At 37.6% G+C, this 57,671-nt stretch carries 60 protein-coding genes and 1 tRNA gene; 28 read left to right on the top strand and 33 right to left on the bottom strand.

Annotated elements, in window-relative coordinates; all coding sequences use genetic code 11:
• Window positions 1-138: 138 nt before the first annotated feature.
• Entirely contained in the window at window positions 139-837 is a 699-nt protein-coding gene (locus J655_RS21380; RefSeq protein ID WP_032053085.1) for a DUF1826 domain-containing protein, read from the top strand.
• Window positions 838-1,052: 215 nt separating this feature from the next.
• The gene (locus J655_RS21375; protein WP_017481447.1) at window positions 1,053-2,081 is read left to right on the top strand and encodes a MerR family transcriptional regulator; all 1,029 of its coding nucleotides are present in this window, start codon (window positions 1,053-1,055) and stop codon (window positions 2,079-2,081) included.
• Window positions 2,082-2,205: 124 nt separating this feature from the next.
• Here the strand turns inward: J655_RS21375 and J655_RS21370 are convergent, their stop codons facing one another.
• Window positions 2,206-2,676, bottom strand: a complete 471-nt coding sequence (locus tag J655_RS21370; protein WP_017481446.1) for a spore coat U domain-containing protein — start codon at window positions 2,674-2,676, stop codon at window positions 2,206-2,208.
• 538 nt (window positions 2,677-3,214) lie between these two features.
• On the bottom strand, window positions 3,215-3,790 hold the full coding sequence (locus J655_RS21365; RefSeq protein ID WP_228132278.1) for a hypothetical protein: 576 nt from the start codon (window positions 3,788-3,790) through the stop codon (window positions 3,215-3,217).
• Between the two features lie 698 nt (window positions 3,791-4,488).
• Between J655_RS21365 and J655_RS21360 the strand changes: the two genes are divergently transcribed.
• A complete protein-coding gene (locus J655_RS21360; protein ID WP_032053081.1) occupies window positions 4,489-4,926 on the top strand; it encodes a DUF2147 domain-containing protein in 438 nt (145 codons plus the stop codon).
• 87 nt (window positions 4,927-5,013) lie between these two features.
• Here the strand turns inward: J655_RS21360 and J655_RS21355 are convergent, their stop codons facing one another.
• The 4 genes from J655_RS21355 to J655_RS21340 all read right to left on the bottom strand — a co-directional run bounded on the left by J655_RS21355 (window position 5,014) and on the right by J655_RS21340 (window position 9,221).
• Window positions 5,014-6,318: an MFS transporter gene (locus J655_RS21355; protein ID WP_032053080.1), complete on the bottom strand. Its 1,305-nt coding sequence runs from the start codon at window positions 6,316-6,318 to the stop codon at window positions 5,014-5,016.
• Between the two features lie 349 nt (window positions 6,319-6,667).
• Window positions 6,668-7,264 (bottom strand): cytochrome b, encoded by a 597-nt coding sequence (locus J655_RS21350; protein WP_032053078.1) that lies wholly within the window; start codon window positions 7,262-7,264, stop codon window positions 6,668-6,670.
• A gap of 12 nt (window positions 7,265-7,276) precedes the next feature.
• A complete protein-coding gene (locus tag J655_RS21345) occupies window positions 7,277-8,341 on the bottom strand; it encodes a catalase family peroxidase (RefSeq protein WP_017386646.1) in 1,065 nt (354 codons plus the stop codon).
• Window positions 8,342-8,657: 316 nt separating this feature from the next.
• Window positions 8,658-9,221, bottom strand: coding sequence for a TetR/AcrR family transcriptional regulator (locus J655_RS21340; protein WP_032053076.1), 564 nt, complete (start codon window positions 9,219-9,221; stop codon window positions 8,658-8,660).
• Window positions 9,222-10,131: 910 nt separating this feature from the next.
• Here J655_RS21340 and folE2 point away from each other — a divergent pair.
• From folE2 to J655_RS21325, 3 genes are all read left to right on the top strand, one after another.
• Window positions 10,132-11,034 carry a GTP cyclohydrolase FolE2 gene (folE2, locus tag J655_RS21335; RefSeq protein WP_032007517.1) on the top strand — a complete coding sequence of 301 codons (903 nt, stop codon included), beginning with the start codon at window positions 10,132-10,134 and terminating at the stop codon, window positions 11,032-11,034.
• Window positions 11,035-11,164: 130 nt separating this feature from the next.
• Complete coding sequence (locus J655_RS21330; RefSeq protein ID WP_032007519.1) at window positions 11,165-11,725, top strand: carbonate dehydratase; 561 nt, start codon at window positions 11,165-11,167, stop codon at window positions 11,723-11,725.
• On the top strand, window positions 11,715-13,070 hold the full coding sequence (locus J655_RS21325) for a dihydroorotase (protein WP_032053074.1): 1,356 nt from the start codon (window positions 11,715-11,717) through the stop codon (window positions 13,068-13,070). The genes J655_RS21330 and J655_RS21325 overlap by 11 nt, the downstream gene beginning before the upstream one ends.
• A 99-nt stretch (window positions 13,071-13,169) precedes the next feature.
• Here the strand turns inward: J655_RS21325 and J655_RS21320 are convergent, their stop codons facing one another.
• From J655_RS21320 to J655_RS21310, 3 genes are all read right to left on the bottom strand, one after another.
• The gene (locus J655_RS21320; protein ID WP_081311961.1) at window positions 13,170-13,358 is read right to left on the bottom strand and encodes a hypothetical protein; all 189 of its coding nucleotides are present in this window, start codon (window positions 13,356-13,358) and stop codon (window positions 13,170-13,172) included.
• A 171-nt stretch (window positions 13,359-13,529) separates the two neighbouring features.
• Window positions 13,530-13,739: a cold-shock protein gene (locus J655_RS21315; protein ID WP_032053070.1), complete on the bottom strand. Its 210-nt coding sequence runs from the start codon at window positions 13,737-13,739 to the stop codon at window positions 13,530-13,532.
• Between the two features lie 230 nt (window positions 13,740-13,969).
• Window positions 13,970-14,290, bottom strand: a complete 321-nt coding sequence (locus tag J655_RS21310) for a hypothetical protein (RefSeq protein ID WP_032038393.1) — start codon at window positions 14,288-14,290, stop codon at window positions 13,970-13,972.
• A 383-nt stretch (window positions 14,291-14,673) separates the two neighbouring features.
• Between J655_RS21310 and J655_RS24845 the strand changes: the two genes are divergently transcribed.
• The 3 genes from J655_RS24845 to J655_RS25430 all read left to right on the top strand — a co-directional run bounded on the left by J655_RS24845 (window position 14,674) and on the right by J655_RS25430 (window position 15,694).
• Window positions 14,674-14,826 carry a hypothetical protein gene (locus J655_RS24845; protein WP_001279164.1) on the top strand — a complete coding sequence of 51 codons (153 nt, stop codon included), beginning with the start codon at window positions 14,674-14,676 and terminating at the stop codon, window positions 14,824-14,826.
• A gap of 176 nt (window positions 14,827-15,002) precedes the next feature.
• Window positions 15,003-15,119 (top strand): hypothetical protein, encoded by a 117-nt coding sequence (locus J655_RS25200; RefSeq protein ID WP_130625960.1) that lies wholly within the window; start codon window positions 15,003-15,005, stop codon window positions 15,117-15,119.
• A 341-nt stretch (window positions 15,120-15,460) separates the two neighbouring features.
• Entirely contained in the window at window positions 15,461-15,694 is a 234-nt protein-coding gene (locus J655_RS25430) for a hypothetical protein (protein ID WP_024436173.1), read from the top strand.
• 158 nt (window positions 15,695-15,852) lie between these two features.
• Here J655_RS25430 and J655_RS21305 read toward each other — a convergent pair whose 3' ends face one another.
• Together J655_RS21305 and J655_RS21300 are read right to left on the bottom strand one after the other, a co-directional pair.
• Window positions 15,853-16,479, bottom strand: a complete 627-nt coding sequence (locus J655_RS21305) for a hypothetical protein (protein WP_032053067.1) — start codon at window positions 16,477-16,479, stop codon at window positions 15,853-15,855.
• A 200-nt stretch (window positions 16,480-16,679) separates the two neighbouring features.
• Window positions 16,680-17,540, bottom strand: a complete 861-nt coding sequence (locus J655_RS21300; RefSeq protein ID WP_032053066.1) for an EamA family transporter — start codon at window positions 17,538-17,540, stop codon at window positions 16,680-16,682.
• A 118-nt stretch (window positions 17,541-17,658) separates the two neighbouring features.
• On the opposite strand from J655_RS21300, the gene J655_RS21295 reads away from it, so the two are divergent.
• On the top strand, window positions 17,659-18,126 hold the full coding sequence (locus tag J655_RS21295) for an Lrp/AsnC family transcriptional regulator (protein WP_002115807.1): 468 nt from the start codon (window positions 17,659-17,661) through the stop codon (window positions 18,124-18,126).
• A gap of 89 nt (window positions 18,127-18,215) precedes the next feature.
• Here J655_RS21295 and eat read toward each other — a convergent pair whose 3' ends face one another.
• The gene (eat, locus tag J655_RS21290) at window positions 18,216-19,631 is read right to left on the bottom strand and encodes an ethanolamine permease (protein WP_032053064.1); all 1,416 of its coding nucleotides are present in this window, start codon (window positions 19,629-19,631) and stop codon (window positions 18,216-18,218) included.
• Window positions 19,632-19,812: 181 nt separating this feature from the next.
• Between eat and J655_RS21285 the strand changes: the two genes are divergently transcribed.
• The 3 genes from J655_RS21285 to J655_RS21275 all read left to right on the top strand — a co-directional run bounded on the left by J655_RS21285 (window position 19,813) and on the right by J655_RS21275 (window position 23,546).
• Entirely contained in the window at window positions 19,813-20,814 is a 1,002-nt protein-coding gene (locus J655_RS21285) for a phosphotransferase enzyme family protein (RefSeq protein ID WP_032053062.1), read from the top strand.
• 74 nt (window positions 20,815-20,888) lie between these two features.
• Complete coding sequence (locus tag J655_RS21280; RefSeq protein WP_032007527.1) at window positions 20,889-22,214, top strand: phosphoserine phosphatase; 1,326 nt, start codon at window positions 20,889-20,891, stop codon at window positions 22,212-22,214.
• A 297-nt stretch (window positions 22,215-22,511) separates the two neighbouring features.
• Window positions 22,512-23,546 carry an AraC family transcriptional regulator gene (locus J655_RS21275; RefSeq protein ID WP_032053060.1) on the top strand — a complete coding sequence of 345 codons (1,035 nt, stop codon included), beginning with the start codon at window positions 22,512-22,514 and terminating at the stop codon, window positions 23,544-23,546.
• Window positions 23,547-23,698: 152 nt separating this feature from the next.
• On the opposite strand, the gene J655_RS21270 is transcribed toward J655_RS21275, so the two are convergent.
• A complete protein-coding gene (locus J655_RS21270) occupies window positions 23,699-25,039 on the bottom strand; it encodes an aspartate aminotransferase family protein (protein ID WP_032053058.1) in 1,341 nt (446 codons plus the stop codon).
• Window positions 25,040-25,442: 403 nt separating this feature from the next.
• Between J655_RS21270 and mutS the strand changes: the two genes are divergently transcribed.
• The 5 genes from mutS (at window position 25,443) to J655_RS21250 (ending at window position 31,003) form a co-directional block, all read left to right on the top strand.
• Window positions 25,443-28,082 (top strand): DNA mismatch repair protein MutS, encoded by a 2,640-nt coding sequence (mutS, locus tag J655_RS21265; protein WP_032053056.1) that lies wholly within the window; start codon window positions 25,443-25,445, stop codon window positions 28,080-28,082.
• A 61-nt stretch (window positions 28,083-28,143) separates the two neighbouring features.
• A complete protein-coding gene (locus tag J655_RS21260; RefSeq protein ID WP_032007530.1) occupies window positions 28,144-28,674 on the top strand; it encodes a GNAT family N-acetyltransferase in 531 nt (176 codons plus the stop codon).
• A gap of 344 nt (window positions 28,675-29,018) precedes the next feature.
• Entirely contained in the window at window positions 29,019-29,342 is a 324-nt protein-coding gene (fdxA, locus tag J655_RS0104790) for a ferredoxin FdxA (protein WP_002051033.1), read from the top strand.
• 131 nt (window positions 29,343-29,473) lie between these two features.
• Window positions 29,474-30,196, top strand: coding sequence for a D-Ala-D-Ala carboxypeptidase family metallohydrolase (locus tag J655_RS21255; RefSeq protein WP_181949733.1), 723 nt, complete (start codon window positions 29,474-29,476; stop codon window positions 30,194-30,196).
• A 138-nt stretch (window positions 30,197-30,334) separates the two neighbouring features.
• Window positions 30,335-31,003, top strand: a complete 669-nt coding sequence (locus J655_RS21250) for an O-methyltransferase (protein ID WP_002115787.1) — start codon at window positions 30,335-30,337, stop codon at window positions 31,001-31,003.
• Window positions 31,004-31,119: 116 nt separating this feature from the next.
• Here J655_RS21250 and J655_RS21245 read toward each other — a convergent pair whose 3' ends face one another.
• The 11 genes from J655_RS21245 to J655_RS21195 form a co-directional block, all read right to left on the bottom strand.
• The gene (locus J655_RS21245) at window positions 31,120-31,962 is read right to left on the bottom strand and encodes a universal stress protein (RefSeq protein WP_002115820.1); all 843 of its coding nucleotides are present in this window, start codon (window positions 31,960-31,962) and stop codon (window positions 31,120-31,122) included.
• Window positions 31,963-32,117: 155 nt separating this feature from the next.
• Complete coding sequence (locus J655_RS21240) at window positions 32,118-32,729, bottom strand: chloramphenicol acetyltransferase CAT (protein WP_032007531.1); 612 nt, start codon at window positions 32,727-32,729, stop codon at window positions 32,118-32,120.
• Window positions 32,722-33,321, bottom strand: a complete 600-nt coding sequence (locus tag J655_RS21235) for an IMPACT family protein (RefSeq protein ID WP_017481422.1) — start codon at window positions 33,319-33,321, stop codon at window positions 32,722-32,724. The genes J655_RS21240 and J655_RS21235 overlap by 8 nt, the downstream gene beginning before the upstream one ends.
• Before the next feature lie 91 nt (window positions 33,322-33,412).
• Window positions 33,413-34,609, bottom strand: coding sequence for an HlyD family efflux transporter periplasmic adaptor subunit (locus J655_RS21230; protein ID WP_005076849.1), 1,197 nt, complete (start codon window positions 34,607-34,609; stop codon window positions 33,413-33,415).
• Window positions 34,606-36,747, bottom strand: coding sequence for a type I secretion system permease/ATPase (locus tag J655_RS21225; protein ID WP_032053054.1), 2,142 nt, complete (start codon window positions 36,745-36,747; stop codon window positions 34,606-34,608). Before J655_RS21225 ends, J655_RS21230 begins: the two co-directional genes overlap by 4 nt.
• Entirely contained in the window at window positions 36,744-38,210 is a 1,467-nt protein-coding gene (locus tag J655_RS25805) for a TolC family protein (protein ID WP_017481420.1), read from the bottom strand. The genes J655_RS21225 and J655_RS25805 overlap by 4 nt, the downstream gene beginning before the upstream one ends.
• 273 nt (window positions 38,211-38,483) lie before the next feature.
• Window positions 38,484-39,227 (bottom strand): LPS export ABC transporter ATP-binding protein, encoded by a 744-nt coding sequence (gene lptB, locus J655_RS21215; RefSeq protein WP_002122331.1) that lies wholly within the window; start codon window positions 39,225-39,227, stop codon window positions 38,484-38,486.
• Complete coding sequence (gene lptA / locus J655_RS21210) at window positions 39,227-39,775, bottom strand: lipopolysaccharide transport periplasmic protein LptA (protein ID WP_016144762.1); 549 nt, start codon at window positions 39,773-39,775, stop codon at window positions 39,227-39,229. Before lptA ends, lptB begins: the two co-directional genes overlap by 1 nt.
• Window positions 39,759-40,307 carry an LPS export ABC transporter periplasmic protein LptC gene (lptC, locus tag J655_RS21205; RefSeq protein ID WP_032007582.1) on the bottom strand — a complete coding sequence of 183 codons (549 nt, stop codon included), beginning with the start codon at window positions 40,305-40,307 and terminating at the stop codon, window positions 39,759-39,761. The genes lptA and lptC overlap by 17 nt, the downstream gene beginning before the upstream one ends.
• Before the next feature lie 37 nt (window positions 40,308-40,344).
• Window positions 40,345-40,884 (bottom strand): KdsC family phosphatase, encoded by a 540-nt coding sequence (locus J655_RS21200; RefSeq protein WP_002122322.1) that lies wholly within the window; start codon window positions 40,882-40,884, stop codon window positions 40,345-40,347.
• Window positions 40,885-40,887: 3 nt separating this feature from the next.
• Window positions 40,888-41,865 carry a KpsF/GutQ family sugar-phosphate isomerase gene (locus J655_RS21195; protein WP_002122342.1) on the bottom strand — a complete coding sequence of 326 codons (978 nt, stop codon included), beginning with the start codon at window positions 41,863-41,865 and terminating at the stop codon, window positions 40,888-40,890.
• A 213-nt stretch (window positions 41,866-42,078) separates the two neighbouring features.
• On the opposite strand from J655_RS21195, the gene cysS reads away from it, so the two are divergent.
• A complete protein-coding gene (cysS, locus tag J655_RS21190) occupies window positions 42,079-43,500 on the top strand; it encodes a cysteine--tRNA ligase (protein ID WP_032053050.1) in 1,422 nt (473 codons plus the stop codon).
• Between the two features lie 63 nt (window positions 43,501-43,563).
• Window positions 43,564-43,639, top strand: a tRNA-Gly gene (locus J655_RS21185).
• Between the two features lie 174 nt (window positions 43,640-43,813).
• Here the strand turns inward: J655_RS21185 and J655_RS21180 are convergent.
• Window positions 43,814-44,167 carry a lysozyme inhibitor LprI family protein gene (locus J655_RS21180; protein ID WP_050675397.1) on the bottom strand — a complete coding sequence of 118 codons (354 nt, stop codon included), beginning with the start codon at window positions 44,165-44,167 and terminating at the stop codon, window positions 43,814-43,816.
• Window positions 44,168-44,654: 487 nt separating this feature from the next.
• On the opposite strand from J655_RS21180, the gene J655_RS25605 reads away from it, so the two are divergent.
• On the top strand, window positions 44,655-45,275 hold the full coding sequence (locus tag J655_RS25605) for a hypothetical protein (RefSeq protein ID WP_228132277.1): 621 nt from the start codon (window positions 44,655-44,657) through the stop codon (window positions 45,273-45,275).
• A 515-nt stretch (window positions 45,276-45,790) separates the two neighbouring features.
• Here the strand turns inward: J655_RS25605 and J655_RS21175 are convergent.
• Together J655_RS21175 and J655_RS21170 are read right to left on the bottom strand one after the other, a co-directional pair.
• A complete protein-coding gene (locus J655_RS21175; RefSeq protein WP_032053046.1) occupies window positions 45,791-46,120 on the bottom strand; it encodes a hypothetical protein in 330 nt (109 codons plus the stop codon).
• An 85-nt stretch (window positions 46,121-46,205) separates the two neighbouring features.
• Window positions 46,206-46,652 carry a winged helix-turn-helix transcriptional regulator gene (locus J655_RS21170; RefSeq protein WP_032053044.1) on the bottom strand — a complete coding sequence of 149 codons (447 nt, stop codon included), beginning with the start codon at window positions 46,650-46,652 and terminating at the stop codon, window positions 46,206-46,208.
• A 111-nt stretch (window positions 46,653-46,763) separates the two neighbouring features.
• On the opposite strand from J655_RS21170, the gene J655_RS21165 reads away from it, so the two are divergent.
• Together J655_RS21165 and J655_RS21160 are read left to right on the top strand one after the other, a co-directional pair.
• Window positions 46,764-48,029 (top strand): MFS transporter, encoded by a 1,266-nt coding sequence (locus J655_RS21165; protein WP_032053043.1) that lies wholly within the window; start codon window positions 46,764-46,766, stop codon window positions 48,027-48,029.
• Window positions 48,030-48,162: 133 nt separating this feature from the next.
• The gene (locus J655_RS21160) at window positions 48,163-48,567 is read left to right on the top strand and encodes a hypothetical protein (protein WP_014206249.1); all 405 of its coding nucleotides are present in this window, start codon (window positions 48,163-48,165) and stop codon (window positions 48,565-48,567) included.
• Window positions 48,568-48,638: 71 nt separating this feature from the next.
• On the opposite strand, the gene J655_RS21155 is transcribed toward J655_RS21160, so the two are convergent.
• A complete protein-coding gene (locus J655_RS21155) occupies window positions 48,639-49,886 on the bottom strand; it encodes a mechanosensitive ion channel family protein (protein ID WP_005070199.1) in 1,248 nt (415 codons plus the stop codon).
• Window positions 49,887-50,128: 242 nt separating this feature from the next.
• Between J655_RS21155 and J655_RS0104780 the strand changes: the two genes are divergently transcribed.
• Window positions 50,129-50,491 carry a DUF3592 domain-containing protein gene (locus J655_RS0104780; protein ID WP_032053040.1) on the top strand — a complete coding sequence of 121 codons (363 nt, stop codon included), beginning with the start codon at window positions 50,129-50,131 and terminating at the stop codon, window positions 50,489-50,491.
• 4 nt (window positions 50,492-50,495) lie between these two features.
• On the opposite strand, the gene J655_RS21150 is transcribed toward J655_RS0104780, so the two are convergent.
• From J655_RS21150 to J655_RS21135, 4 genes are read right to left on the bottom strand one after another with little or no spacing between them, the layout of a single operon-like run.
• Window positions 50,496-51,140, bottom strand: coding sequence for a glycosyltransferase (locus J655_RS21150; RefSeq protein WP_032053038.1), 645 nt, complete (start codon window positions 51,138-51,140; stop codon window positions 50,496-50,498).
• Window positions 51,137-51,736: a class I SAM-dependent methyltransferase gene (locus J655_RS21145; RefSeq protein WP_032053037.1), complete on the bottom strand. Its 600-nt coding sequence runs from the start codon at window positions 51,734-51,736 to the stop codon at window positions 51,137-51,139. The genes J655_RS21150 and J655_RS21145 overlap by 4 nt, the downstream gene beginning before the upstream one ends.
• A complete protein-coding gene (locus J655_RS21140) occupies window positions 51,711-52,505 on the bottom strand; it encodes a PIG-L deacetylase family protein (RefSeq protein ID WP_032053035.1) in 795 nt (264 codons plus the stop codon). Before J655_RS21140 ends, J655_RS21145 begins: the two co-directional genes overlap by 26 nt.
• Window positions 52,493-53,506 (bottom strand): acyl-CoA/acyl-ACP dehydrogenase, encoded by a 1,014-nt coding sequence (locus J655_RS21135; protein ID WP_032053033.1) that lies wholly within the window; start codon window positions 53,504-53,506, stop codon window positions 52,493-52,495. Before J655_RS21135 ends, J655_RS21140 begins: the two co-directional genes overlap by 13 nt.
• Window positions 53,507-53,755: 249 nt before the next feature.
• On the opposite strand from J655_RS21135, the gene J655_RS21130 reads away from it, so the two are divergent.
• Window positions 53,756-53,989, top strand: a complete 234-nt coding sequence (locus J655_RS21130) for a DUF2171 domain-containing protein (protein WP_032053031.1) — start codon at window positions 53,756-53,758, stop codon at window positions 53,987-53,989.
• Between the two features lie 304 nt (window positions 53,990-54,293).
• Window positions 54,294-55,229: a metal-dependent hydrolase gene (locus J655_RS21125; protein ID WP_032053029.1), complete on the top strand. Its 936-nt coding sequence runs from the start codon at window positions 54,294-54,296 to the stop codon at window positions 55,227-55,229.
• 67 nt (window positions 55,230-55,296) lie between these two features.
• Here J655_RS21125 and J655_RS21120 read toward each other — a convergent pair whose 3' ends face one another.
• Window positions 55,297-55,857: a TetR/AcrR family transcriptional regulator gene (locus J655_RS21120; protein WP_032053027.1), complete on the bottom strand. Its 561-nt coding sequence runs from the start codon at window positions 55,855-55,857 to the stop codon at window positions 55,297-55,299.
• Window positions 55,858-56,285: 428 nt separating this feature from the next.
• Here J655_RS21120 and J655_RS25800 point away from each other — a divergent pair, with 428 nt between their 5' ends.
• Both J655_RS25800 and J655_RS25795 read left to right on the top strand, forming a co-directional pair.
• Window positions 56,286-56,795 (top strand): helix-turn-helix domain-containing protein, encoded by a 510-nt coding sequence (locus tag J655_RS25800; protein WP_002120495.1) that lies wholly within the window; start codon window positions 56,286-56,288, stop codon window positions 56,793-56,795.
• Between the two features lie 5 nt (window positions 56,796-56,800).
• Window positions 56,801-57,670: an IS3 family transposase gene (locus J655_RS25795; RefSeq protein WP_106405999.1), complete on the top strand. Its 870-nt coding sequence runs from the start codon at window positions 56,801-56,803 to the stop codon at window positions 57,668-57,670.
• Window position 57,671: the final 1 nt, after the last annotated feature.

Here is a 57,671-nt window from a genome sequence, read left to right as displayed (position 1 = left end):
AAAAACTATTAGTTATTTAATTCTAGAATGTTCTTCTGAAGTAAGTCTAAGCTGGTTTAATAAATTGGAATGGAATATTTTTTGGCTAAGCTCAGGCTATAATATTAGACATGCTCTATTATTTTATCTAATTCTTATATGAAGAATACATTTTCTGACAGCAAACAAATTAGGCAAGTGTCTAGTTTCTCTGAACTTGTAAATACAAAGTTTCAAGGAGATACAAATGCGATTTGTTGGTACAGAAATTTGGTGGGTGACTTTACAGAAGTTGTAGATAAACTTGAGTTAAAAGAAAATATTACAGAAGTTTCCGTTGAAGACTTATTAGCGCTACAGCTTTCAGAAAAAGGTAATTTGGCTAGAGAAATTATTTTAGAAGATATGCAGCAGTTAACTGAATTTGGTGCCTCACCTGTACTTAATTTACTTAAATATTATGAACGAGATGAAGAGCTAGATTTCATTTCAACAGATGTATATTCATTTCATGTTGATCGCTCTCCAATTGAAACTGATACATTCTTATGTACCTATCACGGCGCTGCTAGTGATATTGTTCCCAATGATCAGGTTGAACAAAAAGTTCTAATTCCCGAAATTAGAGAAAAGCTCAAAGAATTGCATGACGGCCCTGATACTGAGTTTGAAGTTTTTTTGGCAGAGTATTTTTTTGATTTGCATTATCAGCCTAAACCCGATGCTCAACCTGTAAATTTAGGTACGGGACATATTTGGCGTTTAGCAGTAGATCATCCAACTCAAAGGGTTTTACCTTGTGTTCATCGAGCACCTGTTGAAAAAGATGGCGAGTATCGATTGCTGTTGATTTGTTAAATATATTGCCACTCCATGACTGGAGTAGCTTGAAATCATTTTTATCAAATAAAAACTGGCTTAACTAATCTCTTAAGATATTCCGAAAACGAATCAAATAAATTCGAATATTTACCAAAGCGAAAATAATGAAAAAATATGATTTAAAGTAGTTGACCCTCACGTAACGTAAGCCCCTAGCATAAAACACGCCTAAGGAAGAAGGAGCTAAAAAGATGCTGTTAAAAGTTGGTGAATTGGCTAAGCAAACAGGACTTACTGTCCGTGCTCTTCATCACTATGACGATATCGGTTTACTTCAGCCTTCGGTCCGTTCCGATGCAGGTTATCGACTATACACCCGTAAAGACATTACTCGTTTGCATCAGATTCAAGCATTACGAGGACTGGGAATGTCGTTAGCCGAAATCCATACGGTTCTTGAAGACCCCAATCTTGCGCTTTTACCGATTATTGATCAGCAGATTCAAGCAATTGATCAAAGGCTGACAGAGCAAAAGAAATTGCGAAATCAGCTCAGCAAACTTAAATCTCAAATCATAAATGGTGAAGAGCTTGGTTTGGAGGATTGGCTAAAAACACTGGAGCTTATCGCGATGTTTGACAAATACTTTACAAAAGAAGAGCTTGAAAAACTGACTTTCTTACAAGCAGGCACTAAAAGCCACCAAGAATGGCAAGAGTTAACTCAAGCAGCAAATACACTGTTTAATGCTGGCGAACCATCTAATAGTGAAGCAGCTCAAGACTTGGCTCGAAAGTGGATGAAAACCCTTGAGCACAATACGCGAGCTAACCCAGAATGGTTAGTTAAACTAAATGCCATAAACTCAGCCGAACCTGAATTTCAGGAAAAATTAGGCGTAACGCCAGAAGTTGTTGAGTTTTTACTTAAAGCTTTTTCTGAGAGTAAGCTGAGTATTTTTGCGCGTTATTTATCTGACGATGAGTTTACTTTTTTAAAAGAGAATTATATTCGTGAGATGAAAAAATGGCCTCAATTATTGGTTGATATTGAAAAATTGATTGATGCCGAGGTCACACCAGATAGTGATGGAGCAAAGCATTTGGCACAACAATGGCTCTCTATGCTACAAGGCTATGCTGGCAAAAATCCAACTACTCAAGAAAAAATCCGTACAGCAATGCAAAATGAACCAAGCCTTGCCGACGGTACTTGGCTCAAACCAGTGACGCTACAATTTCTAGAAAAAGCAGTAGCGGCATTAATGCGTGGTGCTTAGTTCTATCAAAACAACTGGCTACACCATAGTTTGGTGTAGCTTTTTAAAATACTCTATGCACCCCTAAAAACAGGTTTTTTTATAAATTAGTTTTTGATATTTATGATTATTTTGGTTTCTACAATTAATATATAACATTCACACGAACCCAATCTTCATACTTGGTCGCCTGAACATTCGTAGTTGATATGATCGCTCCATGAATAGGAATATTTTCTTTCATTCCAGTCGCAATTCGTGAACGTATTTTATCCGCCATCCCTCCCCAAATTTGAGTGTGGCCCGCATCTTGATACAGTACATATGCAACAGATGCTGGGCTGGCAGTAGATTTAAGTTCAAAGTTATTGTCAGAGGTTACAGCCAATTGATAGGGTGTATTTTTGCTGCATTGCACAGTTACATCCGTTCTTGCAGTAGGAACTGGCTGAGCACGTTCAACCGAACCAAAATCCAAGTTTCCTTGTGTGGAAACTTCACAAGTTTCTAGAATGGTTAAACTGACCCTTAACGATGTAGATGCATTGCCAGCATCCGCACTATTTATTGTCAACATTCCCATCAGAGAAAATAAGGCATGTCTAATGACTTTCATGTCTTCTCCTTAACTTTTTGTTCTAATGTCTAATCATCTTTATATTGTGTTTTTTCTGTTCCTATTAAAGAAACAGCTTTCAGGATTGTTTAGTTATAAGACTTAATATTGCACAGTGTCAATCTATACTAATCACATGATTTGCGTATTATTTTTATAATTTGTGATGAGTTACACGCAATCTAACTAATTTAAAAAGTAGTGGGTGTTTTTTATTCCTATTAATTATTTATACCAATCTATCTGATGATGAGTTGAAATTTTTTGGTATCTTAACTCAATAGCTAATTAACAAATAAAATCATTTGTACAGCTCTAATAGTCTTCATTGAATGCAACGTATCGTACTGCTCAGGACTTTAATTACTTAAATAATATTTATTAGTTTTATGTCAAAAATATCATACACAACATTTATTTACGTTATTTAAACATTTCACTTTAACGTTAAGAGAATTTAAAAATTATTCTTAAAATCCAAAAAATAAATATTCAAAAATATTTCTTCCTCCCTTAATTTAAAAAATTTCATTAATAACTATTCTAAAAATTCATCATTATTTTCTTTCATCATTGTGAGAATAAAAACATACGCAAACAATAGTATAGACAAAGCAAAAATACCAATCCATGACAATTTGTTTAACTTTAAAATATCAGGTGCTGAATTCAAACTACTCGTAAACTCTAAAATAGCAGCAAACAATCCTAACATACTAGAAAACATTAAAAACACAAAATCAATTAAAGAATGTGTAAGCCGATTTAATATATATTGTAGATTTAATTTTGAACTTGTTATTACATAATTTAGAGATGAAATAATTCCAATAACAATAAATATCCCAAGAAAAGTATTTATTATACTATCTATACCAAAATAATCCGTTAATAAAATTATATTTTTCTCTAACTCTTTCTTGTTTGTAAACTTATTTGTAGCTAAGTAAAAAGAAAAATACGATGCGAATGATATTAATATATATACAATACTCTCCGTAAAGAAAAAATGTTTTTTACTTTTCTTACTTTTAAGTATATATAATTTTTTATTAACAACGATATAATCATCTAAAGGTTTTTTTTCATTTTTTTCATTTTCTAACGACATCATTTTTCCACTTAAACTTACCAAAAAATTTGGTTTAACAACAAAGACTATTACAAAAAAATTACAATTACATTGTATAAATTATTTTTTAATAATACTAGTTTATTATAATATTTTTAATTAGCACTTACACATCTAAAAATTAAGATGAATATTATTCTCCTTGAAAGATTAAGCACACCAAATTATGAAGATTTTCTTTAAAATATTTTAATAATACAATAATAAAATTTAAGATACAAATTACTAATTCATTTTAACAACCTATTATAAAAATTATATTTTTCAAACAATTAAACAAAAAACACTATAGAATTAAAATAATCTAAATAATAATTCTAGTCTATTTTAGCAATAAAGTAACTATTTACTGTATCATAAATTAAACTGTCTTTAAAAATATCTTCATAATTTTTTATTCATATACAGAGATTTAATTTTTCTGTTATGAAGTTGTTTAACTCACAGTACTACACATAAATACCACTCCCTCTCCAACAGCATCTCTAAAAACCGAATAATTCTGTCCATTCTTGCAATTGCATAAAAAAACTGATCAAAATAATATTGCGAAAAATAGAATATAACTTTACATATTGTTTAGCTTATCGATTCAATACTAAGAAAATTGTGAAGTTAAATTTAAAATGAATAATTCTGGCCTTTAAAACCATTTATTTTTAATTCGAGAAACCATTGATATGAAAAAATATTTATTATTAATTTTATTCAGCCTTTATTCGGTTCATTCATTTGCATCGGACAAACTGCATGGCAGTGTTTGGAAAACCATTGATGATGCAACCAATCAACCTCGAGCGCTGGTAAGATTTAACCAAGATAAAAATGGCAACCTCTCTGCAAACATCGAAAAAATACTTGTTCCAAGTGAAGCCAACAAATGTACGATGTGTGAAGGTACTTATAAAAATAAATCTTTGATTGGTTTAACCATCGTCAAAAATTTAAAAAGTGTCGGCCAAAATAAATATGACAAAGGATCTATTCTCGACCCACAGTCAGATAAGACCTATCGCTTTAGCCTAACAGTATCCCCAGATGGTGAAAAACTTACCGCTCGTGGATACATTGGTATGTCTGCGATTGGCCGAAATCAAACGTGGTATCGAGTTAAATAGCTCATAAACTAGCATGTGACCAACTCTTTGTGGCTACCCACCGATCATAATTACAATCAATATGTGCATGATGCATGTAATAGTTTTTTATGATCGGTACTTAGCTTGAATCATCAGCATAATAATGACGAGTAGCGAAGGTATTGCAGCAATCACAAATAAATGAGTAATGACCAGAAATTGGGAAAGGTAGCCACCAAATAGCGGCCCAATGACCGAACCCAAACGGGCAATTCCAATACTCCAGCCCACTCCTGTAGTACGAAGCGAAACTGGGTAATAACTGGCAGACAGTGCATTAATGGCAGGTTGCCCGCCAACAATGGCAAAGCCAGCAATAAAAATGATAATAAATAATAAAACAATATGGCTAACAACATAGCCAATTAAAGCAACACTAATCACTGCAACCAAAAAAACAGGAATTAATACTTTATAAAATCCTGTCTTATCGATTTTAAGGCCCATCACAACACTACCAACCGTACCGCCTAATTGTAGAGTGGAACCGATCATCAATGCCTGATTTAGTGAGAGCCCTGATTCTTTAGCCAAAGTCGGGAGCCAGTTCGCCAGAAAATATAGACTGATCATATTTAAAATACTGATGATCCAGATGGAATAGGTAAAAAACGCACGCTGATTTTTAAATAACTCAAGCGGTGACTTTTTAACCTCAACTTCAGTGTTATTGATGATTTTTATTTCTGAATTGAATGTTAATGCGGGATAAAACTTCTTTAACCAAAATAAAATCTTAGGATTATTTTTATGATCTTCACTCAAAAAATATAAAGATTCTGGCAGCTTAAAGTATGTGATAAAGAAAATAATTAAAGGAACAATACCGCCAAAATAGAAAATTGCCTGCCAGCCTCCCCAAGGAACTAATAAGGCGGATATACCGCCCCCTAACATTGCCCCTACCGTATAGCCACAAGAAATGACCATCATGGTGAAAATACGAGATTTGAATGGAACAATTTCGGAGCTATAAGCCATAACATTTGGCATGATCCCTCCTAAAAAAATTCCTGTAACAAAGCGGATTGCTGTCAATTGCTCAATATTGCCCACATGTGGTGTCACCAGCATCAATACCGAGAACATAAAAGTCGAGATCAGTAAGATGGGACGGCGGCCAAAACGATCAGAGAGTGAACTTAATAAAAATGATCCGACAAACAAACCAAATAAGCTGGCGCTAAACACAATTCCTAGCATGGATTTTTGAACACCCCATTCTTCTATAATCATTGGGGCCGCGTAAGCCATAGACTGAATGTCATAGCCATCCATAATCATCAGTAATAAACAGGTGGTCAGAATAAATTTTTGATAGCGTCCAACTTTCTGCTGATTGATCAGATCACTTAATGCAACTTCTTTCATGGTATTCCCTTCTCCATGACATGCTTTAAATTAATTCATTTTAATTATGCAATACGTAATCAATTTACGATTAACGTAAAATAAAATAGCAATAATATGCCAACAAAGTCAAAATATTATTTTTTTATAATATAAACAAAAAGTTAGATCTGGTGATTTGATTATGTCGAAGTAATGATCTCAACTTATTGCACAGGGGCTATGGTCTGCTCATCTAACAAAAAAACAAGCAAACCATACATCCTATTATTTAAATTATTTTTAGATTCAAACAGATGATTAAAAAAACAATCGAAAATCTTTTCCCTCTCGTCCGCCTAATCTGAGCTTAAGAGCTAAATCACTCCCCTCAATCAGCATTCTTCTTTTCAGCAGAAGATCCATTACTTGATGGTTTAGAAGAACCCAAAGCCATACTTGAGAATACGCCATCGCGATAAATCCATGCATGTAATAACGCAGCGGACAGATGACCAATAACCACAGCAAATAGTAGCCAAGCCAAAATTCCGTGTAGAGTACGGAACCATGCATAGAGCGTCGAGTTGGTTGGAGCGATTGGTGGAAGGTCCCAACCCGGAAATAAAGTTACAGGCCAGTTACCTGCCGATAGCGTTGCCCATCCGAGCAATGGCAAACTAAACATCAAAAGATAAAGCAGCCAATGTGATGCATGGGCAATAAACGCCTGCCAGCGTGGTAATGTCGGCGGCAAAGGTGGAATTGGAAAATAGAGTCGGTTTATTAACCTTATGATGACCAATAATAAGATTGCGATTCCTAAAGGACGATGGATATCGATTAACCACGGACGCCAAGTGATTGAGGTTGTCATTCCCACACCAATAAATAGCATGGCCAAAATCGCTACCGCTATAAGCCAATGTAGAATTCGAGCAGTCAAATTAAAATGACGTGGAGCATTATCGTTAGATTTGTTTTGCATGGCTGATCTCTCCTATTTGCCCACGGCATCCGTTGCTTTGCCAAATCCAATTTCACGTAAGCGAGCATTGTAAGATTGTGAATAGATGCTTGCTCGCGCCGCGAGTACCGGATCATCTGATAACTCAATTCCGGGTGGAACTAGTGTTGGATCAAAGTTAATGTCACGGCAAACGCCATTTACCTGTTCAGTTACATTTTTGACTTCCAATGTTCCTGCTATCACTTCTTTACGTTCTTTTGGCCACGGTTGAGATGGGTCATTCACTGGGTCTCCCGGCTCGGCAAGTTGCAAAACTAAATCCCAATATAGCGGCCCTTCAGCTAAACGTTTTTTGATGTCTTTAAATAAGAAATCATGGCCAGCTTGATCACGTTGTTCTTTCGTAAGGCTAATAAATTTTGAATGAGGACGCATAGACCAACGAACTGGCTGTTCTTGTCCATTGGCGGCTCGCAATATAAAAGCATTTACGACATAAAATTCTGCACCGCTGAAACTACCGGTTAATGGCATCTTTGCCTTTTGCTCAATAGACTTACGTGCTTCTGGATATTCTTTTAAGAAAGCCTCAACTAGGGCTGGATCGGGTTTGCCAGTAGCTGGAACTGGTTTAAATGCTTTTTGCTGCGCCAAAAAACCTTCAGCATTTCGTGTAGGGAAATAAGGAAAGTTATTTAATTTCATGCGCCATTGTGAATGATCAGCTGCGGAAAGTAATAAAGCCATACTTACTGTTGCTGTCGAATTATCTGCCGCATGCGGGTTACCACTTCCAATAGAAAAACGGCCAATCGCGGGTATATCAGACTTGGCAAATACAGTGGCTTTAGAGAGTGCCGCCGCCGCACCATTACTGTGGTAAGTGCCATCAAAACAAATACCCTTACCGTGTGCACGTCGATATCCGGGATCAAAGTTATTTAATGAGTCTCCCAAAAAAGTTTTGCTTGTGGTGCGATGTCCAAATAGACCAGCGACCCAAGCAAATGCCAATACTAAGGAGCCCGCGATTACAGCAATACCCACGAATCGCAGCCAGTACTTCTTTAGAGTTTTAAAATTCAAATTATTCATTCTTCATCCTGTGTAAATTGTATGGCTGCATCCCTAAAAAAGAGTTTCATCATGTCAAAAGAGATTTACTTACATTGATGGAATCACGTTCAAAATTAGCTCAGTAAATAAAATCCCGAAAGTTCTGGATCCAATAGAGATAAGCCTTAATATAATATTTATTTCCCGATCATATAAGGTACGCACCTCGGGGTTAGTATTAATCTTATTAACATTTGAATGGAGATAAATACAGCATAAGAACGAAGAATCTAGAAGCGCCGACTTTGACCGAAAGAGTCCGAAGAGGTGATCTTTTTAAAAGCGAGCTCGTTAACTAGTGATAATTAATAGTAGAGATGAGAAAACAATCTAACACCCTTTCTCTCTCATCTTTCTGTTCTGAACTTAAAAGCTGAATAATTATGCCTTCAATCATATATAGAAATAGCTTGGCGTCCTGAAAAGTCGCATCCCTTTTGAGTGCTCTAAGCTGACTATAGATTTCATTAATGAGCCACGTTCTATATCTCAACGCGGTTTGATAGGCTTTTGGATGGGTCAGTTTTGTTTCAAACATGGCTTTAAACAATAAATAGTACAGTCCCTCTAAATCAGTATGTAAGAAATAAAGTTTCTTAAGTTTTTCCTTCACGCTTAAGCCTTGGTCGTACTCAACAATTGAAACCACTTTTTCTTTTAGACGTTCTTTTTGCACAATTAGGCAGATTTCAATAAACCGCTCTTTTGAATGAAAAAAGTTATAAAAGGTCGCTTTAGTAATTTTTGACTCTTTCACAATTCTGTCGACCCCAACCGTATGAAAGCCGTGATGCTGAAATAAATCAATCGACGTATTAATAACTTGAATAGCGCGTGTTGAGAGAACTAACTTTGGCATAGTTTTACCGTTATAAAAATTCTTGTTGTATATAAATGAGATAAAAAACCTTTGCCTTTTCTGGGAGAAAAAAGGCACAGCAAAGCCTATAAAGACTGTGCTTGGCACATCTCAAGTTTTATTGTTGAGTAAGTTTTTTGGTCGTGACGATTTAAAGCTTGAAAACCTTAGGGCAATCAAGCTGCTTTAGTTTTTTAAGCTGTGTCGTTATAGCTTTTGGCATTGAGAGCCAAGAAATAATGGATGTGAAAGCCAACTCCTTTTTATTTAGAGTTCTGCCAGACATTAAATTTATGGTGGCAGAACGAGAAAGGGTTAGCAGACTGGTGAAAGATATAACCAGCACACCCGAAGGTGTCCCTCTCCCGTCCTACCGCTACGGGAGGGAACGAGGAGTTTACACATAAGAGTATCCCTCAGACGGAATAACTCTGATGCGATCTTTCATCTCGGTCTGCTAAAACCGACTGGCAATGTGGCCAGCAGGCAAAGGATAAGCTTCACATTTATTGCAGTCAAGCACACAAAATGACATTTGTTTTAAAATAGATCATTAAAAAACTAAGGCTAAATAATTAAAATTTATTGTTAAATTGGGATTGAAAATTAAAGTAAATATTTGAGCTTAGGCTTTAATAAATGACCGTTAGCTTCTCTTTTTATTAGAAGTTCTGCCAAAACATCAAAGTTATGGTGGCAAAACGGAAAAGGGTTGACAGACTAGTCACTCAACTAGCACACCATAGGTGTCCCTCTCCCGTCCTACCATTACGGAAAGAGACAAGGAGCTTATATATCTATGTTTACTTATTCAATGTTATTTAACTCCATTAAGGCCTATAGCAAACTTGCCACCCATTAATGTTATGTTATAACATAACATTAACATCACAATATAAGCCGCTAATAAATGAACCTTGTTCTCCCAGATATATCTGCCGAGCCAACTTTACCAAATGCCTATAGCCACCGCCTTGATTGGGTTGGCATGGAAAACATTGCATTACCCGTTCGAATTGAAAATACCTTATGCCCAAGCCACGTAAATGCTTATGTCAGTCTGGATGACCCTTTAGCAAAAGGCATTCATATGTCGCGTCTTTACACACGACTTTTAGAGTTAACATCACTCGAAAATATAAATATGCCTGATTTAAAATTAGTTTTAGAGGACTTTTTAGATAGCCATCAAGATTTATCGCAGCATGCCAAAATTGAAATTCACAGTAAACTTTATATCGAGCGATCAGCCTTAGTCAGCAAGCTTTCAGGGTGGAAAAGCTATCCTTTTGTTTTGTCAGGCCAACTTTCTAATGATCAATTTGAGGCAGAATTAAAAGTCGAGATCCCCTATTCTTCAACCTGCCCATGCTCTGCGGCACTTTCAAGAAATATTATTCAACAACGGTTTGAGTCGGCCTTACAAAATCAAGAAATTCGACTTAACCAACAAGACATTATGAACTGGTTAAATACCACAGATGCAATTGCAGCAACGCCCCATAGCCAAAGAAGTTTTGCCCTCCTTCAATTTAAATTAGATCAAAATCTTCAAAACATTCCACTCATCGAATTTATAAACCAAGCTGAACTGGCATTAATGACTCCTGTGCAAACTGCCGTGAAGCGTATTGATGAACAGGCATTTGCGGTTGCCAACGGTCAAAATCTAATGTTCTGCGAAGATGCATTAAGACGCCTTTATGGTTCGTTTATACATCACAAAAATATTCATGGTTTCAAATTTAAAGTGACTCATGCAGAAAGCCTACATGCGCATGATGCTGTGGCAAAAGGGTCATGGCAATGGTAGGACATTTTATATATATCTGAAACTGATCAAGATTTTTACAAAAATGACTGTTGTTTGTCACAAATTAAATAGTTTCAACTTACTACCCTCAATATCCCAACTTAAATAAACAGATTTAAACGGTAATCCAATGCTACGTAAAAATCCATCTGGCCATCTCCCTGTTATTGATCAATCAGCCTATGTCGATCAGACCGCTATTATTTGCGGCAAAGTCATTGTTCATGCCAATGTGTTTATTGGCCCTTATGCGGTGATTCGTGCAGATGAAACCGACGAAAATGGAGAGATGGAACCTATCATTATTGGTGCAAATTCCAACATTCAAGATGGTGTTGTGATTCACTCCAAAGCTGGTGCATCAGTTGTAATTGGTGAAAATACATCAATTGCTCATCGTTCAATTATTCATGGGCCTTGTGAAATTGGTCATCATGTTTTTGTCGGTTTCAACAGCGTCATATTTAACTCTAAGGTCGGTCATCACAGTGCTATTCGTCATAACGCAGTCGTCGATGGTCGTGATTTACCGAACCATTTTTATGTCCCTGCAATGAGCTACATCAACTCTAAAACCGACTTAAACCAATACCCTCCGGTTGATATCTCTATTAGTGAGTTTTCCGAGAGTGTTGTCTCAACAAATATTGAATTGGTCAAAGGCTATAAGGCATTACACAATGAGTTTTAAACCCTATTCTAAAATCATTATCCGAGATGCCAATTTAGTGAATGAGGGAAAACAGGAATTTGTAGATGTACTTATTCAAGATGGTCGAATCGAAAAAATTGCTCCATCAATTTCTCATGTTGTTAATGCTAAAACCATTCATGCGAACGGGAACTGGCTGATTCCAGGAATGATCGATGATCAAGTCCATTTTAGAGATCCAGGTTCACCACATAAAGGCAGTATTGCTTCGGAATCTATGGCAGCAGTCATTGGCGGAATTACCAGTTATATGGATATGCCAAACACCAATCCCCCAACAATATCTTTAGATGCCTTTATGCAAAAAAGACAAATTGCCGCCCAATATAGCATGGCAAATTATGCCTTTCATTTTGGAGTAAGCTCCCAAAATCTAGATATTATTGAGCAGCTTAACCCCAAGCTCGTCAGCGGTGTAAAAGTTTTTATGGGAGCCTCTACTGGCAATATGTTAGTTGATGACCCGCAAATTCTTGAACGATTGTTTGCCAATGTCCCTACCATTCTTTTAACGCATTGCGAATATACACCTCGCATTAAAGAAAGAGAAAATTTATATTTCGGGAAATATGGTGAATATATTCCAGCACATATGCACCCTAAAATTCGAGATAAACAAGCATGCTTTGAGAGTTCACGTTTAGCGGTGTCTTTAGCGGAAAAATATGGGACCCAACTGCATGTTTTACATATAAGTACAGCCAAAGAATTGTGTTTGTTTAAAGATTTACCTTTAAATCTAAAGCATATTTCTGCTGAAGTATGTATTCACCATCTTAGTTTTGATGAATCAGACTATGCTGCGCTTAGCCATTTAATAAAATGTAATCCAGCAATTAAAACTCAACAAGACAAAGATGCACTCATCACTGCGATTGCTCAGTCCAATCGCTTAGATATTATTGGTACAGATCACGCACCGCATACATGGGACGAAAAACAACAATCTTATTTAAAAGCACCCGCTGGCCTGCCTTTAGTTCAACATGCTGTTCCAGCACTCATGGAACTTGTGGCAGATAAAAAAATAAGTATAGAAACAATGGTTAAGAAAACATCACACCAAGTCGCTGATTTATTTAAACTCAAAAATCGTGGATATATCCGTGAAGGTTATTGGGCAGATTTGGTTCTACTTAAAGAAAATAAAGAGGCTATTGCAGTTAAAGATCAAAAAAACTATATGCGATGTAACTGGACGCCATTTCAAAATAAAACCTTCCGCTATGACGTCGATACAACTATTGTGTCAGGGCAATTGGCTTGGCATCAAAATCAGTTATTTTTAAGCTGTCGAGGCAAAGCATTAGACATAGACAGATAACACCGCCAAATTTTAGAGTAGAAAATATAATTAAAATTTATTGTTAAATTGCGATTTATAATGAGGCTTTTATCTGCTTAAAGTAGGAGGCAAAATCCATTAACGACTATATAGCGGATCTTCCTCAACAAAAAATACCTCACCCGATGAAGGTAAAATCCATTGATAAGTTCCTTCTATTTTCTGCATTTTTTCTTTAAACGTATTATATATTGCTACAAGGTTATGTTTTTCATCATATTCCCCTACATAGCCATGTTCCTTTTCTTCATGAAAATCTCTAAACATTTTATGCATTTTTACGGCTCTAAGTTCCATCTCTTTTGACCTTCTTATTATTAATATAATTATTATGATCTCTTTTTTTACTTTAAATATCAGAAAAATGTACCAAATTATATCCTATTGATATATCAAACAAAAAAAAGCACCTAAGATGCTTTTTTTATTTTTAAAATATTATTGGGCAATAATATTAGTAGCTGTAAGACCTTTTTGTCCTTGAGCTATATTAAAACTAACACGTTGACCTTCATATAAGGTTTTAAACCCAGAGCTACTGATTTCTTTAAAATGTGCAAAAAAGTCTGGGCCTGTATCTTGTTGAATAAAACCAAAACCTTTAGTTTCATTAAACCATTTCACTGTACCGATTGCTGTATTAGACATAATATATCCTTTGATTTTTAATAATATAAAGCCATATTTCATGACTCATTAAACTTTGAAAAAATAATAACAAATTGAGTTTAAGATCTTAAAAAAACGAAGGATTATGAATAAAACTACGATACTAAAAGAGGATTTACTAATAAGTCTTTTTTTCTAGTTAAATCCAGTATACGCCAAATAAATATTTATACAACACATTTAAAAAATATTTATTTTCGTACCGTTATTTAAAAATAATAACTCCTAGATACAGAAATACTTTTTACAAAACCCGCCAACCAAAGAATAAATTCATGTTCATTATCAAAATTAGGGAGAAGGCTTAAATCAATTTTAACTATACGCTCTTTCATTGGCCTATTTAAACAACTTTCAAAATCAATAACAGGATATTTTAATTGTAAATTGTTTATAGCTGCTTCTTTTTTAATTTCAATTAACAGTCTATTCAGACAGTCAATTAAATCCTTAGAGGACTGATTTTTAAAGTGAATATTATTGTAAACACTTTCAGCCACATCAAAATATTTTTTCATTTCATCATCCATATTTCCCTCATTTTTTAATTAATTTGATTGAGTATGCATGTAAAACTGTATCTTTATGTTGTATAAATATATTTATAGACCTGCCCCCTTAATTTAATAAAATATTATTTTCAATTAAGCGTGTTAAATAATATGTTTAAGTAAGACTTAATTATTAAAAAACTTTTAAAAACAATAGATATTCCGTTATATGTTAACTCTTGTATTTATTTAAAATACCCTTCTATTTATATATCAACAGCCTATTTGGTTCACAGAAACATTATGTCGAGAATTAAACACTTTTAGGCACATATCTCTACATAGAGTTCCTACAATTACTGCAATGTAAGCGAATCAAAGGCCTACGATAAAGCTTCCTTACTATTATTAAGAAGTTTAAAATGTCTGATTTCAAAGAATTTTCAAAAAAAACCACACAAAACCAAAATGATTCTAATGCGCAACCTGATGAGGATAAAACTGAAAAACCTGTACAATCGCCTGAAGAAGAAAATAATCCTACAGAAAATAATAATGAAGAAAAAAAGGAATAAAATAATTGATAGCTCAAAAGCTCTATATTAAATAGAGCTTTTGTTTAACATTATATTAATTAAAACGTTTTATTCAAAATTTTCCACATGGAATCTAAAAAAAATACTAATACATATATTTATTTTAATTTAAACAAGTTCTAATCTTTTATTTAATATTAATTCAACTCTTCTTTGTGCATCACAAAAATCAATCTCTTCACTTATCCAAAATGTATGAAGCTGTCCATGTAGATGAAAATGCTCTTTATTATATTCGGATCCATGATCAGAATAATGACTATCTACTCTGAAATGATTTTGATCGTCTTTTCTTTTTTTCCCATCAAGTATACCGCCAATACAGATATCCATTTTAATGCCAATAATTAATCGAAATTGACTATAACACATAGTGCACTGTGGCTTTAAAAAGAGTTGTTACTATTATCTTTATTACACCATCAAAAAACTTATGTTTGCAGCATATCTCCTTAAATTTAAAGAGAATAAATATATATTTTGCATATCTAAAATACTTGGCTATGTAATATAAATATTGATTTAACTAAAATTTATAACATTTTCAAAATAATTCTTCTTACAGTAGATAAATCACTATATGCTGCATGTACCTCTTACAGAAATTTTTCTAATGTCACAGCAGACTCTGCTACAAGAACTGAACTCCAGAATCGACTATTACTCCACCAGAACAGACTACCCACTACGAAGAATTTTGATAGGTTACCGAGCATATGCAAAATTGATGTTATGTTCAGCTTTTTCAGATGAAGTTATAAATTCTGCAATTGACCCCAACAAACGGAAATATAAGAAGTTAAAAATTAAAGTCACCAAAGATGACGACCAACTCGACCTTGAATGAATCAATCTAAATAACAAATGAATATTTCCTTGTGCTTATTTAGCGCGTCAATGACCGCAAAATGACAATGACCAATGCCAGCAATATTGTTGTGAACATCTAGATAATGATGCCCTACTGCTGCCGCTTTGAACCAAGAAAATAATTTGCTCTTAAACTTATTTTTTCACAGGAAGTAGTAAAACAGGGTCTTCAATATCGTAACCAGTTTCTTCTGGAACCCCCAGATATTTAACGACAACCAACCTCTTATTGTGTTTAGGCACGCTATAATTTTGGGAAATTTTTATTGCTTTGGTGTAATGAACCGCAACATGGGGCTTACTTTGTAAGGACGGCGATTTTACAACATATTCTGTTTTATATTGCGTGATCTTTCCTGAAGGATCAAACCAAGACGATACTTGATTCTGATGAGTTTTTAATGTTTGAATTTTTACGGTCTTACTATTACTTACGACTAATGGGGTTAAATTCTTTTTAATTTTATTTAGAGCTTTATCAAATGCTCTACTATCTTGATCATAATCAATCTTATGTGTTTTTGGATTGATATAGAGAGATTTAACTTCAATCAGTTTATCAGGCGATTTACTATTTAATAGATAATAATAGAGTTGTGGTAGACGTCCTCGACCATCTTCATAGTGTCTTAATACATAAAGTTTCTTCTCTTTTTGCTGATAGCCCAATACTTCAATTTTTTGTCCACCGCCCACTGTCGCATAACTATGTGCGGATAAGGTAAGAATGGTGCTAAAAGTTAGAAATTTTAGAAATTTCATGAGTTCATATCCGTGTGTTCTGATAACTATATTGTATAAATACCAATCAAATTAAAATGACACTTGAGTAAGTGTTACTTACTGTTTTTATATTCTTTTTGTACAGAGGCGGCCTTTTTAAGGGGGCTCTATTTATTATTTCTCTCCCCCTCAAATGACTCATCCAGCTTTTAGAGATACGGCATCATAGAAGAACAGGTTTATGCAGCATTACGTTTATAAGAAAAATAAGAACAACCCGCACACGATGCCATAATAATTGTTATTCCAATGATCTGAAAACTGTTTAATCGTTCATCTAAAATCAGCCATCCAGCCAAAGCACTCACCGCAGGTGATGCACTCAATAAAATTCCAAAAACACGTGGATGCAGTTTTTTCATCGCAATCATATCTAATATGAAGGGAATCGCACTTGCTAGCATCGCCATGAGTAAACATGTCAAAAGAATCGTATAACTATCAAAAATATGGACAATGTGAGATGCCCCTAAAGGCGTTGCAAACAAAGCTGCTAAGAACATTCCTGTCGCAACAGAACTTCCACCACCTTTTGCAACTTTAGAGCCGTAAATAATATATAGTCCCCAACCCACTGCGGCTACTAAAGCATACGTCATACCAATAAAGCTAAAGTTATTATTTGAATTGCCCATAGGCAAAAGAAGCAAACCAATCATAGATAATGCTCCCCAAAAATAATCTAATTTATTTTTAGACATTAAAATAGCAACCGTAAGCGGTCCCAACACTTCAATGGAAATCGCGATCCCAACAGACATATAAGAGAATGCTTTATAAATTAAAGTATTCATTAAAGTGAGGATGGCCCCATAAATAATGAGATTTTTCCAATTGGTCTGTCTGTTCCAGTCTCTCCAAGGTTTATAAACAATCCACAAGAAACATGCTGCTAAAGCAAGTCGAGTTAAGGTCACTCCTTCTGCACTAAGAATTGGAAAAAGGGCTTTTCCTATTGATGCTCCTATTTGCACAGAAACTAAAGATAGAAATGCGGCTGCAAATGCCATGCCTTGCTTGGAGTTTGTCTCAATCATCATATTTACCGCTCTGGGAATGATTGAAATTTTAATTCTATATAATCAATATATTTCTTCTATTTCTCTCAATAAAACGATTAAATAACTCTATATTTAAAGCTTAATGAGAGATTTACTCATGTCAGATATTTCTTTAGATAATTTTGACTACGCAATCTTAAGAATACTGCAAAAAGACAATAAGACTTCGCATCGAGAAATTTCTGAAAAAATTGGTCTATCGTCCGCTTCCGTGCAAAGACGTATATCTCGTATGGAAGAAAAGGAAATAATTTTAAAAAATTGCGCTATTTTAAATCCGCTTAAATTTGGTGAAAAAATTACGTCTATTATTGAAGTCCGCCTTAGCGAAGACCGCTCTGTAGTGATGGACAGAGCGAAGCAATACTTTGCTTCTGTTGAAGAAATTCAACAGTGTTACTTTGTGAATGGAGGCGTCTCTTTTATCATTATTATGCTGAGCAATAACTTATCTCATTTTGAAAGTTTGGTTAGAAAACATTTTGCTGATAATGAAGATGTAAAAACATATCGAACCTTAATTGTTTTAGACCGCGTGAAAGTAAACTTTGAGTTAAATATTTAAACTTTTTAATTTTGGCTTCTAAACGTTTTAATAGTCTTATAAAGCTTAAAAAAGAGGCCGAAGCCTCTTTATTTTTATCGCAATAAAACTCAGTCATCAATCATGGCGAACTCTTGCTCAGGCGTGCCTTTCACTAAATGGTGACGGCTATATAACAAGTAATAGAGTATAAATCCGACATAAATCAGCGCGGCTAATAACCAAACTTTTGGGTTTACCATTAACCCTGCAACGACAGCAACAGCAGCAAGAACTAAGGCAATACAAGACGTCCACATTCCACCAGGCGTTTTATACGGGCGTGGTAATTCAGGGCGAGACAAACGTAATTTAATATGTGAGAGCATCATCAATACATAAGAAATTGTTGCGCCGAATACTGCCATTAAAATGAGTAAATCACCCTCACCTGTTAAAGAAAGTAAAAACCCAATAATACCCGGAATGATAATGGCCCAATATGGAGCTTTATTTTCATTGGTAAGCGATAAGTTTTTTGGCAAATATCCCGCACGTGACAATGCAAAAATCTGACGCGAATATGCATAAATAATTGAGAAGAAACTTGCGACAAGTCCAGCAAGACCTACAAAGTTAACAAAGCTCGCTAACCATGTGTGCTGACCATACACAGCAATGAGTGCATCAACTAAAGGTGCTCCCGAATTTTTTAAAGCATTTGAACCCGCTGCACCTGCTCCCAAAAATAAGATTAAAAGTGCAAATGATGCCAATATTAACATTGAACCAATTAAACCTCGTGGCAACGAACGTACTGGATCTTTTGCTTCTTCGGCAGCCAGTGGCACCCCTTCAACTGCAAGAAAGAACCAGATGGCATAAGGTACTGCGGCCCATATTCCCATATAGCCAAACGGTAAAAAGCTACTCGCACCTGCATGAGTGCTGACTGGAATATCAAATAAACGCGCACTGTCAAAATGTGGAAGCATCGCAACAATAAATACGACCAGTGCAATACAAGCAACGGCGGTAATTCCAAACATGATTTTAAGTGCTTCACCTGCACCTTTCAGATGAATACCCATAAAAACTAAATAACAAATTAGATAAACAGCCCAGCCGCCAATTCCAAAGAGTGATTCGCAATATGAACCGATAAATACGGCAATCGCAGCAGGTGCAATTGCATATTCAATTAAAATCGCAGTCCCTGTGAGGTAGCCTCCAAAAGGACCAAATGCAACGCGGGCAAAACTATAGCCACCGCCAGCAGTAGGTAACATCGTTGACATCTCAGACATCACAAAGCTCATGCAGAGATACATAAACGCAACGATGACTGTTGCAATAAAGAGTCCTCCCCAGCCGCCTTGTGCCAGCCCAAAATTCCAACCCGCAAAGTCACCCGAAATGACGTAAGAAACACCCAGCCCCACTAAAAGTAACCAACCTACTGCCCCCTTTTTTAACTGACGTTTTGCAAAATACTCTGCGTCCTGTTGTAGAGCACCCACATCTACGCTTAATTCTGACTCTTTCATTGTCGTATTGCCTTATCGACTAAATTTACACCACCAATAATTGCGCAAAAGATATTCATAAAACTTGACAGCAAAACATCTCCCCGACCACTTGAAGTCAAGTTGATTCATTTTTTCTTTTATAAGATCGACGACATCTCAACACAGAACGTGTTTAAAAATTAAATTGAGGAGTTGGGTTATGTCTGTAGAACAAAATGAATTTTTAAGCCAAGTTCAATTACAAATACTGGCAGAACAAGCAATTAAGCAATATCCCTCGGAATATCAAGGACAGGTCAAACTGCTGTGTCAGTCTGAAAATGCAACCTTTCAGATTTCAACTGGATCTACCCGATATGCACTTCGAATTCACCGTCCCAACTACCACAGCAAACTCGATATACAAAGTGAGCTTGAATGGTTAGATGCTTTAAATGCGAGTGGTATTCAAGTTCCTGTTGCGATTGCAGATCAATCAGGTGAGCGTGTCATTACTTTAAAACTATCGAATGATATTTATCGTTATGCAGTCCTTTTCAACTGGGTTGAGGGCGATATGCCGACTGTTGAGGTTGACCCCTCTGCATTTGAACAATTAGGGCAAATTACCGCAAAGTTGCACCTACATAGTAAGACATGGCAAGCGCCTGAAAACTTTCAACGTATTGTGTGGAATCATGAAACCATGATCGGTGCTGATGGACACTGGGGAAACTGGAAAAATGCACCTCATTTAAGACCTCAAGATCACGGCGTGATTGAAGAAGCCATTGCACAAATTTCGAAAGATTTAAACTTTTTTGGTAAAACCCAAGAACGCTATGGCCTGATTCATGCCGATTTGCGTTTAACCAATTTATTACTACAACAAGAACGTATCGGTGTGATCGATTTTGATGACTGCGGCATGAGCTGGTTTATGCATGATCTCGCCGCTGCAATTAGCTTCAATGAACATTATGCAAATGCACCTCATTGGGTTGATTACTGGTTAAAGGGCTACGAGCGCGTAGGTCATATTCAGTCTGAAGAATATGAAATGATCCCGACTTTTATCATGCAACGCCGCATTCAAATGATGGCTTGGAATGGTTCTCACGCACAAACAGAAATGGCTCAAAGTCTTGGAGACCAATGGTCCAATGAAACTGTGCGTCTTTGTAAAAAATATCTAAACGGTCAAATGCCTGTAGGAATTTGAAAAGTGATTTAGATCGCTTTTCCTCATTTTTAATTTTTAGTTTTTAAATTTTATAGAATTTAAAGGAAGGGGTTATGCAAGCTACCCATCAACTGAGCAAAGTTGCCAAAGCACTATTACTCACCAGTAGTCTGGCAAGTATGATTGCTCTAAGCGCATGTAACTACAGCCCTCTACAAAACACATCTCCCGCAGTCGCTATTCCCAAAAAGGAATATATACAAAAAGGTCAATGGGACACTTTTAACTTTGACCAACTTAACCAATTGATTGCTACTTATGGAAAAGATAGCCCTAACTATAATCCTGAAAAACGCCCATATATTGTCACTGACTTTGACAATACTTCGGTATTTTTAGACATCGAAGAAGCAACGTTAATTTATCAACTTGAACACTTAGCGTTTAATGTCACGCCAGAGCAGCTTAATCAGATTATTCGCAAAGGAATTAGCTCGCAAAATTTTGAAGCAGCCTACAACAACCAGCAAGGCCAAGTCGTCAATATTGATAAAATTGCCCCAGATATTATTGCCAGCTATACATGGCTTTATCACCAGTATAGCGGTCTAAAAGGTAAGCAAAGTCTGGATCAAATTAAACAAGATCCGCATTATCTCGATTTCATTACTAAAATGAGATATCTATATGCGGCGATTGGAGACACGTTTGACCATGAAGTTGCATATCCGTGGGTCACTTATTTATTTACTGGGCTTACCGAACAACAAGTCCGTAATTTGGTGAAAGCAACGGTGGCTTGGCAAATGCAGCAACCGATTGGACCCGTGACATGGACCTCTCCCGTTGCACTTTCGGGTCAAGCAGGCGTTGTGAAAACCACTTGGGAAAATGGTTTAAGACCATACCGTGAAATGCAAAATCTATTTAAGGCCTTTCAGGATAATGGCATTGATGTCTATGTCTGTTCGGCATCTTTTATTGATGTGATTAAGGAAATTATTTCTAATCCAGAGATTGGCTATAACATTAATGAAAAAAATGCCTACGCGATGGAGTTAGAACGAGATACACAAAATCGAATTTTACCCGAGTTTCGTCATGGCTATGCGCAAACTCAAGGTAAAGGCAAAACTGCAACCATCCAGCGTTTTTTAGTCTCTAAATATGGTTACGGGCCAATTTTTATCGCAGGTGACAGTGAAGGCGATCAAAATATGATGCAAGATTTTGCAATGACTCAGAAGGTTCTAATTATCAACCGATTGCGCAGCCCAAACTCTGATATCGGCAAGTTTTCTCAGCAGGCTGTACAGGGCTATGGTCAAGCCAATACTAAGTTTTTACTACAGGGCCGCGATGCCAATACAGGTCAATTTAGACCTTCAATGGCCAGTTTAAGTTATGGTGCGCAAACGGCAAAAACTACAAAAAATTAGTATTTCACTTATTTTCTCATGCCTACAATACATGTTGTATGCATGAGAAGCCGCTTAATTTCTTGTTTTAGTTCTGCCCTTTTTGCCTATCTCTAATGCATTTTCTGCCTTCTTTTAGTTCGCTACCCAACCTAAAGATATCTTCTTAAAGAATCAAACCTGAAACTTAAAACAGCAATACATAAACCATTATTTTATAAATAGTTTTAACCACACAAAATCATGGACGTAAGCAAAAACTGGTATGGCTTTTGCTTAATATAATAATAGTTAGGAATAAATATCATGAGACTTGACATGTTACATCTCAATCCAGCTCATCTTGTCGATTCAAATATGTGTAATCAAGGTGTATTGTCTGCAGCCGCCTCTGGATTAAGCGAGTTTATTCATCAAAAAGGTGCAGATGTTGATCGTGTTTTAGGAATTAGTGGTATTAATCCTGAACTTCTAATCAGCCCAACTTTGAGCTTACAACTACCCAATTATTGCAAGGTGCTAGAACAGGCAGCATTGGTTTCAGGTTGTGATAATTTTGGTCTGCATTATGGTCAACAGTTTCAACCCAAATCATTAGGGCTGATTGGGTACATCGGTCTTTGTTCAAACACATTAGAGTCTGCACTCATGAACATGACCAATAATTTTTATTTGCATCAGAAAGATACCCTCAATCGAATGGTCGATTTAGGAGATAGCTGGCGCATAGATTATCAGGTTCAACACGGCGCGATTTTAACTCGTCGCCAAGATGCAGAACTCACCATGGGCATGTTTATGAATGTGATCCGTGAAGTGATGGGCCCTCATTATTCTCCACGCGCGATTCACTTTGAGCATACTCGACCTGAATTCTGGCAAGAACATAGCAAATTATTTAACGCGCCTGTTTATTTTGATCAACCATTTAACTCCATCATCATTTCAAAAAAAGACGTCCAGCATACTATGCCGGGACGTGATTCTATTTTGTTAACAGTGATTCTAGATACGTTGCACCTACTCAATCGCGCTTCACCAAGTCAAAGTCTTGCTGATCAAGTACGCTCTCACATACAACTTGAACTCAGTGAAGGTGAACCAAACCTTGAAAAAATCGCTCATGATATTGGTTTAACGAGTTGCACCCTTACCCGTCGTTTAAAAAATGAAGGACTCACCTTTACCCATTTAGTCGATCAGGTCCGTTGTGAGTTGGCCGAGCATTATATTAAACAGAAAAATATTCCAATTTCAGAAATGGCATTCTTATTAGGCTATTCAGAAGTAAGTGCGTTATCTCGTGCATTTAAACGCTGGTTTGGTGTTACACCCCGTCAATTAAGACACTAAAACATTGCAAATACAGGCCTTGAATAAAGGCCTTTTTATTATTTAAGCAATTCTAAATAACTTTTACAGCCACAAAATAATTGAACAACAAAATACCCTTCAAATTAGATTTAGCATCCAACTTGAAGGGTATTTTTTATATTTAGAGTGACTTACTTTAATTTTGTTAAGGCTTGATCTAAAGCACCGACTAACCAATCGATATCTTTTGTTTGGAAGGCCAAAGGTGGGCGCAGTTTCAATACATTGCCATAAGGACCTGCAACTGAGGTTAAAACTCGATGAGTATTTCTGAGCTCTTCAATAAGGTTCAAAGCCAATGCTTTATTCGGTTCTTTTGTGCCTCTATCTTTAACCAGTTCAAACCCTATAAACAGACCAGCGCCACGGACATCACCCACCACTTCATGTTTGTCCATAAGCTTAGTGAGTTCTTTTAGAAGTAGCGCTCCCACATATTTACTATGGGTTTGCAATTCTTCTTCCTGAATGACTTTAAGTACAGCCTGTGCCGCCGCCATAGAAACAGGATTACCACCAAAGGTATTAAAATATGGAATTTTATCGCTGAAAGCAGCAAGAACTTCACTCTTGGCTAAAAGCCCTGACACAGGAACACCGTTACCCATTGGTTTACCAGTGGTAATGATATCAGGCACAACATTGTGACGGCCAAAGCCCCAGAAAGAATCGCCAGTGCGCGCGAAACCTGGCTGTACTTCATCGGCAATAAAAATACCGCCATTTGCATGCACAACATCAACCGCTTTTTGTAAGAACCCAACAGGATTAGGCATCACACCGTCAGAAGAAAATATGGAGTCCGCTAAAAAACCTGCAAACTTGATGCCTTTTGCGTTCATATCGTCAATTTGCTGTTGAATCTGCTGTGCGAACCATTCACCTAAATCATCAGTTTGAATCCGATAATAATCAGGTGCTGGAACTAGACGAGTTGTAGCATCTAAAGGTTGTTCAGTTCCCAGTGCTGGAGAGCATCCTGAGGTTAAACTACTGGTCCCATGATAGGCTTCTTGAGAAACAATAATTCCTGTACCGCCACTATATTCACGGGCAATACGAATCGCTAAATCATTGGCTTCCGAACCTGTACACATATACATGGCACGGTCAATTTCATCGGGAGTGGTTTGTAATAGTTCTTCGGTATAATCCAAAATATTTTCATGTAAATAACGGGTATGGGTATTGAGCATTTTCATTTGCTCATTCACCGCTTCAATCACCGCAGGATGACAATGACCAATGCTGGCAACATTGTTGTAAACATCCAAATATTGATGACCTGCTGCATCCCATAAATATTGCCCCTGTCCTTTTACCAGGTGCACGGGATTACGATAAAACAAGCGATAGGATTCACCTAAAATTTTATTTCTTTTATCTGTCAGTTTGCGGGTAGCATGATCCAGCTCAGCAGCATGTTCTGGACGAAAGCTATTGGTATCCATAATGGTTGAACGCGTACCCATGAATGACTCCTCTATTTATATTCAGCATACTTTTGCGCGAGACAATGACTGACGTAGGCAATTCATACTCTGATTCGATATATTTCAGTATTTGATTGAAGTTACGCAAACCATATTGCTTAAGTATCTTGAAAAAAACTTGACCTCAGACCACTTAAGCCACAATTTGAAGTCAACTTATTGGTCTTATACTTCAGAGCTCCACTACTCTTTTTTTCAATAACTCAAATTTGTTACCATTACACATCTGGAGTGACTCCAAATCGCTTTATACTATGGATGCCAATTTTTAAAGTTCATCCAGTTGTGTTCTTTTCTTGAATGACATTCATTTTTAAAAGACTTGAAATTGGTTAGATGACCAAACGTAAAATATTACTGATTTTTTAAGGGTTTAATACGCATGAATAGCGCTGAAATCATGGCTGACTTATCTTCTCACACACCTATGATGCAGCAATATCTCAAAGTTAAAACGGACTATCAACATGCGTTGCTGTTCTACCGTATGGGTGACTTTTATGAACTCTTCTTTGAAGATGCTCATTTAGCAGCCAAACTTTTAGGCATCACATTAACCCATCGTGGCAAAGCCAGTGGCCGACCTATTCCAATGGCGGGTGTTCCCTATCACTCGGCAGAAGGTTATCTTGCTCGCCTTGTTAAAGCTGGCCGTACTGTCGCCATTTGCGAACAAGTTGGAGAAGTGACAGGTAAAGGCCCTGTTGAACGTAAAGTTGTTCGTATTCTGACCCCTGGTACATTAACTGATGACGCATTACTCAGCAGTTATCAATCATCTAATCTCGTTTCATTGTGCATTCATCAAAACCAGATTGGTTTTGCTTTACTCGACTTGAGTGCAGGCATTTTTAAAGTTCAACAACAAGATTACAAGCCAGAGCAATTGCCTATTGAACTTGCGCGTTTAATGCCAAGTGAAATCTTGATTGATGAAGACTTGGTCGACACCAATATTATTGAACAAATTAAAAAGCATTTAGATTGCCCTGTTACTAAACGTCCAAATGTAGACTTCAACCTAAATAATGCACAAAAAACCTTATGTGACCAGTTTACAGTATCAACACTTTCAGGTTTTGGTTTAGACCCATTACCTTTAGCCAAGGCTGCTGCCGCTGCGCTTATTCACTATGCAAAAGAAACCCAAAAAACTGCATTACCGCATATTCGTTCAATCCAACTTGAACAAAGTACAGACTTTATTGCGCTCGACCCAATTACACGTCGCAACTTAAAAATTATCGAGCCATTATTTGAACACGGAACATCATTATTTCAACTAGTAAATGACTGCCAAACTGCAATGGGTGGCCGTCTATTAAGCCGCACACTCATGCAACCTGTGCGTGATACTGCATTGCTTGATGCTCGTTTAGATGCGATTGAGCAACTCATTCAGGGATATCACGAAAACCCAGTTCGGTTAGTGCTTAAAGAAATTGGTGATATTGAACGTGTGCTTAGCCGCGTTGCGCTAGGCAGTGCACGACCACGTGATTTGGTGCAACTTCGTCATGCATGCGCACAAATTCCAGCTTTAAGAACGGCGTTAACTCCAGTCATTCAAGCGAAGAAATCTAAATTATTAGTTCAACTAGATGAAGAACTTGGAGATTTCAAAGCACTTCATCAACATTTAATGGCAGCGATCGTTGAAAACCCACCTGTATTACTTCGTGATGGCAATGTAATTGCAGAAGGATATGATGCTGAGCTTGATGAATTACGCCAAATTCGTGATCATGCAGGTCAATTCTTAATTGATCTAGAAATTAAAGAGCGTGAACGTACAGGTATTAATACCCTTAAAATCGGCTATAACCGTGTAAGTGGTTACTACATCGAACTCACTCGTGCTCAAGCAGAACAAGCACCAGCCGACTATATACGTCGTCAAACTTTAAAGAATGCTGAACGCTACATTACCCCTGAGCTTAAGAGTTTTGAAGATAAGGTCCTGTCGAGTGAGTCACGTGCGCTGTCACGTGAAAAAGCATTATTCGAAGCTTTGCTTGAAAACCTTCGCGAAAATATCGCTCATCTACAAATGATGAGTTCAGCAATTGCTCAAATTGATGTCATTGCAAACTTTGCTCATCAAGCACGTTTAAACAATTGGGCGCGCCCTGAATTTACTCCGGAAACGGGCATTAAAATTCAGGCTGGTCGTCATCCTGTCGTTGAAGCATTAAATAAAGCACCATTTACCCCAAATGATACTTTCCTTGATGCTCAGCACCGCATGGCAATTATTACCGGTCCAAATATGGGCGGTAAATCAACCTTCATGCGCCAAACGGCATTAATCAGTTTACTTGCTTATTGCGGTAGCTATGTTCCGGCTAAAGCCGTCAAACTTGGTCCAATTGACCGCATTTTTACCCGTATTGGTTCAGCCGATGATTTATCTACAGGTAAATCTACCTTTATGGTTGAGATGACTGAAACTTCGCAAATTTTGCATCATGCCACCAACCAGTCGTTGGTGTTAATGGATGAGGTTGGCCGCGGAACCAGTACTTATGACGGTTTATCTTTAGCATGGGCATGTGTGGTCGACTTAACCAAGCGCGTAAAATGTTTATGTTTATTCGCGACTCATTATTTTGAATTGACCGAACTTGGTAGTGAAGCAGGAATTGATAACTATCATGTCACGGCGCAAGAGCTGAACGGCAATCTGATTTTATTGCATAAAGTTCAACAAGGCCCTGCAAGTCAAAGTCATGGTTTACAAGTTGCAAAATTAGCGGGTATTCCTGCCAATGTTATTAAAGAAGCGCAGAAGCGTTTACGCATTTTAGAAAAACAGCAGCAGCAACATCTACAAACCAGCTTTCAAAATGATTTGTTTGCTCCACCAGATGCAAACTCTGGTTCACAAATCATAGAGAAAGTTGTCGAGATCGAAGTTTCATCCCCTGCTCTAGATTTACTTAAGCAAATTGAAGTCGATAACTTATCGCCTCGTCAGGCACTTGAACAACTCTACGAGCTGAAAGCTGCACTCAAATCTTAATAAAGCACTTCCGAATAAGCAGGCTTAGGTCTGCTTATTCATATCGGAGAATAATATTTATATGATCTTAAGATCTTTGCAAAGTTCAGAAATTGATCTTATTTGGCAGCAGATTAGCCGCCGTGAATTAATTACTCAAAACTACATACAAAAACAGCAAAAGCTAGAATTGGTTGATTGTTTTTTTGATGTACAAAATTGGGATTCATACCATCTAGAAAATGACCCACCTAAACTAAAACAGCTCTTTGAACAAGGTTCAATATTTGTAGGCGCATTTGATGCCACAGAAAAACTAGTTGGTGTAAGCGTAGTCTCAAATCAACTTATAGCGAATTACCCCCAAGCGAAATTACTCCATTATTTCTATGTCGATGCAAACCAACAAGGTCAAGGCATTGGCTCCAAGCTAATGCAAGCCGCAAAAGAGTCCGCTAAACAACTCGGTGCAAATCAACTGTATATTTCAGCAACCCCAAGTCGACGCACTGTAGACTTCTATATGAAGCATGGCGCGCAACCCTTAAGTGCTCCAGATCAACAACTTTGGCAGCTCGAACCTGAAGATATTCATTTACTATGTAAGCTTTAGCTCTAAAAATTTAAGGTTTTCTAAGCAAAAAAGCCGTAAATCAAAATTTGTAAAACAAAAAATGAAAAGTTAAGGTATTTATTAAAATAGATGCCTTGACTTAAATGACATCTAAATAATTAAATAAAATATTTTTTAAGTTATTGTTTTATAAAATATATTATTATTTTAATTTTATAGACTACGCTCTACTAAGTTTATAAGATATGTTTGATTATCAACGTATTAACTTATCTTCATATGCATGAATAAAGAATATCAATAAAAGCAATTGTTTGTTTACCCCTTTTTTGCCTAAAATAAGCTATTCGAAATGAAACCATATTTTTTAGGTAGCTGTCGCCATGACCTTTGTTGTCACTGAAAATTGTATTAAATGTAAATACCAAGATTGCGTAGAAGTTTGTCCTGTAGACTGTTTTTACGAAGGTCCGAATTTCCTAGTGATTAATCCGGATGAATGTATTGACTGTGCATTATGTGAACCAGAGTGCCCGGCAAATGCAATTTTCTCTGAAGATGAGTTACCTGAAGGTCAAGAAGTATTTATTGAATTAAATGCTGAACTTTCTCAAAAATGGCCTAACATTACTCAAATTGGCGATCAACCAGCTGACCGTGAAGAATGGAACGGCAAACCTGATAAATTACAATATCTTGAAAAGTAATTTCAAAAAAGATCAGCAACCGCTGATCTTTTTTTATACCCTATTCAAACATTTCATTGCAAATTCCTCGTAATTTGTGCACTGTTTTGCATTAAAATACCCGCAATATTTATAAGTGCTTAATTTTTCTTATGCGGAAGTTTTTGCAGAGTCTGATGCCCTTATGCATAATCCCAGCGGTTATGGTAGGTTGTGTCAGCTCTCCCCAACACACAACAACAGGCAAAACCTCTCCAAGTGGTAAACGAATCTTTATTCCACAAGAGCGCGTTATTATCGAGCGCCCAATTCCCCCTAAAGTTGAGCCTGCATCTTATCGAAGTTGGTTAAGTTCTGGTGAAAATTACCAACGTGTTCGTGAATACGAAAAATTCTTAACCCGAAATAACGTTGCAGGCATTGTGCCAAGCTTTGAGTTATTACGTTCAGCACGTGATTGGCAAAAATGTGGCCGCTCAGAATATGCTGTACCTAATCGCGAGCTATGGGGAAATTCTTTATCTACCCTACGCGTATTTAAATATTTAGTTGCAGCAAAAGTTCTTACCGACTTTGAAGTGACCTCGGTTTACCGAGACTTACCTTTAAATGAATGTGCAGGCGGCGCAAGCTCATCTAAACATTTATTTAACTCGGCAATCGATTTCCGTATTGGTCCTGAGTTCCCACAAGCTCAAGATTATGCATTTATCGAAAACACCAAGTTTAAACTTTGTCAGTTCTGGGCTCAGCATGGTCAAAGCTTAAATATGGGTATTGGTCTATATAGTTCAGGTCAAATTCATATTGATACTCAAGGCTATCGTACTTGGGGACCTGACCTCACCCGAAATAGTTCAATGTGTAATTTCTAATAAAAAACTCCTTTCAACTGAAAGGAGTTTTTTTTATTGTTCATTTCCCAATCAACCAAAATTTCTTGAAACGAAGATTTTTGCACTCTAGGCATAAACGTTTAAAATAGCCCGATCAACATATAGGTAAATTTGATTATGCAGCAGATGTGGACAGACATTGACCAATATATCGATTCACATTTAATTCCCGAAGACCCGCGACTTGAATATGCATTAAAGAATACCGATGAACACGGCTTTTCAAATCATCTTGCAGTAGCACCTAACCAAGGTATGTTCTTGCAGATGCTTATTCAAATGAATAAATGCAAACGAGTTTTAGAAATCGGAACCTTTGCTGCATACAGTACCATCTGGTTAGGCCGTGCCTTACCTGAAGATGGTTATTTACTCACCATAGAAGGCCGTGCTACTCATGCCGAAATGGCACAGAAAAATATCGATCATGCCAATCTTCCTGTAAAAGTTGATCTTCGAGCTGGCCGTGCTGCAGATATCCTTTCTGCGATTGATCCTCAATCTATCGAGCCTTTTGATTTTATTTTCATTGATGCAGATAAACAGGGTTATCCTGAATATTTAGAATTGAGTCTGAAATTCTCAAGATCAGGTACGATTATCGTACTCGACAATGTAATTCGTGCAGGTGATATTTTAAATCCTGACAATAAAAAACCGAGTATTGAAGGCATCCGTGAAATGTTTAAAGCTTTAGAAAATCATCCGCAAATATTGTCTTGTACAGCCTTACAAACAGTTGGATCAAAAGGTCATGATGGGTTCGCAATTGCAATTGTGAAATAATGGTTAAAAAATCATCTTTTTTATTTTATTATTTATAATCAATTAATTACTTTTATTACTATTGCTTTTCCATATAGTTATCCACAAGATTTGCGGATAACTATATGCAAATCTCATCATTTAGCCACAAGTAATGGTACAGTTGCGTTTCGGAATATGGTTGTCGCAATACTTCCCAAGAAGAATTGGTGAATTTTGCTATGACTAAATGCCCCTAACACAATAATTTGAATACCATGTTCTTGTTGGTACTCTAAAATATTTTGTGCAACATCGCCATAACGGTAAACGGTGACTACATCGAGCCCCGCTTGTTTAAGGTAATGTTCTGGTTCATTTAATATTTCTGGATGATCGCCTACATACACCAAATGACATTGCAGTGTTCGCAATAAGTCACTTTGGGCAATACGGCGCATCATTTTTTGACAAGTTGGCGAATATTCATAAGCAAAGATAAATCGTGTTGGCACTTTAAAGTTTTCACCAATGGTCAAAACAGTACAATTTGCACCACGAATGAAGTTTTCAACATTGCTACCGATTGGTTTATGTTTCTCGGCTGCTCTTTCCCCGACTCGACCTAAAATAACGATGTCATTTTCATGTAAGAGATTAAAACTTTGTTCTAAAAAATCACCTTTTTCTTGAATTTTTGAACTGGTAATTCCGTGTTTTTCTTGAATAAGATCAGAAATATGGCGGAGTAAATTATTACTATAATCTAACGCGAGTTCACTTTGTTTTTGCTCTAGCTCAGCTAACTCTTTTAGCAACATTGCATTGCTTTCAAAGCCGATTACTCCACTAATTTCACCAAGATGATAACTGGCTGGGTAATAGTCCAGAATTTGTAATAATACAAGTTCCCGTCCGGTTGCTTTTGCAACCCATGCTGCTGCATCAGCAATAGCATTAATACACGGTGATGAGTCAATACACGCAATAACACGGTTCATGTTAGCCTCTCTTCTTCAGGTCTATTGCCTTGGAGATTATTATTAAAACTTAGCTTTAACTTAACATAGATAAAAATTGGTATGTTAAGGTTTATGTATAAAAATCAACTTTTTTGTTTAAAGATCAAACATTTTATTACATTCTTGAGACTGTATTATTCTCTTAAACGAATAAATTTTGCTGGATTTCCGCCCACAATATGGTACGGCTCAACATCTTTAGTCACCATACTATTCATCCCGACCACAGCATGTTTACCGATTTTAATACCGTCTTTGATCCCCACATGCGCACCCAACCAAACGTCTTGCTCAATTTCAATTCCTTTGGACGTAACTGGCTGTTGGTAAAGTGGACGGTCTAGTTGCATCCCATGGTCAAATGCATATAAATGGCAATACGCGGCAATACGGACTTGATCATGCAACTTTATGCCCGTTCGTCCCCCATCTAAAATACAATGATGGTTAATCGCGACTTCACTGCCGATTTCCAGCGGTCCATGCAATGTGCAATCAGCCGCAATAAAACTATTATCCCCAATAATAATTTTGCGGCCTGGTTCAGCAAAAATATGTGCTAGCGGCGAAATAAAACAATTTTCACCAATCTCAACTGTTTCCATATCCATTAAATAAGCTTGATATTCCTTTTGCCACTCTTCAGCCCAAGCACGGTTTTTAGGTTTTAAAGTCCAATATAACCATGGCATATAGTTTAAGCGGTGCTTATGTTGCTCACGATATTTCAGTAAGGAATCAGTCATCTGTTAATTCCTCTTCAATTTTTAATTCTTCACGACCACGTGTTACGTCTCTGAGTTTTAAGGCAAGTGGTTCAATTTGATGTATCTGTAGTCTCGCTTCGATATCTACGCCTGTTGCCGTATAGGTTTCCTGATATTCAATCTGTTGTTGAGTCAGTTCATATTGAAATATCGCCCACTCACTAAAATGACAAGAAAAGTGAATCGTCTTCTTTGCAATGAGTTCAATACGTTCAGCCAATAATAAACATTGCCCAGCACAGCCACCGTATGCTCTAACAAGGCCACCCGTTCCCAGTTTTATACCGCCATACCAGCGGTTAACCATCACAATAATATTCGTCAGGTCATTTCCTTCAATAGTCGCCAAGATTGGACGGCCTGCTGTTCCTGACGGTTCACCATCATCGTTAAAGCGTACGTTATGCCCAATTTTCCAAGCCCAACATTGGTGAGTGGTCGAGATATCCTTGTTCTGTTCTAAAAATTCTTTAACCTGCTGTTCATTTTCTATTGGCGCAGCAATCGCCTGAAATCTACTTTTTTTAATTTCTTCTTCAAATGTAATCTGTGATGCAATCGTAAAAGCCATAAATAAGATAAAGCACAATAAAAATCAAATTATAACGTGAATTTAATAGAATCAAACCTATAAAAAAGCCCCGAATCTCGGGGCTTTTTTATTATCTTTCTCGTAGCGCTTCTTTGGCTTTATTAAATGGTTTAAGTAAGTAATCAAGTACTGTTTTTTGACCAGTACGAATATCTACTGTTGCCACCATACCCGGTGTAATACCAAACGCTTTACCTTCTTTATTGTAAAGTTTATCGGAATCAGTGCGGATATAAACACGATAATAGAATTGGTCCTGTTTCACTTCATCACGAATGGTATCTGGTGAAATAACCGTAACCTTCCCTTTTAAACCACCATAAATTGAGTAGTCATAGGCAGTGATCTTAACCAGTGCTTCTTGTCCCGGACGAATAAAGGCAATGTCACGCGGTAAAATACGCGCTTCAATCAGCAGTTGTTCGTCAATCGGTACAATGGTCATTAGTTTACCGTTTTGTGGAACAACACCACCACGGGTAGTGACTGCAATTTCTTTTACAACACCACGTACCGGTGCTCTGAACACTGCACGATCTAAACTGTCACTACGACCCAGTACGATTTGTTGTTGCGTTTCGCTATCGGTATTGGCTTTCGATAACTCTTCACGGGCTTTCACATAGTACTGGTTCTGTGCATCATTCATTTTGTTTTGCAAATCATTTGCTTCACGACGTAAACGTAAAACCTCAACCTCACTAGCTGCACCTTTAGCCACCAGCGGTTCTGTCATTGCTAGTTCTTGTTGCACAAGTTGTAACGCCTGTCTTAAACCTGCAAGCGTTTGTTCAAGATCAGCTCGACGTGAGCGATATAATGCAGTTTCTTCTTGTACTAACTTTGGTTCTTTCATCACAATTTCAGGAAAAACCAAAGGTGTGCCATTTACTTCCGCACGCAAACGCGCTGCTGTCGCTTGAGCAGAGATCAGTAAAGATCTTGATTCACCAACATTAGAGGCAAAACGGGTTGGATCGAGCTGCGCAAGAATTTCGCCTTTTTGAACAATATCGCCTTCTTGTACATTCAGCTTGGTTAAAATACCGCCTTCTAAAGACTGGATGACCTGCTCTTTAGATGATGGAATGACTTTACCTGTACCGGTAGAAACTTCTTCAAGCTTAAATACCCAAGCCCAGATAAAGAAAATAACTAAGCCAATGCCCACAATCCAGATTACTAAGCTCGCACGTGGTAAGGGTGGCTCACTATAAGAGACATTCATTGAACGGGTGAGTTGTTGTTCTTGTTGTGGTTCGCTCATGAATTACCCCCTTGGCTCACTTGTTTTTGTTGGGCTGTTGATTGATTGAGTACCTGATCTCTTGGACCGTCCATCACGATTTTGCCTTCGTTAACGACAATAATACGATCCACCAGTTCTAAAACAGCACGGCGGTGGGTCGCAACGACCAAAGTACGATGTGCTAGCCAACCTTTTAAATGATCAATCAGTTGTTTCTCTGCCACGTCATCAATGGCTGCTGTCGGTTCGTCTAACAATAAAATGTTAGGTTGACGAATCAACAAACGAGCCAGTAACAACGCTTGTTTCTGACCACCAGAGAAACCAACACCACCTTCTAAAATCAGATGATCTAACCCTTCTTTTTTCTCTTGAACAAAAGGTAATGCACCAGTCACCACTAAAGCTCGAAGAATCTCTTCATCCGTTGCAAGCGGCGCGCCTAAAGTGAGGTTTTCACGAATCGTACCGTAGAAAAGATGCGCATTCTGGTTAAGTAAGCCCATATCACGACGTACATCAGACGGATCAATTAATGAAAGATCGAGACCATCTAAATGTACTGCGCCTTGAGTTGGAACTTGCATACCAGATAGAAGCTGGAGCAGTGTCGATTTACCTGCACCGTTACGCCCCAATATGGCAATTTTTTCACCAGCGCGAATTTTTAAATGACGGATTGCCAAACTTGGTTTCGGGTCTTCTTCGCCATACTGGAATAAGACATTTTTTAATTCATAGTCGCCATTTAAAACTGCTTTGTGTACCAGATGCGAACGGTCAGCCTGATCAATCGGACGCTGCATGAGTTCATCAAGGCTTTGTTTTGCGACTTTTGCTTGCTGTAAACGACCCAAAACACCTGTAATCTGTGCAATAGGTGCCAACATACGTGAAGATAGAATGGAGCAAGCTACTAACGCCCCTGTAGTCATTTCACCGTCCATTACGGCAAAACATCCTACCAACACCACAATTGCATAGGTCAAACCTTGAAGCATTTGAGTCCATGCCATTAAGGTACCGACAATTTTACGCTGTCTCATCCCGATATCGGCTGAAACTTCATTCATGTGGTTCCACTGGTTTTGGAAACGTGATTCAGCACGCAATAGCTTAATATCTTCGATGCCCTGCACCGCTTCGACAAGAATTGCGTTACGGATTGAAGACTCTCTCATGCCCTCTTGTGCGAGTTGCGCTAGCTTCTTTTGCACCAGAATACCCGGCAAAAGCATAAGTGGCACAACCAGCAACATCACCCAAAATAGCTTTCCGCCAATAATCGCAAAAATGATCAGGAAAAGGAAAAAGAATGGGAAATCAGCAATAGCACTAATGGTGGTTGAAGTCACCAGTTCACGAACACCTTCGAGCTCACGAATCTGGGAAATAAAACTACCGGTAGACTTTGAACGGTCTTTATTTTTGATGCGTAAGGCATGACCAAATACACGGTCAGACACCCGTAAGTCAGCACGTTTACCAATAATATCGGATAAATATACCCGTGATATACGCAAGGTAAACTCAAAAAGTGCTGCAATGAGCACACCACCTGCCAACACCCATAAAGTCGGGATAGACTGAGATGGTACAACACGGTCATACACTTGCATTGAAAAAATAATGGTTGCCAGTGCCAAGACATTGGCAATGAGTGAGGCAAACATAATATCAACGTAGCGCTTCCAGTCTCTTAGAACAATCGACCAGAACCAGCTTGCTTCGTACGGTTTGATATATTCGTCAATACGCGCATCGGGAATAGACGTTTCAGGACGCAGAATATAGACATTCTTAATTGTTGTTTTTAAGACATCTAAGCTTAAATTTTGGGAAAGGCCATGATCTCCACTAAACTGGATACTGACATTTCCTTGAGTATCAGCCTTATCAATTACACCAACTTGTCCGTCATTAAACTCGACCATGACAGGTAAACGCCATGGGTTGAGCAACTCTAAAGAAAACGGCACTTTACGTAAATTGAGTCCTACCTGACGTGTAATGAGCTGTAAAACATCATCAAGGTTTTGATTTTGGTTCCAGTCAAGTTGTAAACGAATCCTTTCTTCTGAAGGCTCAATTCTATAATGTTTAGCAATCGTTAAGACCGCCTGTAACCAGGGCTGGTAATTTATTTTTGTCATCATGGTTGTACTTCGAACCCCTGAATTGAAATATTATTTAAGTCATAAGCTTGGCGAGAACGTCCTGTTGCCGCAATGTACTGAACAATACTGCTGTAGATGTCATAACGTGCAGTTTCAAGTTCCGAATTAGCGCTATGAATTGCTTGTTCAGCATTCAGTAAGTCAACCAATGAACGGGTACCGAGTTTGTACTGCTCTTGATAAAGTTCGCGTGTACGAACTGTTGTCGCTTGGCGGTTTGCTAAAACCTGCATTTGACGTTGTTTATTTTCAATTTGTTCACGGCTAGTTCTAATCTGATCGAGCACATCCAGATACACAGAATTCACTTTAGATTTAGCGGCTTCTTCTGCATAACTTGCCATTTTTACTTGGGAAGAAACTGCCCCACCTTGATAAAACTGGCTGGTAGCTTCAAGCATGATGGAACTATATAAACCGTCGTCCTCATCATTGTTTGGGTTTTTTCCATTAATGGCCTGACTGACCGAACCTTTCACTGCCAAAGTTGGATAACGAGTTAAACGAGTCTGTTCCTTTTGAGCTTTAGCCACTTCAATACCCGCTTGTGCAGCGATCATTTTTGGAATGGTATTAAACTCAGGCTCACCATATAAATCAGATACTTTCACCAAATCATCTGAAATAATCCAACCTGTACGCGAAACATCAGCACCCAACAATGTTCTTAAATGTTGTTGGTACTGACGTAATAAAGATTGCTGTGCAATCAAACCGGACTGTGCAGCTTGTAAATAAGACTGAGCTTGGATCGGGTCAGCCTGACTGCTAATACCAGCATTTGCACGTAAATTAGCGATTTCCTGAATTCGCTGAATACCCGCAATTTGCTGCTCGGCAATTTTATTTAATTGGAGATAGCGCTGAATATTGATAATCGACTGAGCCACATCAAGTGCAATATCATCAATGCTGACCAACACATTCGCCTGCTCGACTTGGAGTTTAGCCTTCTCAACCGATACGCCTGATTTGACTTTACCAAAATCATAAAGCATTTGAGTTGCGTTTAAAGTCAATAACTGCCGACCACGTTCACCACTACTCAAGTCTCCTGTGGTAATACCACCTGAAATTTGAGGATAGTAACCTGCCTTCGCAACATCAATACCAGCGTTTTGGCCAGCTAGAGTTGAAATGGCTTGGGAAATATCAGGGTTACGCTGGATGGCGATTTTCACCGCTTCCTGTAGAGTCATTTTCCTTGATGGCAAATTTGAATAAGATGAAGCTGCTCTATCATTGAGCTGAACAGTCGGAAACTCCTGCACTCTAGAACGATCTAGCCTAAAATTACTCAACTCTTGCATCTTAGCGACTTTAAATTCATCACTACTTTTAGGGGCAAAAAGTTGTGATAAGTTGTCTTTTAATGTGTGATATTGCTCACTTGGTTTAGCGGCATATATCACCATCGGTACATGCAGTGAAGTTAAAAGCATCAACCCTTTCAGGAAAGCTGGCTTTTTACATGTCCTTTTTACTCTTCTCTGGTTATATCCAATCATGCTTGTCTTGTTGATCTTGTTTGTTATCGTTTAAAAGCTTTTACATTCTACATATTTTTTTGCATAAAGAAGCATAAATGCAGGAATAATTCACACATTACTTTTTCATCAACTAAAGATTCTAATTTATTGTTTTTAAAAAATAAATATAAAAAAACTAAAAAGAGGCACTAACCTCTTTTTAGCCAATCAGATTAACTTTTTTATTTAAACTGTAAAATCGTCGCCTAAATATACTTTACGGACTTGTTCATTATCCAAAATTTCTTGTGGAGTACCTTCCGCAATTACCGCACCTTCACTCACAATATACGCACGTTCACAGATTGCCAAAGTTTCACGTACGTTATGGTCTGTGATAAGCACACCAATACCACGATCTTTTAAGGTCTGGATAATATCTTTAATATCACCTACCGAAATTGGATCGACACCGGCAAACGGTTCATCAAGTAACATAAACTTAGGATCAGCAGCCAATGCACGTGCAATTTCAGCACGGCGACGCTCACCACCAGACACACTCATTCCCAATGAATCTTTAATATGACTGATTTTAAAGTCATTCAACAATTCAGTAAGACGTTGTTGGCGCTGCTGCTTATTTAAGTCTTTGCGTGTTTCTAAAATAGACATAATATTTTCAGCAATTGTCAGCTTTCTAAAAATAGAAGCTTCTTGCGGAAGATATCCGATTCCCTTACGTGCCCGTTCATGCATTGCTAAATCGGACATATCAAGATCATCAAGGTGAATTTCACCCTTGTCCATACGCACTAGCCCAACAACCATATAGAAGCTTGTTGTTTTTCCTGCTCCGTTAGGGCCAAGCAAACCAACAATCTGTCCACTTTGCATACTAAAAGATACGTCTTTGACGACCCAACGTTTACTATAGTTTTTTGCTAAGTGCTTAATACACAAAGTTTGGGGTTGAAGAGCTTGTTGCATTAGTCACGCGCTCCTGGGAAACTTTTTGAAGTTGATGGCGGAATAATAATTTGAACACGGTTTGATGATGAACCTTGAGCTTCGACATCGCCTTTGTTCATACTATATTTCAACGAGTTACCACGAATACTTGAACCATCTTGATATAGATATGCACCACCAGTCAAAGTAATAATACCTGTATCTGCATTATAAACAATGGTTTGACCCTCGCCTCGTGCAACGCCCTTGTCAGCACTAATTTGCTGTTGGAATTTAGACGGTCTACCTTTGGCAGTAATCGTTTGAATTTCACGTTTAGAGTTCAGCGTAGCAACAATCGAGTCGGCTTGAAGCTTCATCGTACCTTGCTCAATCACAACATTACCCGTATAGGTCGTCAAACCCGTTTTTTCATTATAAGTTGCACGATCTGCCACTAACGAAATTTGTTGATTACGGTCAGACGGTAAAGCAAAAGTCGAAGCAGATGATAAAGCAACGAATGTAATTACCGCAGCTTGTTTTAGGAAAGCTGAAGAACGTTTTAAATTAAGACTTTGGTACATACTTTCCTCGAATATTAAAAAATTCGTACTGACCATTATTCAAATTAGCTTTTAATCCTTTGCTGACAAAATCGCCTTGCGGAGATTGAACAACCACTTGGTGATCGGTTTCAATTTCTCTGGTTTTTGGATATCCGGTTAACTCATCAGTTTGGAATTCAATCTTCCCTTGTGGCGCCAGTTTGGTTGCGACCACATCACCCGATAAAATAACTTTACGGTTATCATCGTAGCCATTTGCCTGTTTTGCAAAGAACGTCGCATCAACTTTGCCATCTTTATACATCGAGGCATTAAGTTGATCCAACTTTGATGTTTTTTGTTGCATATCCTGTTCAAGCTGACGAACTTCAGCACGGATATACAAATTGCCTTGATCATCAGTTTGAGTCAAATGGACGCCCTGCGCTGAATATGTCATATTCTTCGCAGAACCAATGTCTAGTTTTTTTGCCTTGCCACTATAGTAGTAATAACCACCACTTATAGCAGCAACCACTACAGCAACAATTGATAAAACTCTGGTATCCATGAGCAGGAATAGCCTACCTTTTTAAGTAATCTTATTATTAATGCGGTACTGCAAGATATTTTTCAAGAAGTTCTTGGTAAATGCCTTTTGCGATCAGCAACATATCACAGACTTCACGCACAGCACCACGCCCACCCATCGACTGCGTAACCAAATGCGCACGGCGACGTACTTCTTCATGACCATTTGGCACAGTAACACTCATACCTGCGATTGCAAAAGCAGATAAATCAGGCCAATCATCGCCCATATACAAGCAATCTGACGGCAAAATATTAAACTGCGCACAAGCTTCACGAAGTGCTGAGCCTTTGTCTTCACGGCCTTGAAAAACGAGGTCTACACCTAAATCAGACATACGTTTTTCAACAATATTACTTTTTCGACCTGTAATAATGATAACTTTCATGCCGGCTTGCTGTGCAAGCTTCATTCCTAAACCATCACGAATATCGAATGATTTAATTTCATCGCCACTATTGGTTAACGTTACGAAGCCATCACTCAAAATACCATCAACATCCAGAACCAATGCCTGTAAATGACGTGCTTGTTCTAACAATGCATAAGATGCCATTGATTAATTTACCCCTGCCTGAATAAGGTCATGCATACTAATTACACCAATCACTTTGTTTTGGTCATCTACCACAACAAACTGACTAATTTTTTTCAGGTTCAGCTGTTGTAGAGCTTCTACCGCACGTGCTTCTTGAGAAATCGTTGATGGTTTTTTTGTCATCACTTCTGAAACAGGCAAATTCACATCAAAACCTTGCTGTTTATCAATTAAACGGCGCAAGTCACCATCGGTGAAAATACCAAGCAAATGTTCTTGTTCATCTACAATTGTCGTCAAGCCTAAACGTTTATTAGAAATTTCATAAAGCACTTGATTCATTGGTGTATCTGGTGAAACTTTTGGCAGTTCATCGCCTGTATGCATCAGATGTTTTACATGTAAAAGTAAGCGTTTACCCAACGCACCTGCTGGATGCGAACGAGCAAAATCATCTGCAGTAAAACCACGCGCTTCAAGTAAAGCGACAGCCAGTGCATCACCCAATACTAAAGTTGCTGTAGTACTCGACGTAGGCGCCAAACCTAATGGGCACGCTTCGTCAGACTCACCTAAAGTTAAAGCGATGTCGGCATTTTGTGGCATTGGGCCTTTATCATCACGGCTAATGGTAATAAGAGGAACGCCAAGATGTTTGATTAAAGGCATCAACATCATGATTTCATCACTTTTTCCAGAATTGGAAATCGCAATTAAAACATCACCACGAACCAGCATTCCCAAATCGCCATGTCCAGCTTCGCCTGGATGCATAAAGAAAGATGGTGTACCAGTTGAGGCGAAAGTTGCAGCCATTTTACGGCCAATATGCCCTGACTTACCCATGCCAGTGATCACAACACGACCTTTACACTGTAACAATATTTCACAAGCTCGGTTAAAACTGTCACCAATTTGTGTTGCTAACACGTCTAAGGCTTGTTGCTCAATACGCAATGTTGCTAATGCGCTGCTTTGGAAATCTGTAGGATTGGGCATACGAGTTTGACTCAAAATAATTGATCTGATCTCTTGTGAAGATCGGTGATTTTAATCAAAAGATTTGGGGGCATTCTAACATAACTCAATCATCTACACGTTTTTAAATGTATAAGATTTCACAAGCTTATAAAATTCTTGCATAAACCTTTGTGAAAAATGATGCATCAGTTATGATGTAACACTGTTTTTGTTGAGTGTTTGAAAACCCTTATGCAACCGTTTGTTTTATATAACTCTGAGCAACGAAAAAAAGTTGAATTTGTACCTCGCAAAGAAGGTCACATCGATATGTACGTCTGCGGTATGACCGTTTACGACTACTGTCATATCGGGCATGCTCGAGTTATGGTTGCATTTGACTACATTATTCGTTTCTTACGTAGTCAGGGCTGGAATGTTCGCTACATTCGCAACATTACCGACATTGACGACAAAATCATCAAACGTGCGAATGAGAATGGTGAAACAATCCAACAACTCACCACTCGTTTCATCGATGCAATGAATGAAGATGCAGCGAACCTAGGCTGTTTGGCTCCTGATGAAGCACCTAAAGCAACTGAATATATCGATCAGATGCAAAATATGATTGGCAATTTGGTGAATAAAGGCGCTGCTTACCCTGCTTCAAACGGCGATGTTTATTTTGAAGTGACCAAATTTGAAAAATATGGTCGCCTCTCTGGTCGTAAGCTTGATGATATGCAAGCTGGCGCAAGTGAGCGTGTTGATGTAGAAGTTGAAAAGAAACACCCTTTTGACTTTGTACTTTGGAAACATGCCAAAGAAAATGAACCATCTTGGGCATCTCCTTGGGGTAATGGCCGTCCGGGTTGGCATATTGAATGTTCTGCAATGTCGACTTGCTGCTTAGGCAATCACTTTGACATTCATGGTGGTGGTTCAGATTTAATGTTCCCGCACCATGAAAATGAAATTGCGCAAAGTGAAGCTTCGACTGGTGAGCAATATGTAAACTATTGGATGCATGTTGGCTTCATTAACGTTGACGGCGAAAAGATGTCTAAATCTTTAGGCAACTTCTTTACGATTCGTGACGTGATGGAGAAATTCCACCCTGAAGTGATCCGCTACTTTATTGTGTCTTCGCACTATCGTAGTCCTGTGAACTTCTCTGATGTGGCACTCAAAGAAGCAAAAACTTCTTTAACTCGCTTCTACCATTCATTTAAAGCTTACCAACAAGTGTACGGTCAGAAGACAACTGAAACACTTGATCAAAGCTTTATTGAGCGTTTTAACAATGCAATGTGTGATGACTTCAACACGGCCGAAGCAATGGCTGTATTGTTTGAACTCAATAAAGAGTTAAACCGTGCTGTAAAAGAAGAGCAAGCTGACCAAGCGACTGTACTTTATTCGACATTACGCCACCTCACCAATATTTTAGGTTTGGTACAACACAATGTAGATGATTTCTTAAAATCAGATATTGGACAAGAAGCGCTTGCTTTGTCTGATGCTGAAATTGAAGATTTTATTCAACAACGTGTTGATGCGAAAAAGGCAAAAGACTTTGCTAAAGCAGACGGTATTCGTCAGTCTTTACTCGACCAAGGTGTGGTACTTGAAGACACTCGCCAAGGTACAGTTTGGCGTCGTGCTGATTAAACGTTCAATTAGATCACAAGAGTGTTGACACTTTAATGAAACACTCTATAATGTGCTCACATTGCGGGAATAGCTCAGTTGGTAGAGCATAACCTTGCCAAGGTTGGGGTCGCGAGTTCGAGTCTCGTTTCCCGCTCCAAGATTTAAAAAACCACTTAATTCGAAAGAACTAGGTGGTTTTTTTTGTCTGGTAGTTATTCGCTTTGATTAATTAGACTATTCAACTAACCTATACTTTAAGTATTAAAAAAACCCACCAAAAGGCAGGTTTAGAATTAAATATTTAAAACACCGTAATTTTTAAGACCGATTTTTAAAGATCTAAACTTTTAAGTTCATAAAGGCGTTCTTTAGTTTTATCGGCTTCACAACTTAAAATAATTAAATGTGAACCTGCTCCCATTGCTTGAGATCCATAATACCCCATCAAACCAGAACATTGCTTTGTACGATAATCAAGCCAAGCCTTTTGGGAGTTTTCCAAACTGGCTTTCCCTTCACTATCCAAGTTTGAAGCTAATTTATTGTATATCTTATTCATTTTAGCTTTATCAGTTTTTAACTGTTTTTCAAAGCATTCAATATCAGAATAAACATTGCCAGTTTTACATTCTGCATGAGCAACCCCATAAAATAACACCAACAAAGCAAGCATGAGTTTCTTCATTTATATGACACCTTTCACATTTCTAACTATCTAAATCATTAAATTTTAATTATGACATGAAACAACTTTTATTCTTATCACAGATTTCAACTATTTAATTTTTTGATCATCAGATACTCCTAAAAATCCCTATAAATAGTAAAGTATAATTTTCATTCATATACCTATAAGTATTCATTTATAACTATTCTAATCAATTAAAAATATAATAGTAGCTTAGTAAATAAATAGACTTTTTTGGCTTTTGTATTTTTTAAAATCAAGTATAGATTTCTAAAAATCTCTAACTCTTTAGTAGCATTAATATTTACATCAATAAATTATTAAGATATATAATAATTCAAAAGTTATAAATTCAATTAATGCTCTTAAAAATCCAAACTTCAAAATAATGTAAATATTTTATTAAAAATAAATTATTTATTTTTTCAAATTATGATTTTGAGCACTAACGGAATTGTTTAGATATCTTCAATAGAGAGAAAAAATGCAACACATAAATCAACAGAATTTGGGCTTATTTTCAATCGCCGAAACTAATACAAATGATCTTCCAATGGGAGTACTTAGTGATGGAACTCCCTATCTTACTGTAAGGGGACTTGCAAAAGTTTGTGGTGTAGAACATACCTCAATATTACGGTTAGTCCAGAAATGGTCAGAAGAACAGCACACACCACGTGGAAGAAGAATACTAGATTTATTAGTTGCTCAAGATTACAACCAACCAGAATTGTATATTAATGCATCAAGTATTCATGGCAGCTTTTTCGCTATACCTGATGCAGTATGTATGGCAATCCTTGAATATTACTCATTTGATGCAGAGGAAACTAATAAAGAAATTGCAAGAACAAACTACCGTATTCTTGCTAGATCATCATTCAAGCTATATGTCTATAGTCAATGTAACTATAACCCAAATCAAAAAATTGATGACTCATGGCAAGCATTTCATGAGAGATTATTACTAAATGATAATATTCCAATTAACTATTTTTCGATCTTTAAAGAATTATCCACTGTTATCGTAAATATGATAAGAGGCGGCTGTAAAATTGATGATACAACTGTTCCAGATATTAGTGTGGGCCAAATATGGTCTTGATATTGGACACAAAATAAACTTGATGAAAGTTTTGGAGAAAGATGCAAATTTCCACATGTATACCCAGATACGTTTCGCCAATCATCAGGTGGTGAATATGAAGCATGGATTTATCCTGCAGATGCTTTAGGTGTATTTCGAAAGTGGTTATATGAAGTTTATTTAATGGAAAAATTTCCTAAATACTTAAATACTAAAGTAACCAGTGGTGCTATCGTAGCTCCTGATGCTTCAAAACTGTTAGATGTACTGCAAAAACCAGTATTGAATTCACAAACTAATCCTGACCTCTGAGAATTATTTAACTTATAAATTATTTATACGTCAATAATTGTAAAAAAACCATTAAACACTGTTAAAATATAACTTATTGTTATTTAATATTTATTATAGCCTTACCAACATTCAGGCTACAAGCCCTAGTCTCATTTAATGCTCCAAAATTAAAAAACCACCTAGTTTTAAAAATTAGGTGGTTTTTAGTATCGGTTAGTTAGCTAATTTCACTAACACCCTCACATATTTTTAGCTAATTCTTTTGCCAAACATTGTTCATGCCAAGTGGTTTGGAAGTTCTCGACAGCTTTTGATTTGATAAGAGGGTCTTCAAATAGCTTTGAAGAATATGCAGATTTGATAAGTTCTTGATAAAGTTGTTTGGCTTGTTGCTCTTCAAGATGATTGGCGATGTCATGTAACTCTTTAGCTGGCACTTCATGTTGTCTAGCATCCATCACGCCACTCGCTGCTCTTTTCACAGTTTCACAGTAATGAAGTTCCATTGCTTCTGATGCTGCATAACATTGAATTGAAATTGCGCTTATAAAGAGGAATATAAATCTCATAATCTCACCTTAATTTGACGCGCAAGGTTATCAACTAATCTGCCTAAATTTAAGTTAAAAAAGGTTATTTTTGTTTTGTCTTATTTTATTTCACCTTTTGCACTTCAGTATTAGAGGCTCTCAGCACTGTTCCATCTGCCGCGACTGGTGCCATAAATGGAATTTGCTGACCTGTATTTTTATCAATTAACAGCGAATGTCGCTCACCACTTTCAAATAGGTTCTGCTCTCCCCATTGTCGTAAAGCCACAATCACTGGGAACAAACTCTCCCCTTTAGCGGTCAATACATATTCTTGATAAGCCGTGCCATCTGAAGCATCTTGCAGTTCAAGAACACCTGCATCGACTAATTTTTTTAGGCGATCAGAAAGAATATTACGTGCTACTCCTAAGCTGCGCTGAAAATCTCCAAAACGGCGCATTCCATCAAAAGCATCACGCACAATAAGCAATGACCAACGATCTCCTATGAGATTGACACAGCGCGCAACAGGACAAGGTTCATCTTTCATCAGTGTAGAGTTCGCCATTGAGTTTCCTAACCAATTATCAGTAACAAGTTATCTAGTTGCATTTTAAAACCAGTCGATCTAACATTCAACTAGTTGCATTTTAAAACTAGATTGAATGGATTTAGGACAATGAAAGCTTCTCTTGCATCTTCAACTTCATTCTCCCAAAGTGATAAACCGCTTTCAAGCATGTCTCGTGGCGTAATCTTGCTATTTGCGATTGCTAGTGGTGCAAGCGTAGCAAATGTCTATTATGCCCAGCCCTTGCTCGACATTTTGGCCAAGGACTTTAATGTGAGTCATGCCGCCATTGGTGGTGTGGTGACCGCCACTCAAATAGGTTGTGCCCTAGCTTTAATCTTTTTAGTGCCGCTAGGTGATTTGGTAAATCGGCGTCGGTTAATGGCCCTACAGTTAATTGCCTTAATATCTGCATTGCTCGTGGTTGGCTTTGCTCACTCTACGATTATTCTTTTGGCAGGAATGCTTGCAGTGGGTTTACTCGGCACAGCCATGACACAAGGGCTTATTGCCTATGCTGCAAGTGCTGCTCTCCCACATGAGCAAGGCTATGTGGTCGGTACTGCACAAAGTGGTGTATTCATTGGTTTACTGCTTGCCCGTGTATTTTCAGGGGGAATAAGTGATGTGGCTGGTTGGCGCGGCGTGTACTTCTGTGCAGCCCTCATCATGCTCATGATTGCATTACCCCTTTGGAAACGCCTGCCTCATTTAAATATTCAACCCAGTGCCATGCGCTACCCGCAGCTTCTAGCCTCTATGTTGAAACTACTACGCCAAGAAAAAGTGCTCCAAGTGCGCGGTGTGTTAGCTTTACTCATGTTCGCGGCATTTAATATTTTCTGGAGCGCATTGGTACTGCCGTTAAGTGCCCCGCCTTATAGCTTCTCGCATACTGTAATTGGGTCTTTTGGACTCGTTGGAGTGATTGGTGCTTTGGCTGCTGCACGTGCGGGTTACTGGGCCGACCGCGGATATGCTCAGCGCACAAGCTTGGCGGCACTGTTAATATTACTGCTCGCATGGGGCCCACTTTCACTCATGGCCTACTCACTCTGGGCACTCATGATTGGCATCGTATTACTAGACTTGGGCGGGCAAGCTTTGCACGTGACCAACCAGAGTATGATTTTTCGCACTCGTCCTGAAGCGCATAGCCGTCTTGTTGGTCTATATATGCTCTTTTATGCGGTAGGTAGCGGATTGGGTGCAATCAGCACAACAGCGACTTATGCTTATGCAGGTTGGCTTGGCGTGTGTGCACTCGGTGCAGGCGTTAGCCTTTTGGCATTATTATTTTGGAGGATGACACGCCATATCGTGCCTCAAATCACTCATGAAAAAGATAACAATATACAAATAAATAAAATATAATAATCCAAAGTTTTATAAGCCCATGAATAAGAAAGTTTAGTCTTTAAATCTTAATTTCGAGCGGTAATAGAATGAAATCTTCTTTAACAATCTAAAGATTGATATGCAACTTTAGACAATTACTATCAAATATATGCAAATCCCTATAGGAACAAAATTGGGTATTAATAATAAATTGCTTTACACGGTTGTATTTGCCCTTGTTGCAGGATGCCACCAACAAGAAGCAAACGACAGTACCAATGCTGTGAAACTCCCAGCCTATCAGTACGATGGTTTCTCTGGTTCAGCACGCTTAAAAGGAAACTTGGAGTTAAAGCAAGGATGTCTTTATGTGAAAGATATACTCATTGTCTTTCCAGAACATAGCGCTCAGTGGGATGCTGAAAAAAGCACTTTAAGTTATAAAGGTCAGCAGATCGGCTTAGGGGGCATATTAGATATTGCTGGAGGAAGTGGTAATTTTGAGCAAGACAATCTACGCATTAAACATTTGAGTCCCATGTGTGATCATCAGAATATTTGGTTTGCTGGATAATCTTTTGTGAAAGTAAATTAAAAAAAGCCCCCGTCTGGGAGCTTTTTAAAATTCGTTTAGCAAGCTAAAACTTAACTTGGGTGAATTTCTGCCGTCAATCTTTGCAAGTCATGACCCGAAGGTGCTTGATAAACACGTAAGCCAAACTCGGGAAGAATCGCAATTAAATGGTCAAAAATATCTGACTGAATTGCTTCATAAGAAACCCATGCAATTGTGTTGGTAAATGCATAAATCTCTAGTGGCAAACCTTGGCTGGTCGGTTGTAACTGACGAACAATAATAGTTTGATTTTGAGCAATGCCCTTGTGCTGACGTAAGTAAAATTCAACATAGGCTCTAAATGTACCAATATTGGTTAGACGGCGCTTGTTGTAACGAGATTGATTGCTTAAATGCTTATTGAATTCTTCAATTTCAGAGTTCTTTGCATTTAAGTATTGATCTAACAATAAAAAGTCTTTGAGCTTTTGTTGTTCTTCATCACTCATGAAATGAACGCTACTTTGATCGATAAAAAGTGAGCGCTTCATTCGACGGCAACCCGAGTTGCTCATGCCTCGCCAGTTTTTGAATGTGTCGGTCACGAGCTTATTGGTTGGAATGGTGGTATAGGTTTTATCAAAGTTTTGAACAGTCACGGTATGCAGTGAAATATCAATTACATCACCATCTGCATTGAGTGATGGCATTTCAATCCAGTCTCCAATACGCACCATGTCATAAGAGGCAATTTGTACACTCGCCACCAAAGACAAAATGGTGTTTTGGAAAACCAGCATTAATACCGCTGCCATCGCACCGAAGCCTGCAAGTAAAGTGAACACATCCTTTTTAAGGAATGTTCCCAAAATCATGAGGCCACATACAACAAATAAAATGAGTTTAACCAGTTGTAAGTAACCTTTAATCGGCTTATTTCTAGATTTTGGATTACGCTGATAAATAAGGTTAAAGATGTTTAACAGCTCGCTGACCGTAAGCGCGAGTGTAAGAAAAATAAATGCTTGCGCTGCCATCTCTACAAAAGCAATAAACTTCGGAGATAGATGAGGAACCGTTGCAATACCATTCATAATCACAACGGCAGGAACAATATTTGCAAATTTCTTTATAACGCTATGCTGAGCGAAAATAGACTGATTTGGTGATTTTAGCTTTGTAACTAAATGACGAACGCCCCGAACAATAATGCGTTTGGCAATAAAATTTGCTATTGCAGCAAATAAAATCAAAATCGTGAGTGAAACCAACATTTCTAGCCAAGGATATTGACTTAACTCACCCCGAATATCGCGGAAAAAATTTAAAAAATCCAAACCTATACACCTTTAAAATTTCTTTTGTAGAATTTTAGGGGTTAAGAACGTTTCTCATAAGGTTTGTTTACATATGTAGTCATAAATACAACAACTAAGTTATATACCCTGCCCAAATTTAATTATGATCCGTTAATTTTAAAGCTTCATTTGCTTATGTTTTAGACCAATTATATAAGCTAGATCGGGCTTATCAGTTCATTTAGAATAAGGCGTTAAACGAATAATTCTGGTTTGAGTGAGTGAAATTTTCTGATTTTTTGACTTTTATTGGAACAGTCTGGTTTAGCTTATTGTTTATCTATATTGCTTGGATATTTTTTCTTAAAAGTCAGGTTCAAAGATTTTTAATTTATAAACGAGGAAAGATGACTTCTGCCGAGGTCGTATATTTTCAAGACTCATTAGCTAAGGTGCAATATCGCCCTTTATGTTATGTCAAATTGAAATTTCAAACTAAGCAAGGCCAAGTCATTACTGAAAATCTAAAGGTGCTTATTTCTAAGCAAGATCACTATAAATATAAAGTCGGTAGTATTATTAATATTAAATATGACCCTAAAAACTTAAAGAATATTTCGATATTGGGCGAAGTGATGATTTAGGTCATTAGAGATTATTTAAAAAGTAGGATAAACCTTGAGGTGCGCGTCCATTTAAACGACTACTTGTGGTTACTCGAACCAGATTACTCCAAGTAATATTACAACAATGCTTGATCAATTTTTTAATTAAAGACACGTCTTCATGACATGAAATAGGCTCAAAGCCACCGACCAAAAGATAGACCTCTGCACTAAAACTTAAATTTGCCCCGTGAATATGCTCGTGGTCCATCTGATCTTTATAGTGCGCTAAATATTTTTGCTGTTTCGTTATAGAGAGATGACTAAAATCGTCTAGCGTTACAGTGCCGCAAATTGCATCTGTGGGTTGGTGCTGGATTTGATAGCGCAGCCAATCTGGACTCACCACGGTGTCTGCATCGGTACATGCAATCCAAGTTACACCACGCCCGATTAAATGACGGATTCCTAAATCCCTCGCCTTGCCGACACATGCATAGTTGCATTCAATCCAGTTAATGTGATGGCTTTGTACAATCAACCGCGACTGATCTGTACAGCTATCGAGTACAACAAGCACTTCTACCTCATAACCACTAATGTTATCTATGGCGACCTGAATAGATTGCAAACAGGCCGATAGATAATACTCTTCGTTATGCGCTGGAATGACGATACCTATTTTCATCTTAGTTTTTCCTGCTGTGCTAAAGAGGAAGTGTTCGCCGTCCACAGATCAATCATAAAATCTGGATCGTTTAAACTGAGGTAGTGATGAAATGGGAAATGTTGCCGAAAAGCTTGATGGACTTGCTCTGCATTTAATTCAAAATCTTGAATTTCATGACGCCAGTGACAACACAGAATCTCGCCGTCATCATTTAAACTATGCTTTAATTTTTCAATAAACTGATGCAGTTCATCCTTGGATAAGTAATAGGCCATCTCACTAATTAATATCAGATCAAACTTTTGAATTGAGTAGTCTTCGGGTATTTTCCAGTTCTCAACCACAACATGCTCAAATTCTTTTAAACGCTTGGACGCCAAGCGAACAGCACTATCAGAGACGTCTATACACACTAACTCCTCGGCTCTTTGCGCCAAATGAAAACTTAAATGTCCATTTGAACAGCCGACTTCTAGCACCTTTAGGTAGCGGGGTTTTGTCAGCAGTGCGAGACAAATTTGTCTTTTACGAGCTTCATACCAATGAAAGTCGTAGCCCCATGGATCACTGTTATGACGATATAAATCTTCAAAGTACACGCGAGAATGAATCACTCAAATAAACCTCATAAGGCATTAAAAGACGATTAATCGCACTTGGAGATAGCACTGCGGCATTCCCCGTGCTTTCATCTGCTTCTAGTTGGGTTTTAAACTGCAAAATTGCTTGATGTTTTTTAGTTAGCTGTTCTTGTGTTAAGGAAAATGCTTTTGCTCGGTGCCAATCAATGCGTGGGTCTAAAGGCTCTGCCCAATGCCAAGCCCAGATTAATACGTGTAAACAAAGTAGTTGCTTAGCGGTTGCATAGGCTTGTACGGGTTTACCTACTGCTTCATGGTCTGGGTGACCATCAAATTCATAGCTACAAATTAGAATATCGTCGGCTTGAACTAACTTATCTAAACTCTGCCGCAGTTGATCAGTTTGCAAATGGATCTGGCCATCTAACAAATTAAGCTCTACACGCTCTGTTGACTCTGCTACGCCTAGACAATTTAAGGCTGCCAAGCTTTCTTGCGGACGAAGAATATTGAGCTGATCCGGAGGATATTTTGTAGAGTTAGGATGACTTTGGGTGCCGTTACTTACTGCTAAAACCAAAATCTTGCAGTTCAGTGCAATGAGCTGCTGCATTAATCCGCCACAGCCAAGTACTTCATCATCCGGATGTGGCGCAACAATTATCACTCTTTTTGAGCGAAATAGCTCAAGATCTAAAGCTGCTAACGGTTGTTCTTTAAATGCCTTTAACCATTGTTCTTTGGCTGTCCCCTCACCAAAAATAACGCGGTCTTCAACCAAAGGATGTTTTAAAGTTCCCATAGGCTTTGCTCCGATAAACAGAGTTCCGCAATTTGTTCATAGTCAAACGCGGCATGACTTTGCCTGATAAACACAGGCAGATCAGCCATGAGCTGAGCAAATGTCGCATCTTCACAAAAAGGACGTGCACCCAAAGCTTTCCCTACTCGCTCAATAACGCTCAGGCAGCATTGTTCTGTTTGAGCACGTAATATGCGTATTTCCCGCTCATGACTTAGCGTTGGTTTATGGTCTATGAGCTTGGCCACATATTGAAAATATTGCTTGGTGATTTCTAGCTGTTGAGCGACCTCCCCTAAATACGATTTTTTATAAGGATTCGGATTTGCCTGACAGCTTTCTTGCAAAAAGTTAGCTAGGCGCACGGCGGCACCATACCAACACGCAGCAACACCTGCTGCACCATGCCAAAAACCTGGGCGTTTTAAATAACTATTTGGCTGACCAATCAATTTAGTAGGTGTATTTTTAAAAGTTACTTGCGCAGTCTGTGTCGCATGCATGCCTACAGCGTGCCAGTGGCTTAAATCGGTTGTAATGGAGGGATGACTTAAGTCAACAATACAAAGCTGCGCCAGCCCTTGCTGATCTTTATAACTTATTAAAGCTTTTTGAATAAACTCTGCGCCAGAGCACCAAGGTTTTATACCATTACAAAGATTGTCTTTTATTTGCAATGGTCCTGGTCCACCGTCTGCTGCCCAAACTGCCCAAGTCTGGTCATCTATTTCTTGCTGATAGCCCAATTCATTTAAAATGCTTAAAGCATCACAATGAGACTCAAATAGCTTAGCTAGACTTAAGTCGACTCCAGCAATCTGCGCAAAAAGTTGCCAACGTTGATAGGTTTGACCCGAAGCTGGATGAGGCAAATTTTGAGTTAAATTTACAAGCTGAAAAAGTAAATTTATACGAAGCTTACTTTTATCTTCAGCTAGGGCAGCTTCAAATTCACTCAAACTGCTCAGTATCGTTATGTTTATAGGTATTTTAATATTCATTGCAAATAATTATTTATAAGACTTAACCCAACCATAACTAAAGATTTCTGTTTAGATAAACATATAAATTGTAATAAAAAGAAAAATATTATTAGTTTTATATCTAATTATTTCATTGTTACTCAAATATCACGGTTAAGTGAACTTATAATCCGATCATGTAAGGTTTATTAAAAACTCAACATTTAATCGATTATTTAAAGTAGTTTAGTTCTTACCGTTTTTCTATTTCCAAAGAAGAGGTCTAAAATGAACACTTTAAATATTAATGATATTAAAAAACACGCAGATGTTATTGCTTCTTGTGGTACTAAAGTAGGTACTGTCGATCATCTCGATGGTGAAAACCAGTTAAAACTTACCCGAAACGAAAGTGGTCAACATCACCTCATTCCTACTGGATGGATTGGTGAGGTAAAAGAAGACCAAGTTATTCTGAATAAAAACTCAGAAGAAGTTAAAGATCAGTGGCAAGCGATCTAAACTTCTAAGTAAGCTAGCTAGTTTTAGCTAGATTAAAATAAAATAAATTTATAACTAAAAATTTAAATTATAAAAACTAAAGCTCCTTTTTATTAAGGAGCTTTTTTATTCATCTCATATTTAAAATAAATAAAGCTTACCCTCGTGTTGTGTTAAATATACCCAATCTTTAACAGAGTTGCTTTTATCTCTATAAACCTTTTTGAGACTCATTTTGTCCCTTAAGCACATGGTGATCAATTTTACTTAATGCTAAAAATTGTCCATTCGCATTAAATGAACAATTATGAATAGGGTGACATATATGATCACAGGGAATCATCAGCTTAAAGCAAGAAAGGTCCATTTCGATTTTACCGAATCATCGGTCTGTTGGATGCCGAATGATCCTCTATGCTCGCATGTCGCCAATGGCATCAACATGCTCTTGCCCGCTGGTGAATTTTGGTTTTGCCGTGTGTTTAATAAAACCCTGCCCTTAATTACCGATGAAACATTAAAACAAGAAGTGATTGGATTTGTCCGTCAAGAAGCTGCTCATGCACGTGCCCATGAAAAAGCACAGGACTTCTTACGTGAAAATGGTTACGACATTCAAGAAACACTCAACCGTGCCCATTTTGTTTTTAATATTTTGTTGGGTGACAAACCTTTAGGCATACCATTTTTAAAAGGCGAAAAGCTTGATGAATATTGGTTACTTTTCCGAGTGGGCGTGATTGCTGCAATCGAGCACTTTACGGGAACCATTGGTCAATGGACGCTGGACAGTAAGACTTGGGACCAAGCTGACCCTGCTATGGCAGATTTGTTCCGTTGGCATTTGGCTGAAGAAGTTGAACATCGCTGTGTTGCTTACGATTTATTTGAGCACCTTTTAACAAACAAGTTTGGGTTTTATGTATCGCGCCAAGTGATTATGGCGGCGGGTTTCCCACTGTTTATTTACTTCCTTGCTGACTTTGCCCGTAGTTTAGGTAAGCAAGATTTAGAGCATGAAGATATTCAAAAATTGATGCGCCGTGGCTACTTCAAAATTATTCGTGAATTTGAAAAAACTGCGACTCGCTCAGACAACTTACCGACCATTAAATATTTGTGGAAAGCGACATTAAGATGGGCTTCTCCAAAATTTAACCCAATTCATGAGGGAGACACCGAGCAAGCTTTAGCTTATATGGCTCGCTCGCCTGCGGTTCAATATTTTGAAGGAATGGCGCAGGCCGCAAAACCTGTGTAATCAAGCTAAACGCTTATTTAAATACAAAGTAAAGCCTCTTTTTGAGAGGCTTTCTTTCGTTTAAGTGTTATCTAGATCGACACAGATTAAAAAGAAACAATCGAACTAGCGCGCTTTCATCAATGCTGTTTTTTTCAAAAAGTCGGAACATCGCCCCGTCAATCATGCATAAAAACATGTAAGCATCTTCAATCGAAGCCGTAGTTTTGACAGTTAAAAGTAGTTTATAAATTTCATTGATGAGCCAAGTTCGGTACTCAATCGTAACGCCATAGGCCTTGGGATAGACTCTTTTGATTTCAAACAATGCCTTAAAGGGTAAATGATATGGCCCTTCTAAACTCGCATGTAAAAAATAAATTTGCTTAAGTTTATCCAGCACCATGAGTTCATTGTAAGAATAGAGAATTGAAAACACTTTGTCTTTTAGCGTGTCTTTTTGGAAACTGATACACCTCTCGATTAGCCGTTCTTTTGAGTGAAAGGCATTATAAAAAGTGGCTTTGGAAACCTTGGCTTCACTAATAATTCGGTCAACACCGACCTTATGAAACCCATATTGATTAAATAAGTCTTTTGCCGCGTGAAGCACTTTTAATGCTCTAAATGAAGATTGTAAATTTGGCATAGATATACCGCTTAAAATAATTTTTTGTTGTATGTAAATGAGATAGAAATGCCGTCACTCTTAAAATGAGTGCTAAAAACAGGCATGCAAAAGCCGCACAAAATGGCGTGCTGACCTATCTCAAGTTTTATAGTTGCTGTGTTTTAGATTCTTAAGGTGTAGAAAACCTAGAGTCGATTAAACCAATTTATAGAGTATTTAAACGGTATAAATAGTGAGACTTTGGCGTAGGTCAATTTAGAAAAAGTAGGCATGAATGAAATCCTATATGCATAAAATTTCTGCCAATCACTGCTAAATGATTATGGTGGCAGAACGAAAGAGGGTTAGCAGACTGGGCATATAGAACCAGCACGCACAAGGCGTCCCCCTTCCGTCCTGAACTGCACCCCATAAGTTAGACTTTTAAAACTTATGAGGTGTGCTCTATGCCAATTCCGAAGCATTCAAAAGAGTTAAAATTAAAAGTCATTCAAGCTTATTTAGAGGGAAGTAAAGGATATAAAATCCTTTCACAAGAATTTAATGTAGATCTCCAAACCATCCGCTTATGGATTGAAAACTATAAGGCACAAGGTGAAGATGGCCTGAATGTTAAAACTAAAAAAACCTACTACTCTTCCGAATTTAAAATCAAGGCTGTACAAATGCTTCTTGATAAGATACCGGTAAGAGAAGTTAGAAGACGGTTAAATCTGAGCGGGACGTCAATTTTAAGAAGGTGGCTAGCTCAGTATCATAAAGAAGGGATTGCTGGGTTTAATACCACGAGGATTTATACCAATATGCTTAAACAAGATAAAACTAAAATAACCAAGTCTGTAAAAGATGACAAAGATAAATCTCAGCAGGAGCTCATTGATGAAGTGACCGCTTTACGAGCAGAGGTTGCCTTTTTAAAAAAGCTAAAAGCCTTAAAACTGAAGCAACGTACCTAAATTCAATTTCTACTGCAGACAGTGTTCAAGTTATTTCAGAATTAAGGCAAATTTATCCATTAAAGCTCTTACTCAGTATTGCCAAGATCGCTCGTAGTACTTATTTCTATCACATGAAAGCTGTACGCTCTAAGGATAAATATACTGAGTTAAAACAGCAGATCAAGTCCATATATCACAAGCATAAGGGATGCTATGGCTATCGTAGAATTACTCTTGCTCTGAAAAGTACAGGAATAATAATCAACCATAAATGTGTATATCGTCTTATGAAAACTATGGGACTTAAATCACGTATCAGAGCACTAAAATATCGCTCATATAAAAGTGGTTGTGTCGGGATGGTGGCCGATAACATTATGCAACGGCAATTTAAAGCGAACCGTCCCAACCAGAAATGGGCAACTGATGTGACGGAATTTAATGTTAACGGTGAAAAACTTTATCTATCACCAATTATAGATTTATTTAATGGGGAAATTATTACCTTCCGGATCCAACGTAAACTCAATTATGAGTTAGTGAAAGATATGCTCATTCATGCTTTAGCTAAACTTAAGCGACATGAGAAACCAATTCTCCATTCAGATCAAGGATGGCAATATCAAATGGCTCATTATCAACAGCAATTAAAGCAACATGGTTTAATTCAAAGTATGTCTCGTAAAGGAAATTGCTTAGATAATGCTGTAATAGAAAGCTTCTTTGGAATATTAAAATCGGAGTGCTTTCATGGTGAAAAATTTCAATCAACTGATGAGTTAGAGAAAACTATACGAGAGTACATTCATTATTATAATCATGAGAGAATCAAGGTGAAGCTACAAGGTTTATCCCCTGTACAATATAGAAACCAGTTTTTAAAAACTGCTTAAC

Source organism: Acinetobacter sp. 1294243, from assembly GCF_000588015.1.
Taxonomy (GTDB): domain Bacteria; phylum Pseudomonadota; class Gammaproteobacteria; order Pseudomonadales; family Moraxellaceae; genus Acinetobacter; species Acinetobacter pittii.
The sequence above is the reverse complement of the archived record's forward strand: the minus strand, read 5'-3'. Positions and strand labels throughout refer to the sequence as shown.

What these genes read in the sequence shown, in the direction of transcription:
- J655_RS21380 (WP_032053085.1), top strand. Translation starts at nt 139, where the DNA reads ATGAAGAATACATTTTCTGACAGCAAACAAATTAGGCAAGTGTCTAGT.
- J655_RS21375 (WP_017481447.1), top strand. Translation starts at nt 1,053, where the DNA reads ATGCTGTTAAAAGTTGGTGAATTGGCTAAGCAAACAGGACTTACTGTC.
- J655_RS21370 (WP_017481446.1), bottom strand. Translation starts at nt 2,676, where the DNA reads ATGAAAGTCATTAGACATGCCTTATTTTCTCTGATGGGAATGTTGACA.
- J655_RS21365 (WP_228132278.1), bottom strand. Translation starts at nt 3,790, where the DNA reads ATGATGTCGTTAGAAAATGAAAAAAATGAAAAAAAACCTTTAGATGAT.
- J655_RS21360 (WP_032053081.1), top strand. Translation starts at nt 4,489, where the DNA reads ATGAAAAAATATTTATTATTAATTTTATTCAGCCTTTATTCGGTTCAT.
- J655_RS21355 (WP_032053080.1), bottom strand. Translation starts at nt 6,318, where the DNA reads ATGAAAGAAGTTGCATTAAGTGATCTGATCAATCAGCAGAAAGTTGGA.
- J655_RS21350 (WP_032053078.1), bottom strand. Translation starts at nt 7,264, where the DNA reads ATGCAAAACAAATCTAACGATAATGCTCCACGTCATTTTAATTTGACT.
- J655_RS21345 (WP_017386646.1), bottom strand. Translation starts at nt 8,341, where the DNA reads ATGAATAATTTGAATTTTAAAACTCTAAAGAAGTACTGGCTGCGATTC.
- J655_RS21340 (WP_032053076.1), bottom strand. Translation starts at nt 9,221, where the DNA reads ATGCCAAAGTTAGTTCTCTCAACACGCGCTATTCAAGTTATTAATACG.
- folE2 (WP_032007517.1), top strand. Translation starts at nt 10,132, where the DNA reads ATGAACCTTGTTCTCCCAGATATATCTGCCGAGCCAACTTTACCAAAT.
- J655_RS21330 (WP_032007519.1), top strand. Translation starts at nt 11,165, where the DNA reads ATGCTACGTAAAAATCCATCTGGCCATCTCCCTGTTATTGATCAATCA.
- J655_RS21325 (WP_032053074.1), top strand. Translation starts at nt 11,715, where the DNA reads ATGAGTTTTAAACCCTATTCTAAAATCATTATCCGAGATGCCAATTTA.
- J655_RS21320 (WP_081311961.1), bottom strand. Translation starts at nt 13,358, where the DNA reads ATGTTTAGAGATTTTCATGAAGAAAAGGAACATGGCTATGTAGGGGAA.
- J655_RS21315 (WP_032053070.1), bottom strand. Translation starts at nt 13,739, where the DNA reads ATGTCTAATACAGCAATCGGTACAGTGAAATGGTTTAATGAAACTAAA.
- J655_RS21310 (WP_032038393.1), bottom strand. Translation starts at nt 14,290, where the DNA reads ATGGATGATGAAATGAAAAAATATTTTGATGTGGCTGAAAGTGTTTAC.
- J655_RS24845 (WP_001279164.1), top strand. Translation starts at nt 14,674, where the DNA reads ATGTCTGATTTCAAAGAATTTTCAAAAAAAACCACACAAAACCAAAAT.
- J655_RS25430 (WP_024436173.1), top strand. Translation starts at nt 15,461, where the DNA reads ATGTCACAGCAGACTCTGCTACAAGAACTGAACTCCAGAATCGACTAT.
- J655_RS21305 (WP_032053067.1), bottom strand. Translation starts at nt 16,479, where the DNA reads ATGAAATTTCTAAAATTTCTAACTTTTAGCACCATTCTTACCTTATCC.
- J655_RS21300 (WP_032053066.1), bottom strand. Translation starts at nt 17,540, where the DNA reads ATGATGATTGAGACAAACTCCAAGCAAGGCATGGCATTTGCAGCCGCA.
- J655_RS21295 (WP_002115807.1), top strand. Translation starts at nt 17,659, where the DNA reads ATGTCAGATATTTCTTTAGATAATTTTGACTACGCAATCTTAAGAATA.
- eat (WP_032053064.1), bottom strand. Translation starts at nt 19,631, where the DNA reads ATGAAAGAGTCAGAATTAAGCGTAGATGTGGGTGCTCTACAACAGGAC.
- J655_RS21285 (WP_032053062.1), top strand. Translation starts at nt 19,813, where the DNA reads ATGTCTGTAGAACAAAATGAATTTTTAAGCCAAGTTCAATTACAAATA.
- J655_RS21280 (WP_032007527.1), top strand. Translation starts at nt 20,889, where the DNA reads ATGCAAGCTACCCATCAACTGAGCAAAGTTGCCAAAGCACTATTACTC.
- J655_RS21275 (WP_032053060.1), top strand. Translation starts at nt 22,512, where the DNA reads ATGTTACATCTCAATCCAGCTCATCTTGTCGATTCAAATATGTGTAAT.
- J655_RS21270 (WP_032053058.1), bottom strand. Translation starts at nt 25,039, where the DNA reads ATGGGTACGCGTTCAACCATTATGGATACCAATAGCTTTCGTCCAGAA.
- mutS (WP_032053056.1), top strand. Translation starts at nt 25,443, where the DNA reads ATGAATAGCGCTGAAATCATGGCTGACTTATCTTCTCACACACCTATG.
- J655_RS21260 (WP_032007530.1), top strand. Translation starts at nt 28,144, where the DNA reads ATGATCTTAAGATCTTTGCAAAGTTCAGAAATTGATCTTATTTGGCAG.
- fdxA (WP_002051033.1), top strand. Translation starts at nt 29,019, where the DNA reads ATGACCTTTGTTGTCACTGAAAATTGTATTAAATGTAAATACCAAGAT.
- J655_RS21255 (WP_181949733.1), top strand. Translation starts at nt 29,474, where the DNA reads ATGCGGAAGTTTTTGCAGAGTCTGATGCCCTTATGCATAATCCCAGCG.
- J655_RS21250 (WP_002115787.1), top strand. Translation starts at nt 30,335, where the DNA reads ATGCAGCAGATGTGGACAGACATTGACCAATATATCGATTCACATTTA.
- J655_RS21245 (WP_002115820.1), bottom strand. Translation starts at nt 31,962, where the DNA reads ATGAACCGTGTTATTGCGTGTATTGACTCATCACCGTGTATTAATGCT.
- J655_RS21240 (WP_032007531.1), bottom strand. Translation starts at nt 32,729, where the DNA reads ATGACTGATTCCTTACTGAAATATCGTGAGCAACATAAGCACCGCTTA.
- J655_RS21235 (WP_017481422.1), bottom strand. Translation starts at nt 33,321, where the DNA reads ATGGCTTTTACGATTGCATCACAGATTACATTTGAAGAAGAAATTAAA.
- J655_RS21230 (WP_005076849.1), bottom strand. Translation starts at nt 34,609, where the DNA reads ATGAGCGAACCACAACAAGAACAACAACTCACCCGTTCAATGAATGTC.
- J655_RS21225 (WP_032053054.1), bottom strand. Translation starts at nt 36,747, where the DNA reads ATGATGACAAAAATAAATTACCAGCCCTGGTTACAGGCGGTCTTAACG.
- J655_RS25805 (WP_017481420.1), bottom strand. Translation starts at nt 38,210, where the DNA reads ATGCTTTTAACTTCACTGCATGTACCGATGGTGATATATGCCGCTAAA.
- lptB (WP_002122331.1), bottom strand. Translation starts at nt 39,227, where the DNA reads ATGCAACAAGCTCTTCAACCCCAAACTTTGTGTATTAAGCACTTAGCA.
- lptA (WP_016144762.1), bottom strand. Translation starts at nt 39,775, where the DNA reads ATGTACCAAAGTCTTAATTTAAAACGTTCTTCAGCTTTCCTAAAACAA.
- lptC (WP_032007582.1), bottom strand. Translation starts at nt 40,307, where the DNA reads ATGGATACCAGAGTTTTATCAATTGTTGCTGTAGTGGTTGCTGCTATA.
- J655_RS21200 (WP_002122322.1), bottom strand. Translation starts at nt 40,884, where the DNA reads ATGGCATCTTATGCATTGTTAGAACAAGCACGTCATTTACAGGCATTG.
- J655_RS21195 (WP_002122342.1), bottom strand. Translation starts at nt 41,865, where the DNA reads ATGCCCAATCCTACAGATTTCCAAAGCAGCGCATTAGCAACATTGCGT.
- cysS (WP_032053050.1), top strand. Translation starts at nt 42,079, where the DNA reads ATGCAACCGTTTGTTTTATATAACTCTGAGCAACGAAAAAAAGTTGAA.
- J655_RS21180 (WP_050675397.1), bottom strand. Translation starts at nt 44,167, where the DNA reads ATGAAGAAACTCATGCTTGCTTTGTTGGTGTTATTTTATGGGGTTGCT.
- J655_RS25605 (WP_228132277.1), top strand. Translation starts at nt 44,655, where the DNA reads ATGCAACACATAAATCAACAGAATTTGGGCTTATTTTCAATCGCCGAA.
- J655_RS21175 (WP_032053046.1), bottom strand. Translation starts at nt 46,120, where the DNA reads ATGAGATTTATATTCCTCTTTATAAGCGCAATTTCAATTCAATGTTAT.
- J655_RS21170 (WP_032053044.1), bottom strand. Translation starts at nt 46,652, where the DNA reads ATGGCGAACTCTACACTGATGAAAGATGAACCTTGTCCTGTTGCGCGC.
- J655_RS21165 (WP_032053043.1), top strand. Translation starts at nt 46,764, where the DNA reads ATGAAAGCTTCTCTTGCATCTTCAACTTCATTCTCCCAAAGTGATAAA.
- J655_RS21160 (WP_014206249.1), top strand. Translation starts at nt 48,163, where the DNA reads ATGCAAATCCCTATAGGAACAAAATTGGGTATTAATAATAAATTGCTT.
- J655_RS21150 (WP_032053038.1), bottom strand. Translation starts at nt 51,140, where the DNA reads ATGAAAATAGGTATCGTCATTCCAGCGCATAACGAAGAGTATTATCTA.
- J655_RS21140 (WP_032053035.1), bottom strand. Translation starts at nt 52,505, where the DNA reads ATGGGAACTTTAAAACATCCTTTGGTTGAAGACCGCGTTATTTTTGGT.
- J655_RS21135 (WP_032053033.1), bottom strand. Translation starts at nt 53,506, where the DNA reads ATGAATATTAAAATACCTATAAACATAACGATACTGAGCAGTTTGAGT.
- J655_RS21130 (WP_032053031.1), top strand. Translation starts at nt 53,756, where the DNA reads ATGAACACTTTAAATATTAATGATATTAAAAAACACGCAGATGTTATT.
- J655_RS21125 (WP_032053029.1), top strand. Translation starts at nt 54,294, where the DNA reads ATGATCACAGGGAATCATCAGCTTAAAGCAAGAAAGGTCCATTTCGAT.
- J655_RS21120 (WP_032053027.1), bottom strand. Translation starts at nt 55,857, where the DNA reads ATGCCAAATTTACAATCTTCATTTAGAGCATTAAAAGTGCTTCACGCG.
- J655_RS25800 (WP_002120495.1), top strand. Translation starts at nt 56,286, where the DNA reads ATGCCAATTCCGAAGCATTCAAAAGAGTTAAAATTAAAAGTCATTCAA.